Here is a 55162-nt window from a genome sequence, read left to right as displayed (position 1 = left end):
ACTCCCACCACAACTCCAACTCCGACTCCAACTCCAACTCCCACCACAACTCCAACTCCCACCACAACTCCAACTCCCACCACAACTCCAACTCCGACTCCAACTCCGACAACAACTCCAACTCCGACAACAACGCCAACTCCGACAACAACTCCAACTCCGACAACAACTCCAGGTACTCCCGCTGTCATTATCATTCAACCACTTGGCAGTACCGACGTACTCGAAAGCTTGGGCAACGATATATACAAAGTGCGACTAAATACTCAGCCAACTGCTAATGTCACCGTTGCTATTACTCCTGGAACCCAAGTTACTGTCAGCCAACCTGCCCTTACTTTTACTCCCGCCAATTGGAATGTCGCCCAAACGTTAACGGTGACTGCGGTTGACGATGCGGCTGTTGAGGGCGATCGTGTCAGCCCAATTAGCCACGCCACTACCAGCAATGACACATTGTATAATAATCTCGTCGCTCCTGTGACAGTCAATATCAGCGATAACGATAACTTAGGCGATGTCAAAACCCTGTCCCAAAAGTCAGTAATCGGTTTGACAGACAAGGACGATCGCGTCACAGGATCGGCATTGAATGACATTATCCACGCACGCCCCGGCAATGACTATCTTCATGGCAAGGCAGGCGATGACTTGCTTTACGGACAAAAAGGCGATGACGGCATCAGCGGCGGTGATGGCAATGACATTATTTTTGGCGGCCAAGGGATTGATTTTATTCAGGGTGACGGTAGCCTTGACTTGATTTCTGGAGGAAAGGAAAACGATCGCATTTACAGCGGCGATGGCGACGATATAGTGTTTGGCGACGGGGGCAATGACTACTTATTTGGAGAAATTGGTGCCGACACTCTCACAGGCGGATTGGGTTTTGATGTGTTTGCGATCGCGATCGATACTGGTGGAACAGACGCTTCCGCTGCCGATGTGATTACTGATTTTACCCTCAATCAAGACAAAATTGATTTAATTAGCCCCCTGGCTTTTAACCAGTTAAATATTTTTCAAGGAACCGGCGCTTTTATTAGCGATACGATAATTCAGTATCAGGTAACAGGAGAGTATTTAGCTATATTGAAAGGAGTGACTGCCAGCAGTATAGTTCAGGCAGTAACTTTTTAGACTTCGTATGTTGTTGCGCTTTAGCGCTAAAGCGCAACAACATACCTACCCCATTTCGATCGCCTAGTTTGTAGGGTGTCTCAGCAGTCGATCGCACTTTTGCTTTGATTGTCAAATCAATAGCAATCCTCCCATCATTTGTGAATTTCTTACGGACTCCCCGCGAGTTCGGGTGGGGTAAAAAATTTACGACTCCTGCAAGGATCGCTATAGCAACCGCTTAATTTAAATTGTGTAGCCTGTCTTTGATTTTTTTGCGAGTCCCCAATGCAGACTGACAGCGTTCCCAATAAATTTTAGCAACGCGATCGCCCTGATTCTGACGCCAACACTCTGAAAACAGCCACGCGGCTTCAGCCACATTCCCTTCTGAGTAAATCGCCCTAGCTTCTGCAAACAATTTCAGCGTAGCTAACTTGCCCTCTTTCATTGCTAGCGGGTCAGCATCAAACACCTCATAAACCGTTACTGCTTCGGATTTTCCCTTGACTTTTACCGTGTCGAGAGTGCGGATTGCGTACTGGGATGGATTTTTTAGGCGCGAGTAAGTTGGCTGGGTAATTAATAGAGAAACCCCATAATTTTTCGTCAAACTTTCCACGCGAGAAGCTAAATTCACCGCATCGCTGATGACAGTCCCGTCCATGCGATTTGGTCCTCCCACCGTTCCCAGCATCAAAGAACCCGTATTAATGCCAATTCCAATCTGAATCGGCGCACAGCCAGATTTAGCGCAGTATTCATTGTATTCAGCGAGACTGTGCAGCATAGCAATTCCCGCTTTCACCGCATGATCCGCCTCACCGCTAAACAGCGCCATAATCGCATCGCCAATATATTTGTCGATAAACCCCTTATTTTCATTAATGACGGGTTCCATGCGAGAAAGATAAGAATTGATAAATTTGAAATTATCCTCCGGCGTCATAGTTTCCGAAAGTGTGGTAAAATTGCGAATGTCGGAAAACAGCACCGACATTTCTAACTGCACTTGGTCGCCCAATTCCACATCAATGATGCTTGATTTATCTAAAAACTGGAGGAATTGATGGGGGATGAAGCGCTCGTAAGCTTTGTTTAGTTGAGCCAGCCTGCTTTCATTTTCGCGTACTTCTGTATAAAGCTTAGAATTTTGAATCGAGATAGCCGCTTGTCCCGATAAAACTTTTAATATTTCCACTCTTTCTGGGGTAAAAGCTCCCGCTGTCAAATTATTTTCTAGGTAAACAATACTAATGATTTGAGATTGATTAATCAGCGGCACACATAAAATTGATTTGGGCTGATGCTTTCGGATGTGGCGGTCGTTGGTAAATTGTCCCGATCGCGCAGCATCATCCAATACCACGCTTTCTTGAGTGCGGCTCACATAATTGACAATTGCAGTAGAAAGTTCTTGACAGGTTTCAACGGGGATGGACTGCAACACGGTGACGAGTTCGTCATCGATTGTCCCTTCAGCTTCAATGAACAGTTGTCCCTGGCTTAACAAAATCAGATAACCCTTTTGCGCCCCTGCATTTTCCATCAAAATTTTCATCAAGCTAGACAGTAGCTTATCTAGCATAATTTCTCCAGAAATCGCCTGAGAAGCCTTCATGACTGCGGCGATATCTAGGTGATTCCCCGAACCGGTTGTTGTCATTGCTACGGTAGTTTGAGTGTTGTTCCTTCCCGGTTGAGTTACCGCGAATAAGTGGGGATATCGCGTTTCTAAATCCGTTATCTTAGCAGTGGCTCCCCATTCAACATAACAATAATACGCCTCAAATATGTAGGCTTGAGCAACTTTTGTTTTGCCCCATTCCCCGTAGAATTTGGCTGCTAGTTCGTTGGCCAGGGCTTCGTCATTAACATATTTGTTTTCTTTGGCTCCTTCAATTGCGCGATCGTACATTTCAATCGCCTCGGCTTTATTGCCCAATACCCGTTGCCGTTCTGCTTCCACTAAATACCATTTATGCAGATAATTCATCGGAGCATTTTGCGCCCACTGTTGCAGCGTGCTTTGATGGGTTTCCACTAAGGCAATAATTTCAGTTTGCTCAATTGCTGGCTGTGCGGGAAAAAGTGCCAGGTGCGTCAGGGCGGCATAAAAATGAAAAATTGGAACAAAAGTCGATCCAGATACTCCCATCAAATACTGTTTGACTTGGGTAATGTGGTCTAGTGCAGCCGTATAATTTCCATAGCAGTAAGCAAGCAGCAGTTTGAAGATGCAGGCACAAGCGATCGCCGTGAATTCATTATCCTCATAGTGCTTGGGAATCATCACCGTTTCATCGTAGGCAGAGCCTATTAACAAATCCGGCCGAATACGGGTTTCCCTCAAGTTTTGCACCGTCTGCTGAATCATATCCAAATAAACCCGAGCAGAAGATTGTTTTAACTGCGCCATGACAGCCCTGTAACCTGCTATTTCTGGTTCCCAAGTGTCTAGTTCTACCCCAGCGAATAAATAAGTATAAAAACAAATATATATGTTGTAGCCAGCGTCTACAAAGTCGCCTGTTTCCATGCCCAACCTATAGCCCTCTTTCAGCGTCGGTATCGTTGCCAAAAGAGCTTCTTGGCGATGCTGAATCCAGCCACCAAACAAAAGCAGAATTATAGACTTGAATTCGGGTACATTGAACCGATCGAGCAAGTTCAGTGCCAGTCGCCCAAAGCAATAACCGGTTTCCACCTCTTGTAAAAAGGCACAGAACACCATCCCGTGCATCGCATACCCCACCGTCGATGCGGGCGCATTCCCAAAGGAGAGCGATAAACTCACCATCGTGGAGCTCAGCAGGGGCAGCAAACCGGGCATTCCTTGGAAAACGGGTGGAAACAACATACCAGACAGTTGCATAGCTGCCTGAGTCTGTGGATTTGTCATCACAGGTAGGTCAACCAATTCCTCAATCTTTCTGCCGCCGAGGGTGCCCGCAAGGGCTTGTAGCGCTGTGCCAATCTTGGCTTCATCGGGTTCGGCAGGGAGTTCAATCCCCAATTGTAAGAGTGCCTCTCTTGCTACTGCGATCGTTTCTAACACCTTGCTCTGGGCTGTCTGAGCGGCAATTTTAATTTCGTAAATTTTAACTCGATCTAAAATTGTTTGGGCTTCTTGCAAAACCAGTGCTGCCATGTGTTCCATACCATCAAAGTCACCATTCAAATAGGCAATTTCAGCAGCCGCAACATAGAGATTTAGTGCCAATTCATATTGAGTTTGCCAGCATTGAGGTGTCAGTAGCTCAATTCCCGCTTGTAGATAGATATTTGCCGCAGCGTAGGCGGTAGAACTTCTGGCTTTATGTCCCGCTTCTAAGTTAAGTTGGGCTAAGGCTGAGCGTTCACTTAATTGATCGATTAACTCAATTCCTTTATTTAAATGCCCCACAATATCAAAGAGTTTTTCTTCTGTTTCAATGTCAGAAGAATTTTGTAGCAGTAACTGTCCGATTTTGAGATGAGTAGCTTGTTTTTGGTCGTCGGGAATCAATGAATAAGCCGCTTGCTGGACGCGATCGTGCAGGAACTTATAAGTTGGATTAGGAACAGACTGGTTCGGGGAGATATCATCGGCTTGAATGAAGTTATAGCCTTCTGAAATCAGTAAAATGAGTCCTTCTTGCAAGGCTTTCCACAGCGCTGATTCCGTTGGTTCTGGTAGTTCTTCGTTGACTATTGCCAATGTCTCTAAATCAAACTGCGCCCCAATGCACGCGGCAAGTTTGAGAACATCCTGAGTTTCGGCAGGCAACTTCTGCAATTGCGCCGCCATAAACTCCACCACATCCGAGGCATCGGCAAATGTAACTCGATCGATATCGCACTGCCAATGCCGTACATCCCAGTCAAAGATAATTTGATCGTCTTCATACAACGACTTGAGGAATTGAGTCGAGAAAAAGGGATTTCCTTGGGTTTTTTGATAAACCAATTCTGTTAAGGGCCCAGCCAAGGATAAATTACAAATCAGCGTATCTGCTACCAACTGATTCAGATCTGCTAAACTCAACGGTTGCAGCGTAATAGTGTTCACCACTGCGCCAGACTTCACAATCTCATCCACCGTCAACATAAACGGATGAACAGGGGAGACTTCATTATCCCGATAAGCACCCAATACTAAAAGATGCCCCGTATCCTCCATCAACAGTTGTAGCAATTTCAAAGATGCCGAATCCGCCCACTGCAAATCATCCAAAAATATTACTAAGGGATGTTCGGCAGTAGTAAATACTTGCACAAACTTTTGCATCAGCAGATTGAAGCGATTTTGCGCTCCGCTCCCCGACAGTTCTAGCGCAGGACTTTGAGCGCCAATGATGCGTTCTAACTCAGGTATCACCTCAATTAGCACTTGCCCGCTATCGCCTACTGCTGCGAGAATCAGGGTTTTCCATATGTGTAACTGAGCGTCACTTTCTGATAATAATTCCCCCATTAATTCCCGAAATGCTTGCACAAATGCACTGAAGGGAATATTGCGTTGAAATTGGTCGTATTTGCCTTTAATAAAATAGCCGCGCTGTCGGGCGATCGGCTTATGCACTTCGTTCACTACTGCGGTTTTACCAATCCCTGAAAAGCCAGCTACTAGCATCATTTCGGTACTAGCATTACGGACTCTTTCAAACGCAGCTAATAGATTAAAAACTTCAGTTTCCCTGCCGTAGAGTTTTTCGGGAATCAGGAAACGATCCGTAATATCCCGCGTTCCCAATGCAAACTGATCGATATTACCAGTTGCTTGTAATTGAACGAGACAAGTGTCTAAATCATGCTTCAATCCCAATGCAGTTTGATAGCGGTTTTCTGCATTTTTTTCCATCATTTTACTGACAATTTGGGAGAGAATTCGGGGAATTTCTGGCTCGATTTGGTGCGGGGGTAATGGCTGTCTGGCAATGTGGCAGTGAACCAACTCTAAAGGATCTTCTGTTTCAAAAGGCAGCTTTCCTGTCAGCAATTCATAGAAGGTGATGCCGAGCGAGTAAAAGTCAGTGCGGTAATCGAGAGCGCGGTTCATCCTACCAGTTTGTTCCGGCGATATGTAAGCGAGAGTTCCTTCTAAAATGTTGGGGTTTTTCAGGCTCGGCGTTTCTCGCGTTAGCTGAGTAGAAATGCCAAAGTCGATAATTTTTATCTGCTCCGTCGCTGGATTGAATACTATATTAGAAGGGTTAATATCCTTGTGGATAATATTGGCGCTGTGAATTTGCCCTAAAGTTTCAGTGGTGGCAATAGCCAGCAGGAGAAACTCATTGAGGCTAAACTTTCGCTGCTGCATCCATATTTTCAACGATTCCCCGCCAAAGTCCTCCACAAACATCACGAGGCTGTTTTGGTATTTTTGCAAGTCATAGACTTGCACGACTCCCGCCTCTTTCAGCTCTCGGGTGATACGGTATTCGGTGCGGTAGCGTAGCAATTCTTGAGGCGTGGGGTAGCTTTCTTTGAGCAGTTTGAGGATGAGCGGTTGGTGATCCGCTTCCCGAAGGGCCCGGTAAACCAGAGAGTTGGCACTTTCGTAAAGCAGCTTCTGGACGGCAATACCTGGAATGGAGAGCATATTTATTTTTCTGGTAATAATTAACCTGCAGTCAAAACACACCCGGTTAGTTGCGTCGAGAATATCGCTTTAGAAAGGAACAAATTATGTTTGTATAACACACTCTTAGTTTTTCGGCAGCGAAGTGGCTTTCAGGTGGTCTGGCAGACTCAGGGTAAGGAGTTATAATGCCTACTTATCTAAGCCTTGTTAATTCTCAATTCCATAAATTGTCCCCCTTGCGGTTTTTCAAACATCGTTAAAAATGGCCACACCCACAGCGGTAAGCAAAACTTTAAGTTTATAGATGGTCACAGGCAGTTTGTTCAAAACCCCAGATATCAAACGATTTCAGAAGAAACCACAGAATTGATTGATCGGCTTTTACTAGAAAAAATATCTTGAACCCGGATTGTCAGAGTCACGGGGGTGTCGCCCCGCTGGGTGCAATACTATAGTAATCAAAAATTGGTATCATATCATGTCCGGTCGATAAACCATGATAAGATCCAGAGGATTACCCCTGTAAGATTCTGATGCCCAAACGAATTACGATCGCACCTCTTATGGCTGTCGTTTTGACCCTGTTTGGGATGGCCGCCTGTTCCACGACAACTTCGGCTCCCGATACTTCGACTCAAGCTAGTAAGCCGGAGAGCCAAGATTTGAATCCAAAGAATGCTGATGCTTACTACAAGCGGGGTTTTGCCTACTATCAGCAGGGGGAAACAACGAAGGCTATTAATGATTATTCTAAGGCGATCGAGCTGAATCCCAACCATGCTGACGCTTACTACAATCGCGGGTGGTTATACTCTATCCTGGGAGAAGAGACGAAGGTGATCGCTGATTATTCTAAGGCGATCGAGTTGAATCCAAAGAATGCTGATGCCTACTCCGGTCGGGGTCATGCCAAGTTTACCCTAGGGAAAAAAGCAGAGGCGATCGCGGATTATACTAAGGCGCTCGACCTTAATCCCAACCAAGCTGATGTCTACTTCTATCGGGGTATAGCCAAGGATAACCTAGGGAAAAAAGCAGAGGCGATCGCAGATTTTAATAAGGCGATCGACATTTTGCCCAAATATACTCCTGTTTACGTTCGTCGGGGTAATGTCAAGTCTGCTCTAGGGAAAAAAGCAGAGGCGATCTCCGATTATACTAAGGCGATAGACATTAGTGCCACATATGCTGATGCCTACTACAGTCGGGGTAATGCCAAGTATGACATGGGGAAAAAAGAACACGCGATCGCCGATTATACTAAGGTGATAGACCTTGAACCCGATTATGTTGAGGCCTACAAAAAGCGGGGCTTAGCCAAGTCTGCCCAAGGGAAAAAAGCAGAGGCGATCTCCGATTATCAAAAAGCCGCTTACTTCTACAATAAACAAACAAACCGAGCCACTTATTACTGTAATAAACAAATAGACAAAGCCGCTAACTGCAATGAACAAACAAGAAGCAGAAGTGATTACCAAGATGCTCTTAACCAAATAAAAAAGTTATCGGCACAGTAGCGATAACCTGAAATAGGACTTACACTCATCAATCCGGTTTCTCTAAATAATCCTGGGTTTGGTAGCGAAAAATTAACCAAGAAACCGGGTTTCTGGCCTGGCCGTAGCGATACATAAAGAAACCCTGTTTCTCAGAAAATATTAGAATTTAGTAGAGAAAAACCTAGGAAGAAATGGACTGTCAAAAAATCATCAGCCGTGGCAGAATCTTGTTGAATCAGGCGGTAAACTTGATCGCACGGCTCTTTAGCGTCGTTTGGGGGGCAATCAGGTGGGAAACAGTCGGGTCACTGCATTTGATAAGCTCTTAGATGATTTTGATCTACTTCCTACTTCCCCTTACCCTTCCCCACTACAAACTCCCGCAGCCGCAGTAAACTAGCCGTTTGCCCCAAATTCAGCGGCAGCAGCGACACTCCCTCCAACCGAGACTGCACCCAACCTTCGCCCCAATACCACTCATGAAATCCGTCAATTCCCTGACTCAATAACAGCCGGAGACAATTGTGCTCAGCAATATCAACGTGATGCTGAACTGCCACGGGGCCCAACCAACTCGTAAAGGTCAAACCTTGAGAAAATTCTTCCGGCAAACCGCTAGACAACTGCTGCGGCCACAACCACTGCTGCAATTGACTCGGACGCAACAAGCTGTCTCTAATCGCTGTTTCGGAAGCTTCAAGCTCAATCCGCAGGTTGCTTTGTTGAAAGTTACCGAGCATAAGAATTTTAGATATAAGTGCAAGTAACTTTAATGTAACTTATTGGACTGCTTCCAACCTGTTGCGGGCGGGCAAGATGCCCACCCCACAAGCAGAAAATTCATTCTTCGCTTCACAGACCGTCGGGCCTGTTCATGTCCGGGCGGGCTCTGAGACCCAACCCCTATTCCCCACAAACAGAAAATTCACTGTTTGTGGGGAATAGGGGTTGGGCCTGTTCTTGACAATAGTCCAAAATGTTCGATCGCACACCAGCGCACACCAGCGCACATCCGCGTCCATCCGCGTTCATCTGCGGTTAAAAATTTAAGATCTTTGATCGAAACGATCGCCCCAGACCCAATTTTCGTATCGAACTGTTAAGGTCTGTTTCATTTCATTGAAATCTCTCCCCCATACCCCCACCGCATCCAAACTCCGTGATACCATCACACCTGAGTAATGCCTATAGTAAAAAACTGGAGAGAAAAGCTTTGACACTAAGGGTTGCAGTAGTAGGTTCAGGCCCTGCGGGTTCTTCCGCCGCCGAAACACTGGTAAAAGCAGGCATCGAAACATACCTATTCGAGCGTAAATTAGACAATGCCAAACCCTGTGGCGGGGCAATTCCCCTGTGCATGGTCAGCGAATTTGACTTGCCGCAAAGCATCATAGACCGCCAAGTCAGAAAAATGAAAATGATCTCCCCCTCGAATGTCGAGGTGGACATCAATATTGAAAACGCCCACGAATACATCGGTATGTGTCGCCGCGAAGTGCTCGATGGCTTCATGCGCGATCGCGCCGCTTCCTTGGGTGCAAAATTGATTAACGGCACCGTTCACAAATTAGAAATTCCCGGCAACAATACAGACCCCTACACTCTCCACTATGCCGACCACTCCGACGGCAGCGCAATGGGAATTCAGAAAACTCTGAAGGTGGATTTGGTAATCGGGGCTGACGGCGCTAACTCCCGCGTAGCAAAGGCGATCGACGCTGGCGATTACAATTATGCGATCGCCTTCCAAGAACGCATCCGCCTGCCGGAAGATAAAATGGCTTACTACCACGACTTAGCCGAAATGTACGTCGGCGATGACGTATCTACCGACTTCTACGCTTGGGTGTTCCCCAAATACGACCACGTAGCCGTCGGCACCGGCACGATGAAAGTCAATCAAGCCAGTATCAAAAAGCTGCAAGCAGGCATCCGCGCCCGCGCTGCCAAAAAATTGATGGGCGGTGAGATTATTAAAGTGGAAGCTCACCCGATCCCGGAACATCCGCGTCCCCGCCGGGTTGTCGGCCGAGTTGCTCTCGTAGGCGACGCTGCAGGTTACGTTACCAAGTCTTCCGGCGAAGGTATCTATTTTGCCGCCAAGTCTGGGCGGATGTGCGCCGAAACTATTGTGGAGATATCCAATAAAGGCGCGCGCATTCCGACTGAAGAGGAAATTAAGATTTACCTGAAGCGGTGGGATAAAGCCTACGGCATTACTTACAAAGTGCTTGACATTTTGCAGCGCGTGTTCTACCGTTCCGATGCGACTCGCGAAGCTTTTGTGGAAATGTGTGCCGATCGCGACGTGCAGAAGCTCACATTCGATAGCTATTTGTATAAAACCGTGGTACCGGCCAATCCCTTCATTCAGATGAAGATTACCGCCAAAACCATTGGTAGCTTGTTGCGCGGCAATGCTTTAGCGCCTTAATTCCAGGCGGTTAAGCGCACTTTGTATAAAAAAAGCGGGCAGTCACAAAACTGCTCGCTTTTTTTTAGATCTTACATAACGAATCGCGAAGGCGCTAAGGGCGCCAAGGAAGAGGAAGAAGATGAATTGTTAGTTCAAGTTCAATTGCACTAAGGTATCCGGTGCGAGGAAGTGGGAAATGTGATAAGCTCGCTCTTCTGTTTTTAGCAGGATTTTTTCGTAGAGGTAGCGCGTAGCTCGATCGCCCAAACTTTCTGCTTGTCCTGCTTGACGCCGCAGCAAACCTATAATAGCTTGCTCCGCAGTCAAATCATGTTCCAGCATTTGGCGGCAAGAATACACGCCGTCTGGTTCCGGCTCGAAACAGCACAGTTCGGCTAACTTGCTAAAACCCGCTGCCGGTATGCCGCCCAATCCGTTCAACCGTTCGCCCAACTCGTGGACGCTATCTTGAGCTTCTCCGTAGCTTTCTTGAAAGAATTGGTGCAAGGAGTAAAATTCTGCCCCTTCCACCACAAAATGATGTTTTTGATATTGCAGGTATAAAGCCTGAAAACTCGCCAGCAGCGCGTTCATCCCTTCACAAACCGGTGCTGTGACTGAATGTTCCAACAAAATTGGGTTTTCAGCTATGTGGCCAAACGGTCTCAATGCACTCTGAGTCTCAGCCATGTGTGTTCTCCTCTCAATAGGCAGTTTTGTTGCCAATAGAGTCAGTGTAGCACTGTAAATTTACCAGTCAAGCAGGGTCTGCCTCGATAGTGGAAGATATTGTAGAGTAGGAAATTTTTTTTCTAAACCTATTGAGAATAATTAGCAGTTGAGTTATGCTTTAAAAAGATCCTCGTTCTGAACGCTTCCTGAAAGTGGGGCGAACCTTCAGAAGGCAGAAAGCAGAAGGCAGAAGGCAGAATTTTTCAGGAAGGGCTTTTGACCATCCTTGACTTTCTTCTGAAATCTGGCTTTGAACTTCTGCCCGCTACCAGTCAGGGTAAAAATTAATGCAAATTATTACTGTTGTCAAAAAATGAATCCAGCAGATCCAGAATTAGAAGTTTGTGACATTGTGCAAGTTAGTTGGCTAGATAGGTGGCAAGTTTACAAACGCTTGCAAGAACTAGAAATTCCCTGCTGGTGTGCGGTTGACCAACCTTTGCGGGCAAAAGTCAACACTGTCAAACAAGCTGCTCAGTTAACGAGCGTGTTAAGGCAAGTCAGTGCCCCTCGGGGCGAACTGGTGCAGTGGCTGGAGTGCTGCTGGCAAATAAGCTAAAGGTAGAAAGAAGTTCGGCAACGAACAGTGTACAACATGGAACGGATGTAACCGATTTAAAGGAGTCATAACAATGTATAAATCTGGCAAGCAAGTTTCCGAATTCAGTTTAGAGGGAGAAATCCTCGGCCTGATTGTTGAAGATGGTTGCAAACTTAAATATTTGCGAATTAGCAGCGATCGGGGAGTAGAATATCTTGTTAAACTTTGCAAGGAATTGCGGTCATTTCTGTTACCTGTTTTGACGCCCGGGTTGAAAGTTCAAGTTGTAGGCGAGAAAGAACTCAATTTGAAAAACGGTAAAATAAAACTTAAAGCTCGCAGCCTCAAGCTGGCTCAGAGCAACGACGATCGCTCCCCAGAACTGCTCGACTCCACCAATGGGTCTGTTGCGGTATTGACATCCGACGATCGCGCGATCGCCAAAAGCGAATTCACCTCTGGCGCAGCAGCTCAAACTGTAAAAGCTCCGGCAAAAACCCAAACCAAAATATTAGTATGTCAAAAATCAGACTGCCAGAAGCGGGGCGCTGGAGGAGTCTGTAAAGCTTTAGAAAATGCTTTAAATTCGCGCGGTTTAGAAGACCAAGTGACTGTTCAGGGAACCGGATGTCTCAAACAGTGCAAAGCGGGCCCAAATATAGTTGTGATGCCGGACAAAACTCGCTACAGCCGCATTGCACCGGCAGAGGTTCCAGCAATCATTGACAAACATTTTGCAGTTGTTAAAGCTTAGGCGATCGCACGGATGCCGAAACAGTAATTTATACTATGTGAGACTAAAAAATTAAAGAATTGGGAATAACTGATTCTGTATGGGTTTCGATCGCCCCCCCACAGTTGCATCATTTTTTGAAACTGCTACTAGACATGGGGAAAAATCATTTTGATAGGACTCGCGGCGAAAAAGTCACATCCCCAGGGCGGTGGTGGGCGAATCTTACGCCTTAATTTTAGTTCCGGTTGTATAGCGCAACCGCCAAAACGGTTAGGACGTTCTTAACTGCTCAAACCCTTGATTTTATTGCTTCTTCCTTCTCCCTTCTTCTGACTTCCATCGGACTTGTCCATTCCCATATAGTTCGATCGCGCCACTCGATTCAGAGGCTATAGTCCCAAAAAACAGGAAAAATGACAAAAACTATCACTTAGGGGCTTCCTTCTGGAGAAAGTATAAGGATAGACTGTATCTGAGACCCTGTGACTATTGGGATAAAAAGCCATGTCAGAAGCTGATCTTCGAGCCAATCAGCACCAACCGCACCCTGCTGTTCCATCCGATACCGAACCATTGCAGTCAAATTTTGCTGCTGCTGGGGGTTTTGAGCCGATCGCCCCCCATGCGACAGACACTCCCGCAAGAGTTCCCCAACAGCCAGAAGAAGACTGGCAAACAGTAGATTTTCCCAACGCGATCAGCGTAGATGCAATTCCCACAAAACCTGAAACAAAAAATTCGCAATCTCAGACACAGCCGACCGAGGCGGGCTCGCCCCCGATTTCAGATCATCTAAAAAATCTGCTTAGCAATGCGGAAGAGGCTAAGGGCAAAGGATCGACCCCAGTTACCCTAATGCAAGCGCTGCACGAATGCAACCGCGACCTTTTGCAGCGCCTCGCCCAGCTAGAAACAGCTCTCGAAGAGTCCCAAAACACCTTGCAGAACCGCGAAAGTTTGCTAGAACAGCGGACAGCAGAACTCGAAAATACTCAAGAACAATTGACGCGGCTGTTTGGCAAAGTGGAAATTTCCCATCAAACCCTCCAAGGTCAAGAAATTTTAGTTGAGAGTTTAAGAAGTCATTTGGCAACCAGCCAAGCCAGGCTAGCGGCTGTTGAGCGAGAATGTGCGTCTACTGTGCAGCGCTACAACGAACAGTTACACCAGCTAGTAACCACAGAAAATCTTTGCAGGGAACTTCGATCGCGCTTGCACCGCCAGCAGCGCCACACCCTGCAATTCAAAGCTGCCTTGGAAAGAAGTCTGGAGATGCCGCAAAAGTCACCGATTATCTACCCGCCTGACAATGCAGAGGATACCGCCAGCGCGCAATTAGAATCTTTGCTCGCCGCGGTTAAAAGCTCTCAGGTTCCGCTGCCGCCAGCTTTGAACGCTTCCCCTGTCCAACCTTGGTCGGAACCAGCAGAGCATCCAGAGGCAGTGGCTGCTGCCGATGCGATCGACCCTGAATCCCCAGCCAATCTGGAACTCAACAAATTAGCCCAAGTATCGGTCATTCAATTGCAGGAGAGCGAAACCTACCAGCCTCAGGAGCAGGCAACTGACTCTGCCGAAGCGGTTGCGGAACCTGAAGTGCCGGTGGCTGAGTCTGAACCCGAAACTGCTGCTGTCAAATTAGGCAGCCCAGAATTGGCACCGGTTGTTCAAATTGTGAATTCAGTTGAAACCTTTGGCATTCAAGAAGTGCGATCGAGTGCGGCCAAACCTACAGCAGTCGCACAACCCGACTGGCTGACATTGATTGCCAGTCCGCTGCGGCCTTCTAAAAAACGTCGATCGCTAGCTGAAATTGAATTGCCGAGTTTTCGATAGCGCACTGAAGTTGCTAGTTTTGAGTCAAAACTCAAAACTCAAAACTCTTTTCTCCCCTTTCCCATGCCGTAGGTGAGAGCATAGCTGCTAGTCAACAGCCACAGCCAAACAGCAGGATACCGGGGCTCCAACCAAGGTTGTACCCTGCGCGCGAAGCTGGGAAGCCATCCGAACAGCCAACTGGCCAAAGCCAGAAGAGTAAAATTCAAGTAACTTCCCAGCCAGCGCCAAATATCCCCCAAACTGACAAAATCTAAAATCCACAGCAGGAGAGAAGGATTTTTTCCGGCTGCTTCGATCGCCAATCGGTTGAAAGTTAGCCAGTCGGTTTTGTCTTTGATAAAAGTTTCGGCTACAGCGAGTTTTTGCCCTGCCAAAATACCAAAAAAGGTATTGAGAATTGAATTAATTCTTTGGGGTGGCAAACTACGACCCGTGGGAACCATCATGCCTTTAGAAAACAGCCAAGTTACTGAAACATTGCTCTGGTAGGCGCGAATAGGGTTTAAGTGATTTGCAGTCAACAAATTGTGCTTTAATGCTGTATCCAAAAGGTCTGTTAAGCGGAAAAGATTGCGGACGAGGGAGCCGAAGCCGGTGAAAACGAGAGGAGATTGCAGGGATGCTGCATCGCCGATCGAGATTAGGCGATCGATCGCCACGGCTCGATCGCTGCTGTTGGTGCTAAAATGCCCGGGAATATAACCAAAAGTCGGCTTTTTCCACACCAATTTATCGACATCGCAGCGGCGGTATTCCGGTAAAATTGCGAAAAAATCCTCGTACATTTCCAGCAAAGAACCGGGATTCTCGGGATTTACGTGATGGTAGTGAAATAGATAAACTGTAAGTTCTCCGCCAGCGCCGGGAAATAACTCCCAAATGAGCTGGCGGCCGCGGGAAATGTCGCCGTGAGTGTAGAGCACATCCCCATACTCAGAATCCCAAACCCCAGGCTCAAATCCTCCGTCTATGACTGCTCCCACAGTCGGACAAACGCTCTCAAAAGCCCGCCCTCCGTTCAATTGCCAAGCGATGGGAGAAGCCGAACCCATTGCATCCACCAGCAGCCGTCCTAATGCTGTGCGATCGGCTTTGGTGGGCAAGTGGCGGCCCTGAAATACTACTTTTTCCGCTTCAACATCAGCTCTAATAAAATCCGTTTCATCCCATATTTCTCCGCCAGCTTCTGTTAGCTTAACTCCCGCTAAATAGAGAAGTTTTTCGCCGTCCAAAGCTACATTTAGCACCTTCGGCGTGTGCAGAACAGGTGATCGAGCAACGGGTGGATTGTTAGCATCAAAAAACTTGTTGTAGCCATCTTTATATTCTCGGGCAATCAACGTTTCGATTTCCGCAGCAGTAAATAAACCCAAATCAATTAAGCTTTGAATTTCGTCCCGCGAAATATTCCACTCGCGATTCATCCGCCCGAAAGGCATTCGCTCAACTAGCAGCACTCGGTAGCCCAATCTCGCCATGACTGCGGCGTGAATCACTCCCAATGCCCCGCCAATATAAATTAAGTCGTAAAAAGTATCGCCAGAATCGGACACCGAAATTTGGCCTTCTTCCTTCTTCCCTCTTCCTTCTTCCTTCTTCCCTCTTCCTTCTTCCTTCAAAAACACTACTTGTTTTGGCGTTTGAGGATTGCGAGTGCCTTCGCGCCAACGCTGCTCCCACCAGTAGACGCGCTTGAGGTCGTATTCGCCTTCAGGCATTTTTTGGAAGTATTTGACTGTCAGGGGGTAATAGGGGGCAAGAGCGTCAAAAATTGACTGTTTGGAGAGGTCGATGACAGGGGGTTCTGGGTAGCGCTCGGGAAACTTGTTTCTCACAGCAAGATTCAGAGCTTGCAGGAACTTTCTTTCTCCAACGGGCGCGTCTTCTAGACGAAAGACTTTTAAATAAGTTGTGCGCTGTACTGACCAGACAAAGAGGGAAAGTTCTGTCGATCGGGAATTGCCGTTTTGTGAATTGGTGTTACCGAAGGCGGGTTTTGGATTGGCATTTTGAGTTCCAGACAACACAACCTCGGCTGCTGTTGCGGTTGACAGCAGCCGAAAACCGTCAGGAGTAATAATTTTTTCTCCGATTCCGGGATCGAATTCGTGCTGCAACCAAGTGCAGACCGCTGCTGTATCCGGTGTCGGGACTTCTAGATAAAGAATTTCTAGCATGATTAGGGTCTCAATTCTGAATAAATTAATAAAGATGAGGGAGTTGACAAGGGAGCAAAGTAAGTTATACTCCCGAATACTTATTTAGTTTTAAATAAGTTTACAGTGTTCTCAGATTTTTAGCTGATTCGCCGGAAGCCCCACAGCGGCTGAACATCTACTCCCTTCGGTATGCAATCCTATGAATTATCCCATTCCTACGAATCCTCAAGAAATGATTGCTTTGCGACAGCAGCCGCTGAATGAAGAATTGGTGGCGTCGGCGATCGCGGGTGTGATTCAAATAGCTCGATCGCGATCTCAGTCTTTGGATGAGTTGAAGGCTGAGGTACTCGCCGACGACAATCTGCTCGATTTTGCTCAGAGGCTATGGCTGAGCGACATTGTGGCTCAAGCTTGGGACAATTTGCCCTAAATTGTCCACATCCAAAGCACCCTAATAATATTTTTTGAAGCTGCCAGGAACCAAACCCGCCAGCCAATACATTGACAATTAAATTATTCAGAACCCAACGCTACCAGGATTTACCAAATTTTAGAATAGCTTTTTTTCGAGGTGGCAACTAATTCGATCGCAGGCGAGAAAGAAAGCTCAAAATTATGCTGAAATCATTTTTTGCTACGCAAAAAAGTAAAGCTGCGATCGCGATGATTTTGTCAGCGGCTTTTTGGGGGCTGGGTTCTGTTCTGAGTAAAGGAATTTTAGAATATATTCCTCCTCTAAAATTGGTAGAAGTGCAATTGACGGCTAGCGTTACGCTTTTGTGGATCGTTACCCTCAGTCACCCTGGCAGCAAACGCGAATTACTGCCCGAATTATTTGACCGCCGACAGGCTTGGAAACTGCTATTTCTGGGATTGCCAGGATTGTTGGAACCCGGTTTCGGATATATTTTTTGTATGCTGGGACTGGCAAGGACGAGTGCCAGCAATGCAACTTTGATTGGTGCGATAGAACCTGCAATTGTTATTTCTATTGCTTGGATATTTCTGGGAGAATCGGTGGGATTTTCTTTGTTATGGCTTTCTAGTCTTAACATTATTGGTGCGATCTTGACAGTCGGATTTGACAGCAATTTAAATGCGAGTTCTCTAATAGGAGATTTGCTCGTAGTGGCGGGTACTGTTTGTGCTGCTGTATATGCGGTGCTGTCGCGTAGGGGTGTACAGGAACTTTCGGCACTGCCTTTAACTGCGATTCAGCAGAGTTTTGGTTTGATGTTGGTGCTTGTGATTTGCTGGTTGGCATCAGGGGAAAGTACAGTGTTTTATTTTGCTCGAAGTCAGGCAATTTTGGGTTTGGCGATCGCCTCTGGAATTCTCCAGTACGCCGTGCCTTATTGGCTTTACCTTGTCGGGCTGAAAACTATTTCGGCAAGTATTGCTGCACAATTTTTAACGCTGATTCCGGTGTTTGGGACTGTCGGTGCTTATGTGTTTTTGGGCGAAAGGTTGACTTTGATGCAGGGTTTTGGCATGGCTTTGACTTTGACAGCAGTTTTTTTAATTGCTAGGTTGCGAAAAGATGAATAAGAACTGACATCAGAAGATCGTACAACTTGGCGACTAACGCAACTCTACTTCTCGCTTGGCTTCTGCCAAAACTCGATCGCCCCGCATCAACCGGTATTCGGCCCGCCAAACTCCGGGAGTCAGAGGAGAATTTGTACTGTTTCTTTTGCCGACATAGCCCAACCAAGTACGGCTGGGGGCTTTAATTTCATTGGTTTGATCGGCGATGGTTGTGCCGTTGGGTGCCAATAATTTGTATTGTTCCCGATCGCCCTTGAGCACTCCGTAACTTTGCACCCAAAACAACAAAGCTGGACTGTTTGCAGGGAGTTTAGTCTCTGAAAATTGTCCTTCCCAGACAGCGTTGATATCGGGTGGCTTATTGGCAAAACCGGCCCGAATTAAACCTGTGGAAATATAGTCTAGAGGCTTGTCCCAGATTGGATTGCGGGCGATGTTGCAGCCTACCTTCGCGTCGGGGCCGACAAACGGATCTACGGGTTTGCCTTGATAGCGAAAAGTTACGTGTACGTGGGGGAAAGATGCCATTCCAGAGTTTCCCACCATGCCCAAAACAGTGCCTTTTTGTACCTGCGTACCGGGTTTGACGGCAACGCTGCCTTTGCGGAGGTGGCAGTATTGGGCTTCCCAGCCTGCGCCGTGGTCGATTACCATGCCGTTGCCGCATTCTGTGCCTGCGATGTTGGCTTTGTCTGTATCGTTCTGTAAACGCCGATCGACCACACCATCTCGCGATCGCAAAACTTTGCCTGCTGCGGAGGCAATAACAGGCACTCCTTTTGCCATTGCTTTGGCGTCGGGAATCGCAAAGTCTGTACCGTCGTGCCCGTCGTAGGTTTGACGCCCGCAGCCAAAATCGACGGCAGTGGGGCCGGGTTCTCGATCGAAATACAGCAATACAAAACAGTCTTTGCCTAGGGTACAGCCGATCGGCTGACCGAATTGCGGGTTGTTCGGCTTTTGGGCGACTGCGGAAGAGACGAGACGCTGGGCGATCGTGTGGGCTTCGGCGATCGGGGCATTAACTCCGGTTGTGTTCGCACAGCTAGACAGACTTGTCAACCCCACGGTCAACAAAATTGCAGAAAGGTATTTTTTTGATAGTATAGTCATTCGCCCGTTGGATGTAAAAGCTGAGGTGGGTAGTGAAAAATCAATTAATGATTCAGAATATAGGGGATTAAGAATCTAGACGATCGGTAAGGCTTTTTCGTTTCCTATATTTGTTGTATTATTTTGAGTTAGAAATTTAAAATTTTTAATTAATTCAAGAATGCGCTCTAAAATTCGATCGCTCATTTCGATAATTCGGCTGGCCGGGCTTGCTGTTGCTGCTTTGGCTATGTGGGGATTTGCCACCATTGCCGAAGAGGTGTTGGAAAAAGAAAGTTACGCTTTCGATACCTCTATTTTACTAGCTCTGAGGAAATTGCACACTCCGCTGCGCGATCAAATAATGCTGGGCTTTACCTTTTTGGGCGAGCCGAACTTGCTGCTAGTGATTTGTCTGATGTTGGGTATTGTTTTGGTAGCGCGCAATCACCGATCGGAAGCTACAACTATTGCGTTCGCGGGTGCGGGGGCGATCGGTTTAAATTTACTGTTAAAAAAACTTTTTGCCCGCGCTCGACCTCAACTTTGGGAGCGCGTTGTTGATGTTAAATTTTACAGTTTCCCTAGCGGGCACGCGATGATTTCAATGGTTATTTACGGTTTGCTAGGATATTTTTTGGGTTCCCGCTTTCCCAAGCAGCGCTGGTCGATTTACAGCTTGACCGTCGTATTAATTGCTGCTATTGGTTTGAGCCGGCTTTACCTAGGAGTTCACTGGCCTACCGATGTTATTGCTGGTTATACGGCTGGTTTGGTGTGGCTGATTACCTGTATTATCACTTTGGAAATATGGAAGGAATTGCGTTCTTTGACTACGGCTTCTAAAGAGGAGTTTTTGTCACCTGAAAATTCTCAAGAATAATTTTTAAATTTCTACTCAAGACTGACTGTGAGTTTTTGGGTAAAACACATGGCAATTCCTTTTTCGTAGTAAGCAGCCTCGTTAATGAAAATGGGATAAACGGTTGATTTACCTTCATACAAGACCGACTCACCATCCAAGGTCAAAAACATCGGATCGCCGGGATTTAGGGCTTGATAATCTCTGGATTGCAGATGAGGATGAATCATTGCCTGAATTTCTCTGTTCTCGTTTCTGGGATAGTCGATCGCCCCAACGGTGTGATAAATAGTCAGGGGATTATTGGCAGCAGGCATTGTGCCTTGATTGTAGGCTTCTACGCAGTCTAAGATCGTGCTAACAACTTGCTCAGTTTGCTGAAATAAACACGCATCTAATACCCCTTGCGGGACTGCACCAACCTCCAGCGTACCGCCTAATTCCGAAAGCGATCGCAGCAAAGGACTACCATGATTCTTGGTTGTAGAAGCGAGTACCTTGAGGTGGGGATACACTGAGGTTAAATAAGCTGCTAGTTGCAGATTAAATGGATGATGGCTGGCGAGAATAAATGTTAGCCCCATGTTGGACGTGGTGCTGTGCAAATCGATAATTAAGTTGGGCAGATGAGTGTTTTTTGAGCTAAAAATGCCGTAGATTTCTTTCGCCCGCTGCGCTTCATAGCTGGAGAGATGGGGATTTTCTAAATCTTCCTGTCGAAAACAGCGGTTGAGGTCGATATCGACGTAACGTGTCACGATTTCGCAAGCTTTGGGGTTGGCTAGCAGAGTCATAGTTTCAAAAGTCGATCGCCCAATTAACTCTGGCGCGCGATCGAATTTCTTCACGAGGTAAATTCCTGTGAGTTCGTTTCCGTGGGTTCCTCCCACTATGGCAACACGTTTAATTTGGTTCATAAACAAATAACTTCCTATCCCAAGCGTAGCACCCTTTGTCATCTGTTGGTAAAAAACATGAGATTGAGGTTTATTATGTGTTTATATTGAGATTAGCTAAAGTTTAAGGAAGTAAGTATCAGACGCAGCCGTCATAAACCCTATTTTTCTGTGTATTTCTAGCCACTAAGCCACAAACTAATTACGAGCGCCACCGCCAAGAAATCGCTCGCATTATAGTTTATCATCAAACCGATGATTGAAAGGGTGAGACACACCAAAAGACAAAAGATACTTGATTTTTACTAATTAATTAAGTTGTCGTATTCTGCATGAGTACCAATCCAGAACCAGAGAATTCCTTGCTTGACTTCTGTACCCAAAGCTCGATGACTTTGCCCAGCTCGAACTGACCAGTATTTGCCAACTTTTTTGAAGTGTAAAGATGGGTGGTTGGGATCGACTTTGAGGAGTTCGTAAGCGCGATCGGCAGTGGATTGCACATTTTCTGGCAGTGCAGCGTAGCAACTCCAAAAGCGGCGGGTTGTATAGTGCATTAGATTGCCCGATATTGCCCTGCTTCAAAATCAGCTAGTGCTTCTTGTGCCAGAGTGTCTAGTTTACCGCCAATGATGTCTTGTTCGAGCTGTTCGCTCCAGCGTTGATAGTCTAAATCTAGCAGCCATTGCACCAGTTTTTGATAGTCACTGGCTGGCAGTTTTAGGATGGCGGCTTCGATTTGCTCAATAGTGGACATAAAATCTGTATGTTTGGGTTGCTTATTTATTATAGCTTTCTAGCTTTCCCCACCAACCACAAAATCCTGTCGCAATAAAATTAAGACTACCGAGAGATAAAGAATATGACGCGAGAGGAGTTGTTGCAGTTAATCGACAAAGCTGCGGATGAGGGCCAGACAGAATTGGATTTGGCAGAGTTCGAGGAATTGCCGCCGGAGATTGGCAAGTGCGCTCTGCTTGAGAGGTTGGTGTTGGGGAATTTTGCTATGATAGTTTGAGCGATCGCACTATTATATATTCTGTAAATTACCAGCTATGAACATTCAGTTGGTTGACTCCTTAATTCAAGTCATTGAGTCGCTGACACCTGAAGAGAATTTGCTATTCCAAGAAAAACTCTCAGCTAGGGCGATTCAGAGTACGCCTGGAGTCTGTGGCGGAAATGCCCGAATTCGCAACACCCGCATTCCTGTTTGGACACTGGTTTCGCTTCACCAACAGGGGGCCCATGAGGCTGAGTTACTTCGGAATTATCCAGGTTTGTCGGATCGCGATTTAGAGAATGCTTGGCGTTATTACGATCGCCACCGGGAAGAAATCGATCGCATTATTGTTTCTCATCAAACCGATGATTGAAAGGGTGAGGCTGTATTAAGAGTGAAAATTTCCCGATCGCAATGGTCGAGCATTTGCGTAGCCTTGACTGTGATGTTTTAACTTCCTATGATGCTGGTCAAGCCAATCAAGGGATTCCTGATGACGAAGTTCTCCGATTTGCTACTGAACAAAATCGGGCGGTAATTAGCTTCAATCGCGATGATTTTGTGGCGCTACACCGTGGTGAACATCATGCAGGAATTATTGTGTGTAAAGACGATCGAGATTACTTAGGACAAGTTACTATTCTTCATGCCTATGTTCAGGATGTTGATTGGCTGTTCGATCGCCTGATTCGCATCAAAAAGCAGAATCAGCTTGGGTTGAGTCATCCGGTTTTTGTGGTTCAAGAGTACGGGCGATAATTCCCCCCCACCAAGCGAAAAATCCTGCCACAATAAAATGAATCCTACCGAGAGACAAAGGGCATGACGCGAGAGGAAGCAGTGCGGCGAATTGACCAAGCAGCCGAGGAAAAATTGACCCAACTGGATTTGTCGGGGCTCGACTTGGAGGAATTGCCGCCGGAGATTGGCAAGTGCACGCAGCTTGAGATGCTGGTGTTGGGGGAGGCAAATCAATGGAGCGGTGTTGATGGTAAATGGACTCCGCAGCCAATTACGAATCAATTAAGCGCACTGCCGGAGGAAGTGCGATCGCTGGGAAATTTGCGATCAATTGACCTCAGTGGCAATCCATTCGGAACGATACCAGAATTGCTGCTGGAAATGAAGCAATTAAAGAGTTTAAATTTAACCAGTATTGGTTTAACAGAACTTCCAGAGGCGATCGGCCAACTGTCCAATCTGACACAGCTTAACCTCAGTCACAATCCGATCGCCCAAATTCCAGAAGCGATCGCCCAACTGTCGAATCTGACAGAGCTTGTCCTCTGGGATAATCAGATAACTCAAATCCCAGATGCGTTAGCAAAGCTTTGTGAAGCACTCGCCCAACAGTCCAATCTGACACAGCTTGACCTCAGTCGCAATCAGATTACCCAAATCCCAGAGGCGATTAGCCAATTGTCGAATCTGAGAGATCTTGACCTCGGTTGGAATCAGATTACCCAAATCCCAGAGGCGATTAGCCAATTGTCGAATCTGACAAGGCTTTCCCTCAGTCACAATCCAATCGCCCAAATCCCAGAAGCGATCGGGCAACTGTCTCTTCTGACACAGCTTTACCTCAGTGACAATCAGATTACCCAAATCCCAGAAGCGCTCGGGCAACTGTCTCTTCTGACACAGCTTGACCTTAGTTGGAATCAGATTACCTCCATCCCAGATGCGATCGGCCAACTGTCTCTTCTGAGCGGGCTTGACCTCAGTAGAAATCAGATTACCTCCATACCAGAAGCGATCGGGCAACTGTCTCTTCTGACACAGCTTTCCCTCAGTTGGAATCAGATTACCCAAATCCCAGAGGATCTCGGCCAACTGTTAAATTTGACATGGCTTCAGCTCGATAAAAATCAGATTACCCAAATCCCAGAAGCGATCGCCCAACTGTTTAATTTGACAGTGCTTGTCCTCAATAAAAATCAGATTACCCAAATCCCAGAAGCGATCGCCCAACTGTTTAATCTGAAACTGCTTGTCCTCAGTAACAATCAAATTACCCAAATCCCAAAGGATCTCGGGCAACTGTCGAATCTGACACGGCTTTCCCTCAGTAGCAATCAGATTACCTCCATCCCAGAAAATCTCGGGCAACTGTCGAATCTGACAGGGCTTGACCTCAGTGACAATCAGATTACCTCCATCCCAGAGGATCTCGGGCAACTGTCGAATCTGAGACAGCTTGACCTCAGAAACAATCAGATTGAAAAGATTCCGGAATGCTGGGAAACACTGCCAAAACTTGAAAAACTCGACCTCCGCAGCAATCCCCTGCCCATTTCTCCAGAAGTTCTGGGGCCTGCCAACCTGAGAGAAGAACCCGGTACTCCCGCCGCCATCTTCAACTACCTCCGCCAACTCCGCAGCGGCGAAGTTCTCCCCCTCAACGAAGCCAAAGTCCTCCTCGTCGGGCAAGGCAGCGTCGGCAAAACCTCCCTGATCAACTGCCTCACAGACAAAAAATACAACCCCAACGAGCCCCAAACCGACGGACTCAACATCACAGACTGGAAAATTACAATCAACACCAAACAAGTCAAACTCAACGTCTGGGACTTCGGCGGACAAGAAATCTACCACGCCACCCACCAATTTTTCCTTACCAAACGCAGCCTCTACCTGCTGGTGTGCAACTGTCGCACCAGCGAAGACGAAAACCGCCTCGAATACTGGCTGAAACTGATCGAAAGCTTCGGCGACGCCTCCCCCGTCATCCTCGTCGGCAACAAGTGCGACGAACAACCCCTGGATCTCAACCGCAAAGCCTTGCGCGACAAATATCCCAACATCAAAGCGATTATCGAAACCTCTTGCCAAAGCGGAACCGGAATCGACGAACTCCGCAGCGCCATCCACACCGAAATCTCCGAACTCAAAGAAGTCTACGATCTTTTGCCGCTAAGCTGGTTCCAAGTCAAGCAGCGCCTGGAAAACCTGGACCAAGACATCATCAGCATCAGCGAATACGCCACCATCTGCGCCAAAGAAAACATCTGGGAAGAAACCGACCAAACCCAACTGATCGGACTGCTGCACAACCTGGGCATTGTCCTCAACTTCCGCGAACACCCGATCCTGCAAAACACCAACATCCTCAATCCCCACTGGGTGACTGAAGGCATCTATGCCCTCCTCAGCGACGACGCACTCAAAGTCAAAACCAAAGGCATTCTCACCTACGCCGACCTCAGCCGCATCCTCGACTCAAATAAATATCCCAGCCGCCGCTACCACTGCCTCACCGAGTTGATGGGCGAATTTGAACTCTGCTTCCCCGTCAGCCATTGTCCCGCGCCGACTTTCCTCATCCCCGGCATCTTGCCCAAAGAACAACCGGAAAACACCGAACTCCAAGGCGAAACCCTGGAATTTCAATATCACTACCGCATCCTCCCCGACAGCATCCTCTCGCGCTTCATCGTCCTCACCCACGAGAAAATCCACAACTGCACCCACTGGCGGACGGGGGTTATGCTGGAGTACAGGGAAGGCGCTGAGGTGTACAACATCGCCCGGATTAAATCTGACCCGGAAGATAAGAAAATCTTTATTGCCGTTAGCGGGCGGGAATCGACGCGGCGTTCTTTCCTCAGCATGATTCGCGATACGTTTACCAAAATCCACAATTCTTTTGCCAATCTAGAAATCAGTCAATGGGTGCCGGTTCCCGATCGTCCCGATGCCGATCCGCTGGATTATGATGAATTGCTAGGGCTGGAGGAGATGGGCCAGACTGAGGTTGCGATCGGCAAACTTAAAACGCGTCGGAATTTGCGGCTGTTGCTGGATGGGTATGAGCCGATCGAACTTCGGCGCAGAAAGCAAATGGGCGATCGAGATTTAGACTATACAGAAGACGGTTATCCTGGAATTAACATTCACGTTCATCAAAACAATCTAGATCGCAGTTCTAAAACAACTCATCAAAACGGGCGCGGCGATAACTTTGGGGGCGATCGAATTCAAGGCGACAAGATAATGGGCAATTCCAATGAAACTCCCCAACGCTGAAGCTGCGTTTATTGATATTCACAAACTTCGGGACTATAGCTTGAACGTCCAGCACGATCGGGGAAAACACAAAGCTCGGTTATTTCTTGCTATCCTAGGGTTAAGTGCTGAAGATGCCGAAGAACTGGAATTTATCCTGTTAGAAGCGATTCAAATATATGATGCCATCTCCTCCAGCCAAGATGAATACGGTCAACGCTATCTGGTCGATTTCCCCCTAACCCGCAATGGAAACACCGCAACAATTCGCAGCACTTGGATTGTCCGTTCTACAGAAACGTTCCCCCGACTCACTAGCTGTTACATTCGGAGGTAAATTATGGTAAAGGCGATCGTCAAGTTACAATTACTCGATGTTGTTGCCATCAAAGAAGATTTACCCGATGCTAATTTACTCGCAGGTCAAGTGGGTACGATCGTCGAGGTTTTAGCTCCAGAAGTTTACGAAGTCGAATTCAGCGACGACGATGGGCAAACTTATGCGATGTTGTCACTACACAGCAGTCAACTGTTACAACTAAAATATAAGTCTACAGCAGAAAATACCCCCATGTCTAATACTATTCATCAATACGGTCAAGGCGATAATGTTGGCGGTGATAAAGTTGGAGGTGATAAAGTTGGAGGCGATAAAGTTGATAATTCGCAAGCCAACAACCTAGAAAACGCTAAGGTTTCCGGTGTTATCGGCCGCGACAACGCCCAAGTTAGTAATAGCCAATTTAACCAAAACAATAACGCCAATACGGCAGAAATCCTGAAACTGATTTCTTCGATGCGTGAAACCGCCGAGCAGTTTCCCGAAGACATCCGCGAGGGGATAATTATTGATCTTGAAGATGTCGAAGCGGAAATTAAGAAACCGGAAAGCCAATGGAATAAAACTAAATTAAATAAAAGGTTAACAGCTATTGTAGCGGCGGTAACTGCGATCGCAATTCCGATCGCAGGCATGACTGATTTTGCTGATAAGGCGATCGATGTCAGCAACAAACTGGGTATCGAACTCAAGTTACCGTCAGGACGCTAAATCATTTAAAATTAAGGTGACTGGGGCTATATTCGCCCCAATAGCCCCAAAAACCTCGGTGTTGCCATGCGAAAGATTGTACTATACATTGCATCTAGTCTGGACGGTTATATCGCGCGATCGAACGGCGATATTGACTGGCTGTTTACAGACCAAAATTACGGTTATACTAAATTCTTAGATAGCATCGATACGGTTCTCATGGGTCGGAAAACTTACGAACAAGTTCTAACTTTTGGCGAGTATCCGTACAAGGAAAAAAAGAGTTATGTTTTTACGAAAAATCTAGATTTACAAGCAACTTCTGATGTCGAAGTGGTAAAAAAATTAGAGAGTTTTGTCAATGATTTGCGCTTGCTTGAGGGCAAGAATATTTGGTTGGTGGGAGGTTCTCTGCTGATTCGCGATTTCCTCAATCAAAACTTTGTCAACGAAGTAATTCTCTCGGTGCACCCGATTATTTTAGGCGAGGGAATTCCTTTATTTACTAATCCCATAAATACTAAAGCTTTGCAGTTAACTGGATGTCAGACATACAGTTCTGGTATGGTTCAGCTATCTTACGATGTCGCCACTTGAGGGCGATCGCGGCAGCTTGCGCGCTTTGGCTGCTATAAGATAGATATAGAAGCTGTATGAGGGAGAAATGGCTGCTAGAGATTTATTTCACGATGCTGTAAAAAAAGCGCTTCAGAAGGAGGAGTGGGAAATCACCGCAGATCCGCTGATCGTCAAAATTCAGGGTGTTAAGTTTGAGATTGATTTAGCCGCAGAGAAGATTTTGGCGGCGGAAAAATTAGGGCAAAAAATTGCTGTTGAAATTAAAAGCTTTCTCAACAACTCTGCAATTACTGACTTTCATCTCGCCTTGGGTCAATTTTTGAATTATCGGCTTGCCTTACAAATCAAAGAACCGGACAGAACACTGTATCTAGCAGTACCCTTTGATACTTTTGACTCGTTTTTTCAAGAGCCATTTATACAAGAAGCGGTCAATGTGTATCAACTTAAACTCGTCGTTTACGATCCGCAAAAGGAGGTAATTGTGGAATGGAAAGAGTAGAGCATTACCGCCAGTGTATCCGCAAATTGCTAACTCAACAAGCAACGAGAGAAAAGCCTAATCCAGACGTTGAATGCCAGCTTGTTTTTGATGGGGAACATGACCACTATCAGTTACTAGATGTTGGCTGGGAGGGACTAAAGCGGATATACAACTGTTTCATTCATTTGGATATCAAGGATAGCAAAATTTGGATTCAGCGCAATATGACAGAAGTGGATATTGCACGGGAATTTGTGGAGATGGGAGTGTCTGAGGATGATATTGTGTTGGGGTTGCATCCACCTTACAAGCGTCCGCATACTGGGTTCGGAGTAGCGTAAAGGAAAAGGCGATCGCAGATGATGAAATGTGTTTGCTACTTTTTGTTATTAATATTTTTTTTCTGGGTCGCGCTTCCTGCTGAGGCCTCTGTATGCCGCAATTATCAAGGAAGCGAGATTTGCATTGTCGATATCAAACGCAGTGCAAAAAATTATTGGGAATACAGGGTAATTCTGAGTGTTGACGGAGTGAAACAGCCTCTAGAAGTCTACAATTGCCGCGATCGCACTACAGTTAAGAAAAATGGAACTGTTTTGGCGTTTGGACAAAACAACCCTGGTGAAATCGTCTGCCGTTTTTTTAATCAGAAATAAGTAAATGAAGTTATTGTAAGGTGCGCTTCGGGCTGAATGTTGCAACCACAAACTCAAGAATTTTTCCCGAAGCGCAGCCTACGGCTAGAATTTGCCGTCTACTGCGGACACGCAGCGTTCGCAAATTAGCGGATGTTCGATCGACTCTCCGACGTGAGTAGAGTAGTTCCAGCAACGATCGCACTTTTCCCCGTCTGCTTTCACTACACCAATCGCCAACTCTGGAGACTGATAACTGTACGGCAATTCTTGCAGAATTGCATTCGATTCTACCAGTTCCACTTCCGAAGTAATGAACAAATACCGCAGTTCGTCTACACCCTTGCCGGTCATTGTAGAATGCTGGGTTACAGCTATTTCAGCAGGAATTTCTGGTTTGGGCTCGATCGCAACTAATTCTGCTGTCGGGATTTCAGGTGTTTCTACAAACACTTTTTCGGCTGGGGCTGTTTGTGCGATCGCCTGTGTTTCTACAAGCACAAGCGCTGTATCCAATGCCGGTGCGAGTACCATTGCCTTTGTTTCTGCAAGTACAAGCGCTGTTGTCCGCCCTACCACATCTGCTGTCAGCGAATCAATTTGTTCGGCAATTTCTTGACGGTTGGCGGCAAACAACAAGTGACGGAAAGCAAACCAGATTGTAAATAAGATGCCGATGATTTCCAATAGGCTTCCCAATACCGGAATCTGATTCATCGTATCCAAAATCGCCAGCGTTACTCTGCCAGTTATCAACACAGAGGCTAACAGCCCAAGTGTTACCAAAACTTTTTGGTATTCTGTAAAAAAGTTGCCCGCGTATTCTGGCAGATCCGCCACAAACTGGACGCTTCGATCTAAGATTTGCTGCCAATCTAAAGCCGACGGTTCAGGGGCAGAATACTGTACGATCGCAGAAGATCGATCGCTCTTTTCTGCGATCGTTTCCGCCTCAACATAAACTGTGTTTTCTGTCAAGACTTTAGCAACTTTTGCCGCTTGTTCTTCCTGTTTATCTTGTGCTGCTTTTGCTTTCTCCTCTGCGGCTAACTCGATGACTGAATTTTGCGATCGCACATAATTCACCAATTCTTCGCTGCTGGGATTCAAAGCTTGCAATTGCTGCCTTTTCTCAACATCGGGAACGTACACCAAAACCTTAGCTTCCAAAGAAGAACCGATCGCCTTTTCAATCCGGGCTTTTTCCAAAACCTTGTTAACTTCGCCGCGCACTTGTCGCAAATACTGCCAGCGAGTAGCCAATTCTGGATTGTGCCATTTTGCATCAATTTGCACCCAGCCGGCTTCAAATACTGACTTGTAAGGAGTCGGATAGGGAAGGTACTGCCAAATATCCTCAGCCATGTGACACAAAACAGGTGCGATCGCCCTTGCTAAATTCTCCACAGCAATTGCAATCACCGTCTGACAACTGCGACGGCGAAGGGTATCTGTCGCGCTGATGTAAAGCCTGTCTTTGGCAATATCCAAGTAAAAATTCGACAAATCCACCGTGCAGAAATTCTGCACTGTTTGGAAAAATCGGGAAAATTGGAAGCTTTCAAAAGCATCTTGGACTTCCGCAAATACTTCGCCCATTCTGTGCAGCATATAGCGGTCGAGTTCCGGCAATTCTTCGTAAGCAACGGCATCTTTGGCCGGATCGAAGTCGTGCAAATTGCCCAGCAAAAACTTAGCTGTATTGCGTATTTTGCGGTAAACATCCGACTGCTGTTTGAGAATGTTTTTGCCCAAAGGCACATCTGCCGAGTAGTCTACCGAAGACACCCACAACCGCAAAACATCGGCTCCATATTCCTTAATTACGACTGCCGGATCGACGACATTTCCTTCAGATTTGCTCATCTTGCGGCCTTTTTCATCCAGCACAAAACCGTGAGTCAAAACGGTTTTGTAAGGAGCAACGCCGTTAGTTGCTACACTGGTCAGCAAGCTGGATTGAAACCAGCCGCGGTGTTGGTCTGAACCTTCCAAATACATATCGGCTGGATATTTCAATTCCGATCGACCTTTGGCAACTGCGGCCCAAGAAGAACCGGAGTCAAACCACACATCCATCGTGTCGGTTCCCTTGCGGTAAGTGCGGCCGTTATTGCGGTAAGATTCCGGCAGCAATTCATCGATCGACAATTCCCACCAAGCATCGGAACCTTTCTCTGCAAAGATGGCTTGCACGTGGGCGATCGTTTCTTCATTTAACAGCGGTTCGTTGGTTTCTTCGTCGTAGAATACGGGAATGGGAACGCCCCAAGTCCGCTGGCGAGAAATACACCAATCCGATCGATCGCTTACCATTGCCGTGATTCTATTTTCCCCTTGGGCGGGAATCCAATTCACACCGGCGATCGCTTTTAAGGCTTCATCTCGGAACCCTTCAACGGAGGCAAACCACTGTTCCGTCGCCCGAAAAATAGTCGGCTTTTTCGTGCGCCAATCGTAAGGATAAGAGTGAGCGTAACTTTCCTCTTTAATCAAACAATTTGCTTCGGCAAGGGCATCAATGACTGCGGCATTGCCGTTTCCGAGGACATTTAAACCTGCGAACTGTCCGGCTTCTGCGGTGAAATTTCCGTTCTCGTCTACGGGTGTTAAAACTGGCAAACCGCAGCGTTTTCCGACGATAAAGTCTTCTTGTCCGTGGCCCGGTGCAGTGTGCACCAATCCCGTCCCGGAATCAGCGGTAATGTAGTCGCCGCCGGCAACGATCGGACTTTCGCGATCGAACAGCGGGTGTTTGTAGCTGCAACCTTCTAATTCTTTGCCTTTGAAGGTGGCGAGTATTTTTAATTGAGTGTTAAAAGTTGCCGACAGCCGATCGACCGCATCGACAGCTACTAACATAAATTGTTGTGCGATGTGGGAATTTGCCGGCGGTTCCACCACCGCATAAGTTAGTTCGGGATTGACTGCGATCGCCAAGTTGGCCGGAATTGTCCAGGGGGTAGTCGTCCAAATCGCCGCCCAGAGGCTCGGCATATAGCGCTTGAGCTTCTGTTGCAAAGATTTTGACAATTTTTTCACGTGGAAGCCGACGTAGATGCTGCGCGACGTGTGGCCTTCGGGATATTCGAGTTCGGCTTCGGCGAGGGCTGTTTTCGAGCTCGGACTCCAGTGAACGGGTTTGAAGCCGCGGTAGATGTAGCCTTTGAGCACCATTTGACCGAAAACGCCGATTTGGGCGGCTTCGTATTCGGGTTTCAGAGTTAAATACGGGTGTTTCCAGTCGCCCCAGACGCCGTAGCGCTGGAAGGATTCGCGCTGCTGTTCCATTGTTTGCTGCGCGAAGGCGGAGGCTTTTCGGCGGAGTTCGATCGGGGTAAGATTTAGCCGCTCCTCCGATTTCATGTTCTGCAATACTTTAAGTTCGATCGGCAATCCGTGACAATCCCAACCGGGCACGTAGCGGACTTTTTTGCCGCGCAGCATTTGGTAGCGGTTGATAAAGTCTTTGAGGATTTTGTTGAGGGCGTGGCCGATGTGGAGTTGTCCGTTGGCGTAGGGGGGCCCGTCGTGCAGGATGAACAAGTCGCCTGGGTTATTTTCCGAGAGGCGATCGTAGATTTCTCGATCAGTCCAAAATTGTTGCAATTCTGGTTCGCGCTTGGTGGCGTTGGCGCGCATATCAAACTTGGTTTTGGGCAGGTTTACCGTGTCTTTGTAAGATTTAGCTTCCATTTTTGACAAACTTTTTATGTAGTTAGTTGTTAGTAGTTCGCGGTTATTTGAGAGATGATATCAAGTCCGGTTAAATAATCATAATTAAGTTTGTAGTGAGGAACGCAAGTCCTCTCTCGTCCTTGAAGAGCTGACAGCCAGATATTCTATTATAAGCGATCGACCGCACATTAGATCGAAGCAAATCCGTAGGGTGAGCTCTCTTCTCCCTCCTCCGCGCCCTCTGCGCCCTCTGCGGTTAAATCATTCATAAATCGAGGTGGCGCTACTGAGTCAGCCAACTGAACATTTCACCGACGGTGAGATTGAAGGATTCGGCAAAGGTTGGAACGGGGATGCGATCGCCCGGTTCTTCAAAAACTGCTATGGTGCGATCGCGGTCTAACTCGTTTGACGGCGAGTCCGACAGGGATTGAAATCCCTGTCTCATAGCGCAAGTCCTCTGCAAGAGGACTGAGGAGGTTGATTACCGTGCAATGCGAAACTCAACATCTAGTTAAATTGAGACTTGCAGTCGGTTAAAACCGACTTTTGCTATGAGACAGGGAATTCATTCCCTGTCGGACTGTCGGACTAGGGCAAATGAAAAGCCCTCAGAGAAATAGTCCCAACCCGCGGCTAACGGCATTTCCCATGCGATCGCACAATGACGCGGCCGGCACTCCCTGTCCTTGCTGTTCCCATTTTTCCACGAGTTGGCGGCCCAGGGGCGTGAGGCGAAAACTGTCGGTAATCCCTTGTCCGTCTACTTCCCGCCGCAACACGCCGACTTGAATCAGCCACAGCAGGGAGTTTTCGGCTACGAGTTCGGATACGGGCGATCGGGTGTAGCCGCTTTCGACACCGGAATTTGAGGCGATCGCACTTAGGAAAACACTGTTATCGCGGATGGTCTGGAAGAAGTGTAATTGAAAAGGGGAACAGCGGACGGCGCGATCGGCTCTTTTGACAGTGCGACTGGGATAACTAATAGATTTAAACGCTTCGGATGGGATAAAAGTCATTGCGAGAACTTTTGACTAGGTACTATATTTTTAATTGTTACAGATTTAGAGTCTAAGTCGAGTTTTGAAACATCTACCCAAATATGACAGCGGGTCAAAAGATCCGAAACTTAGGTAAGATTAATACTCAGGTGGCAAGTGCCGATCGCCTATTTTTACAAATACTCCAAACGACCGTTGATTTCTTCAGCATTTAGTACCTCCCAAATTAATACTAATCCTTGCAAAATTTCCCCAATCGATTTACTGGTTTGCGGACAGTAAACAATACCCGCGTGAGACAAACCTGCCTGATGCAGTCTTAAAAAATCCGTATCTTGGGTAAAAATCACTCGCTCTTGAGACAGGGAAAATGCTAATTGTTGTTCGTCGGATTGCCCGATCATTCCTTGTTCTGGAGTTGTGGTGACATCAATTCCCCGTCTTCGCAATCCATTTCCTATGGCAAGAGTTATATTTTCGTCAAGATGAAATTTTATCTTAGCCATGCTGACGATTTTTTAATTTTTGTTGCAATAGCGATGGGGTTTGAGCTTTCAATTGGCTGGCAAATTCTGCATCTGCTTCAATTGCAGAGCGAATTTCATCTCGACGATCGTGATAATAGGCTAAAGCTGCATAGATGTCAGATAAAGTAATACTGGGATAGTGATACAGAATTTCGTCTGGTGACATTCCCATTTGTTCGTGCCAAACAACTATATCCTGAACTCGGATGCGATGTCCGGCGATACGAGGTTTTCCCCCACAGATTCCTGGAGTGATTTCGATATGTTCTTTAATGACGGCGATCGACATGGTAGGGAATTAATATAGGATGTCTCTTCTATTTTAGGACAGGTTAGACGAGTTTGGCTGTAAAAGCCATTTTAGGCGATCGTTTTTCTGAGTTGCCAAGACGACTACTCCCAATGTTGCAACAGCCAACCAAGGAGCATATTAATGCGGACTTAACTAATCATCTCCTCAATTTCGGGATCTGTAAACCCAAATTGCCTGAAACTCCGCAACACATAAGCCGGTGACATTTCCCCAGCACCCATATCAATTGGAACAATCCTTTTTCTGCCTTCAATTTCACGCATATACAAACAATGATCTCCTTTACCCTCTCGGTAAAACTGACATCAGTTTTCTTCTAAAATCTTAATTAATGCTTTAGGTTTTCAAGATGGAATGTTTTTAGGCATAAACTTTCCTTAATTCATAACTGTCTGAGGCTTCTGCATCTTCTAAAATCAGAAACTCGTGTAATTTATTAATAGAAAGAGGGCTGAGATAAACATCAGACTCTGCTTCATATACTTCGGAAAATGACTCAATGGCTTGTTTGAGTTTGTCAATAGATTGTTCTGGAGTATTGCCTTGTCCAACTAATCCATTTTCCAAACACAGAGAAACCCAATAATCAGCACTTTTTCTGACAATCACAGTGTAGAAATCAATCATATTTTATTGAGAACTTAGTTTTAATTGAGTCATGAAATTTTGAAAACACACTAATAATTTAACACACAGTCGCCGATATGAGAATTACCTCCGCAGAAACACCTGGGTCCCAGAAAGGTATAGAATACTTAGGATGCAGCAATCAATTTACCCAATATGACAGAAGACAAAACATTGACAACCGCTAGCGGAATTCCGGTTGCAGATAACCAGAATTCCTTGACAGCAGGTGAACGCGGGCCTATCCTCATGCAGGATTTTCACCTGATGGAAAAACTGGCTCACTTCAACCGGGAACGCATTCCTGAGCGCGTTGTCCATGCAAAAGGAGCCGCTGCATTTGGCACGTTTACCGTCACCCATGACATTACTCGCTATACCAAAGCTCAGCTATTCTCAGAAGTTGGCAAAGAAACTCAGGTTCTCCTGCGCTTCTCTACCGTAGGCGGCGAACAAGGTTCAGCGGATGCCGAACGCGACCCCAGAGGTTTTTCGATGAAGTTCTATACCGAAGAAGGCAACTGGGATTTAGTAGGCAATAACACCCCTGTTTTCTTCATCCGCGATCCGCTCAAATTCCCTGATTTGATCCACACGCAAAAGCGCCATCCCCAAACGCATCTCAAAGATCCTGACGCGAAGTGGGATTTCTGGTCGCTGAGTCCAGAAGCTTTGCATCAGGTGACAATTCTGTTTTCCGATCGCGGTACGCCGAAAAACCACCGCCACATGGACGGTTTTGGCAGCCATACCTTCAGCCTAATCAACGATCGAGGAGAACGGGTTTGGTGCAAATTCCACTTCAAAACCATGCAAGGTATTGAAAATTTCACCGCCGAAGAAGCGACGCAGATCAAAGGCGAAGACCCCGATCATGCGACTCGCGACTTGTTTGAGGCGATCGACCAAGGTAATTATCCCAAGTGGCGGTTTTGCATTCAAGTAATGACCGAGGCCCAGGCTGCAGAGTATCGCGAAAGCCCCTTTGACTTGACAAAAGTGTGGAAGCACTCAGAGTTTCCGTTAATTGACGTGGGAATTCTTGAACTCAATCGCAATCCACAAAACTTTTTTGCGGAGGTAGAACAGGCGGCATTTTCTCCTTCTAATGTCGTTCCAGGTATTAGCTTCTCTCCAGACAAAGTGCTGCAATCTCGCATCATGTCTTATGCAGATGCTCAACGCTACCGTCTCGGTGCAAACTATCAGCAATTGCCCGTCAATCAACCAAAGTGTCCCGTGATGCACTATCAACGGGATGGCGCAATGGCACCGGGTAACAACGGTGGTAGCGGGCCCAACTACGAACCCAACAGCCACGAGGACGCGCCGAAGCAAAACTCGGTCTATGCTGACCCAGCTTGGGACTTAGGAAATGTCAAAGTAGATCGCTACGATCACCGTAAGGGCAATGACGATTACACCCAAGCAGGAGACCTCTATCGCTTGATGAAACCCGACGCACAGCAGCGGCTTATCGCTAACATTGTGGAAAGTTTGAGTGCAGCTAAACCGGAGATTCAGATGCGCCAACTGTGCCATTTCTTCCGCGCCGATCCGAATTACGGCCGCCAAGTCGCAGAAGGTTTAGGAATTGCGATCGATCCGTCGATGATGGCCGCTGCTGGTCAACCGGTTGGTGTGTAGAACCCGCGAACATTCAATTAGACATCTGCTTTTTAGCAGATGTCTATTCTCACATCTTGCACTATTCTCCTTGAACAGGCAAGATGCCTGTTCAACAAGAAAATCAACTCTTTGTGGAACAGGCATCTTGCCTGTTCCACAAAGGATTATTGACAAAGGTGCAAGATCTCAGTATTGAAACTATGCGTGTAACAGGCACTCTTAGCCCGCATCTTAGGTGCAAGTTAAATGCAGTAAAGCTTAACGTCACGGAGTTGGGGGCGATCGCGATTTTTAACAAAGGCCTCTTGCAAAGCGACAGAACCAACTAAAATAAGTTGAGGAACTGCAAGAAAAACCAAACAAGGGAAACAAAACTATGACTTTACCAGTTGGGTGCGCTGCCCCTCAGTTTACCGCCAAAGACACTAACGGCAACACAGTCTCCCTGTCCCAATTCGCCGGTAAAACCGTAATCTTGTATTTCTACCCGAAAGATGACACCCCAGGCTGCACCAGACAAGCCCAAAGCTTCAAAGCAGCCCATGAAGAATACAAGGGCAAAGATATAGTAGTTCTCGGTGTCAGCCGAGACAACGAGGAATCGCACCAAAAGTTCACAGAGAAATACGGTTTGCCTTTCCAGCTATTAGCAGATGTTGATGGCACGATTACCAAAGCTTACGATGTCGAGAAAGGCGATTATGCCAAGCGCGTTACTTTCGTCATCGACGGTACCGGCAAAATCATTCAAGTTTATGAGGGCGAAACCATGAAAGTTGACACTCACGCTCAAGATATTCTTGTCACCATAGTTTAGTCGAAGTTTAGGCGATCGCACTAACCTTCCTGGATGCACCAAACGGCTAAAAACCCGGTTTCTTACTAGATGCCTCGTTCCTATAGGCAATATTCTCCTAGGAACCGGGTTTTTTTCCTAAGTCCTGACCGAAAGCATCCAGGATACAAGCCCCCGCATTCATCCGTGGGGTCAATTCTAAAATCTAAAATCTAAAATCTAAAATCTAAAATCTAAAATCTAAAATCGATTGACTCAGCAAGTGAGGGGTCAAGGGTACAGGGGGAAGCAAACTACTCGAACTAAATTCCTTCCCTCAAAACTTGCACCACAAATCCGCTCAACCAGCAATATATTCGGTTAATGTGCTTAGTCTGCGTCTAAAGTTAGATGTGTGGCGCAACTCGCCCCAATAATTAAAAACTTATGCTGGAAAAGGCATTAACCGCCCGTAGGCTGAATCTAGGGGCGATTTTGTCCTGGTTCGGGTCATTGTGTTTGATAAAATCAGAAGTTATCCTTGCTTTAGCTGAATAACTAAGTAGGTAGAGGGATATATAATGACAACCAACAACATTATTTTGAGTTACTTAGGCCCGCGAGAAATTGAGGCAAATCGATCTGCTGTCTTAGTTGGCAGTTTTGACAAAAATCTAGTGGCAGCGATTTCAGCAGCAGAAGGCTCAAATGCGCTGAATGTGGGGATAAATCTCTCTAGAGGCATTTGGAACATCAGTTTAGAAAAAGGATTCGATAGCGCAGGAACTCGCACACTGCAGGTGAGGGCAACTGATAAGACAGGCAAAGTTATCGGCCAACAAACAATTAACATCAAAGTTAATCCTGCTTCTCAGTCACCCGCTCAATTCTTCACGTTAATTACTCTCAGAGATACCGTATTCAAAGCCGGGACACTGCCCGCGAGCAATCTCAACCCGCAGCAAAAAGCGGACATACCAGCCGGGAAAATTTATCAAATTAGCGACTACGAGTTAGAAGACGGACACCTGAACATTCAACTAAATAATGCAATTTCTCCGGTGGGAAAGTCCGGCTTTTTATACGAAAAACACGTACTCATCACCAAAGGCGCAAAAATTCTCATATTCGATCGCGCCGAGTTGCCAGTCCCGCCGCCTGGAATGCAGTTACTGTGGGTTATCAAAAAGACATGGTTAAAGTTAACCCCCGCAGATTCTGCAACTTTAGGAGCAACTCAGAAATTACAATTTAACGCGGGAGAAACTTTCAATCTTCTTGGCTACGCTTGCGTGGAAAACCATTTTCGAGTCGCTTTTGCTCGGGCAGTTCCTAACTTAGGAACTTCGGGATTTGTGTACTGGCAGCACGTCCAAATTTTGCGAGACGGGAGGGGAATTGAGTATGATAGAAATGCAGTTACCATGACTGTTATCAAAACTACTGCGATCAAAAAGCAGCCTGTAAATGCCGCTAACCTGCCACCCCAAGAAAAATTTACTTTGCCGGCGGGAATGATTTACGGAATTGCCGGATTCTCGATCGAACAAAGCCACATTAAAGTCTCGCTGACCGAGAATTTGCCGCAATTTGGCAATACGGGTTTCATTTATCCCGATTTTGTGCAATTCAGCCGCGGTGGCAAATCTTTCAATCCCGCTGTGAATTTAAGTTATCAAGGGCCGTCAGAAGTTTTGGTAAATCAGCCGATCGTCCTTCGGGGTACTTTTGACCGGCAACAAGCAGCAAAAATTGAGGTGATAGCTGAGGATACATTGCCCCTAAGCGTCACGCTAAACCAACAGGCCAGCACTTGGCAAGTTAATTTGTCTAAAGGATTTAGCGTAGCTGGAGCTCGGTGGCTCAGGTTGCGGGCAACTGACAGCAAAGGCAACGTTACTGGCAGCCAAATAATTTACATTACCGTAAGTTCCGATCCGCTGACTGTCGGACAAGGTTTGACCTTAAAGATAGTTTCTGACACTTTGTTTAAAGTAGCTCCGTTTGATTCTTCCCGGCTCAACAATCAGCAAAAAGTTTTTGTCAAAGCAGGCCAGACTTTGGCAGTTAGCAAGTACGGATTTATTGACGGGCATCTCAAGGTGGTTGTGGATTCAGCAATTTCGCCGATCGGCACTTTTGGCTATTTTTACGAACCCGACGTTCAGCTTGCCAAAGGCTCTCAAATCCTAAGATTTGACCTGGCAGACGTACCGAATAGCAACGTCAGCGCTCAACTGTTGGTAACTCAAACAACTCAGATTAAAGGTCAACCAGAAGATTCATCTAAACTGCCTGCAAATCAAGTTGCTCAAATAACTTTAGGCAGCACCTATGCCATCACTGGTTATGCCTGCATTTTGGGGCATTTCCGAGTAACTCTCGCCGAACCTATTCCCGGTTTCGGCAATATCGGATTTATTTATTGGCAGGACGTTAAAATTAAAAAAGACGGCAAAGAAGTTCCCTTTGACCCCGGTGCTTTGACGATGACAATCCTGCAAGCAACTGTCTTTAAAAAACGGCCGGTAGATGCTGCTAGCCTGAGCAGTACCGAGAAAACTACGCTGCCTTTAGGTCGAGTTTACGGCGTGAACAGCTACGGTGCGGAAGGATCTCACCTGAAAGTTTCCCTGACTGAAGAACTGCCTAATTTGGGCAATACAGGTTATGTTTTTCCTAGTTTTGTTCAGTTCAAGCGGGGAGATAAAATTTTCGATCCGGTTCCGAACAATGTGGAATTGAACGTGCCGTATTTTTCGCAGCGGGACAATCCGCGTTTTGATTGGTCTACTTGCAACGTAACTGCGATCGCGATGGTATTTTATTACTACGGCGTTCGTTCTGAGTGGGGCGGACAGTTGGAGGATGAGTTGTTGCAGTGGTGTTTCGACTATGCCGGTCAGGGTTCTCAAACCGATCACAACGTACTTTCGGCACTGATTCAAGCTTACGAGTTTAAGACAAGTTTTAGTACGACTCGCACGTGGGCCGATGTGCGATCGGAATTGCTGAATCGGCGACCGGTAGTTTTAGCGGGAGATTTTACTGCGGCCGGTCACATTATCACTTTAATTGGCTACAATTCTCAGGGTTATATCGTGCAAGATCCTTGGGGAGATGCACTCACCGGTTACAGCGATACTGAGGGGAGAAAGTTGATGTATCCCTACAGCTACGTCAATCAAGTTGCTGGGCCAGATGGGAATGTTTGGGCGCATTTTATCTCTCGATAATCTACTCTACGGTTTGCAAGTAGTTTGAAGCACTACGACTATTCGTAAGGTGCGCATTACAGCTATTCGTAAGGTACTCCGTGCGCACCCTACATAACTCAGGCAATCTTGCGCTTAATTTTGCGTTTCGCTGCACCAATGCCTAGAATCCCAAATCCGGCTAAAGTACCGAAGATAGTAGCAGGTTCTGGTACTGGTTCAGCAGAGCCTTTTTCAAAAGAGCCTTTAATGGCGATCGCATCGTTAGCGCACTCGGCAAAAAAGTTAGCAATATAGTTCCCCGAAGGCATTGAGGATTTATTGAAACTGAATCCGATTGTTTGAGAACCTACGGCATTAAACTGACCGAAATTAAGACCGAGGGCGCTCAAAGTTGCTGGCGTTAAAACATTGATTTCTCCTACTTTTGTACCTGTAGCAATTGAGTTGAGAACCGTCCAGTTACCTGTTTGTTGAAAATAGGGGTCTGTGGCAGCTAAATCGCCCATTGATGGGGTTCCGCCTTGAGATGAAGCTACCGTATTGAATTGATTTAAATTAGTAAAGCCAGAGTTAGTTTGGGTGACGTTTTTAGCAGTAACGTTACTGTAAATGCCTGTTGTGGCTACGCTTGAGTCATTTCCTCCGGCAAAGCGGATACCAAACAAGCTGCCGTTTGCGTTAGCTGTATTGAAATTTTGACCGGAAAAATTGAAGAATAAATCGCCGTAGTTGATGTTGCCTCTTTGAGCTAATGGGTCGGCGTATCCTGCTAAACTCAGATTGGAGTTAATCGCGATGAAAGCTGTATCTGAGGTTTCTTTGATGGCGATGCCGTAAAATTCAAATGCGCCACCGCCGATTTGATCCCCTGTCACGCCATCGCTGAAGGAATCGATCGCATAATTCCAGCCGTTAGATAGCGTTGCTGCTGTAGCTTTTTGTTGCTGTAGTACGATAATTGCACATAAAACACCCACTGAGTAAGTCAAGTGGATGCTGTTTTTAGCAATGGATTTCATAAAATGCTCCCTGGGAATGAGTGTTAAAGCATCCTGTCTGTTCTATCGACTGTTTTTAACTTTCAGCAAATCATACATTCCGACCGAATTTATTAAAGTTTCGGTAAAGATTTTGTCCGGCGATCGCATTATATCAATTATATCGGTTAAAAAAACGAACCCATGCCAGCACTCATACATGATGTATAGGACACCGCGAGTGCCTAAGTCTCTACCCGCATTAATTTTAAGGACACGGCACTGTCGTGTCGAAAGCTGTGGGTAATATTAATTCCGATGTTACCGGATTTGATATAAGTCCTGTATCGGTGCAAATAAACCGACTACCGGGTTTAGGCTGTTGAGTGCAGCAATAAACTGCCTGCTATTCAAGATCCAGGCTTTACGAGCCCCTACAAGATATTATTGTTTTTTCCTGCCGATCTATTTAATTAATTTTTGATAAATTACCAATAAAATTTGAAGGGTGTGTGATGTAGTTTCCAGTTGCACCGGAATTATATAGAGGATACGGCAGTGCCGTGTCCCTACAATTAATGGCGGTAGGGACACGGCACTGCCCTGTCGAAAGCTGTGGGTAATATTAATTCCGATGCTATCGGGTTTGATATGATGTTGTAGATGCCGATGCCTGATTCTGTTAATATTTCGATTGTTTGATTAATAATTTTCATAACTTGTCTGCCATCTCCAACCCTGTTAAATAATTATAATTACGTTTGTTGTGATGACTTCAGTCCTCAAACTCCTAAAAGGCCGATCGCCCACAATTTTACTAATTTTACTATCAGCGATCGACCGAAAAGGGTCTCAATCGTTTAACAAAACTGTGAATCAGCAATTTTTCTGCAAGTGCCGCACAAAGCGAGAATTGGAGAATCAAAAAAATTCAGACGGCGAGGAGCGATCGCACGTTTTTAGAACACTCAAGAAACTTTCTGCCATACATCCGGTGCAGGAATCGCGGGTTCCTTCTAACTCAGGCGGTGTTTTCAACACTTGAAGGGCTGCATAAATCAATCAAATTTCACAAATAGTTGCTCGCAACTATTGGGCATTGCCATTTTTTAAATGTTGTTAACATATCGCCGAGAGTTCGTTGACTATCTTCACTCTTCCCCTGAGAACAGAACGCAGCAGGCGGTTGATCGAAAGTCTGCATTCATCGTCGAGAGAGTCGTCTAAAACAGCGGCCATCAAACCGTAGCGATCGGCCAAAGTCAAACAACCTGTATCGCTAACAGAGGCAAGCATTTCGGAAATAGCGCCGGGGATAAGTTGAACTAAAAACATAAGACGTTCCCTGAATTCGATACTTGTATCATCTCTCCTTCTCTAAAAATAAAGAGTGACGCTGGCATAGCAGAGAACGTGATGTTTTGAGGCAAACTGTGTGACAGCGACCGCTCTAATTGTGTGACGAACTGCGTTTTAAGTCTGCGATCTTAGTCACAAGATGATTTTATATATTCCAATTTCCCCCTCTGCCCTCCCAAATCTAAAGATTTAAAGAGATTTTTCCGCTGCGTGGGTGTCTTTACCCATTAACCATGTATAAAACGCATCAGATGTATGCGAAAAATTCATAAAACTCAATATTTTGTAAAAATAGCTACGAATGTTTACAGTGGTGCGCTTTACATTAGCTCATAACTAAGGTGCATGGAAACGCAGCGATCGACCGAACCATCGGTAGCAACTATAACCATAAATAGTTTTGCGACGTTCGAGCCAGCGCCCAGTCAAGCTCAAATGTACAGAAGACCAACCATGCTTAAAAGAAATTAGATCTAGTAACTAAATATACAGTTTTAAATCAATACACTCACTAAGGTTAGCAGGAAACACACACTTTATGCTCCAAGTCAATACTTCTCCCCAACAAGCCAGCAGCGAGGGTAAACCGATGACCCAAACAGTAGAACCCAAAGCCCAAGCCAGCCTGAACAAGTTTGAAAAACTCAAAGCCGAAAAAGATGGCTTAGCATTAACAGCCGAACTCGACCACTTCGCCGAGATCGGCTGGGAAGCAATGGACGAAATCGATCGCGAGCACCGCCTCAAATGGCTCGGCATCTTCTTTCGGCCAGTAACTCCGGGCAAATTCATGATGCGGCTGCGCTTGCCCAACGGCATCATTACTAGCAATCAAACCAGAACGCTAGCAGAAATCGTCCAACGCTACGGCGACGACGGCAGCGCCGACATCACCACCAGACAAAACCTGCAATTGCGCGGAATTCGCATCGAAGACGTGCCAGACATCTTCCGCCGCCTCAAAGAAGCGGGCATGACCAGCATTCAGTCTGGCATGGACAACGTGCGCAACATCACGGGTTCCCCAGTCGCGGGCCTGGACGCGGACGAACTGATAGATACGCGGGAACTGGCGAACCAAGTCCAAGACATGATTACGAACAGCGGCGAAGGCAACCCCGCGTTTTCAAATTTGCCGAGAAAGTTTAATATTGCGATCGCAGGCTGCCGCGACAACTCAGTCCACGCCGAAATCAACGACATCGCCTTCGTACCCGCTTACCAAGACGCCAACATCGGCTTTAACGTTTTAGTCGGCGGTTTCTTCTCCGCCAAACGCTGCGAAGCTGCAATTCCTCTCAACGTCTGGGCAAGTCCCAGCGACGTTGTAGATTTGTGCAAAGCCATATTAACTGTGTTTCGCGATCGAGGCCCGAGAGCAAACCGCCAAAAATCGCGGCTGATGTGGCTGATTGACGAACTCGGAATCGAACAATTCCGAGCAGCAGTCGAACAAGAATTTGGTCGCACTTTGCCTGCCGCCGCCCTCAAAGATGAAATCACCTGGGACAAACGCGACCACATCGGCATCTACCCTCAAAAACAATCAGGGCTCAACTATGTAGGGCTGCACGTTCCCGTCGGACGGCTGCAGGCATCGGATTTGTTCGATTTGGCCAGAATCGCCGAGGTTTACGGCAGCGGCGAGCTCAGGCTCACTGTCGAAGAAAACGTCATTATTCCCAACGTTCCCGACTCGCGGATTGAATCGCTGGTAAAAGAACCGCTGTTGCAGCGTTTTTCGATCGACCCCGCACCGCTGACGCGAGCCTTGGTTTCCTGCACCGGCTCGAAGTTTTGCAACTTCGCCCTCATCGAAACCAAAAGCCGCGCCGTGGCAATGATTGAAGAACTCGAAGCCGAACTGTCAGTTCCCAAACCTGTCAGAATTCACTGGACGGGTTGCCCCAATTCCTGCGGTCAACCCCAAGTAGCAGACATCGGTTTGATGGGCACAAAAGTTCGCAAGAACGGCAAAACCCTCGAAGGTGTAGACATTTACATGGGAGGCACAGTGGGCAAAGACGCTCATTTGGGTACTTGCGTCCAAAAAGGCATCCCTTGCGAAGACCTCAAACCGGTGCTGCACCAACTTTTAGTCGATAACTTCGGGGCCGTTCCCAATCTATCTCAAGAAGATGAGGTAGCTTCCCTCAACCGGCAACTGCAACTGACGGTTGAGAGGGACGAAACGGCAGTCCCGGCAGCCAAACCTCAGACATCTACTGTCATTTTCGCTCGATCGGGCAAAGAAGTTCCTTGCAGCGAAGATGAGTTCATTCTCGATGTTGCCGAACGGGCCGGAGTCGAACTTGACAGCAATTGCCGGTCGGGAAGCTGCGGCACTTGCAAGCAGCAACTCCTAGAAGGACAAACAGTCTACGACAGCCAACCCGACGCGGCCCGAGACTTAGAACCAGGGTTCATTTTAGCTTGCAGCGCGCGGGCGATCGGCAAAGTGTCGATCGACGCCTAATCTCACAATGTGAGGTGCGATGCCAAGGTCGCGAATCAATCCCATATCTCACATTTCCACCATCTCAAAGTACAACCACAATTCAAGACAAATGAGCAACCTTTCCAGAAGAAAATTCATCATCACCGCCGGAGCAACAGCAGCCGGCACCCTCCTAGCCCACGGTTGCAGTTCCAGTTCCCCCACATCTAGCGCAACTCCCAGCGGCGCATCACCCAGCGCCGCGCCAGCAGTCAACATCAACCCTGCCGACGCCCCAGAAGTTACCGCAGCCAAACTCGGATTCATCGCCCTCACCGACTCAGCACCCTTAATCATCGCCCAAGAAAAAGGGCTATTTGCCAAATACGGCATGAAAGACGTAGAAGTTACCAAACAAGCATCTTGGCCAGTTACTCGCGACAACTTAGAACTCGGTTCCGACAAAGGTGGCATTGACGGCGCCCACATCTTATCCCCAATGCCTTACCAATTGACATTAGGCACAATTACCAAAGGCAACCAGCCTGTGCCGATGAACATTGTTGCCCGGTTAAATACTAACGGCCAGGCAATTTCCCTCAGCAAAAAATACCTAGATTTAAAAGTAGGTACTGACAGTAAACCTCTCAAAGCAGCCCTCGCAAATCAAAAAATTGCTATAACTTTTCCCGGCGGCACCCACGACTTGTGGATGCGCTACTGGCTAGCAGCCGGCGGTATTAATCCAGATACAGATGTTTCCGTGATTCCCATACCGCCGCCCCAAATGGTAGCGAACATGAAATCTGGCAGCATGGAAGCCTTTTGCGTAGGCGAACCTTGGAATGCTCAGCTAGTTACTCAAAAGGTAGGATACACCGCCTTAGTAACCGGAGAACTTTGGAAAGACCACCCAGAAAAAGCTTTCGCTTTAAGAGGAGATTGGGTTGAGAAAAACCCCAAAGCTGCTAAAGCAATAACAATGGCCGTACTGGAAGCCCAGCAGTGGTGCGACAAGGCAGAAAATCACGATGAGATGTGCCAAATCATCTCTCAAGATAAGTGGTTAAAAGTTCCAGTAGCAGATATTATCAGTCGCTCTAAAGGTCAAATTGACTACGGTACCGGCCGCATTGAAGCTGCCAGCCCAGTAGCTATGAAATTCTGGGCTGATAATGCTTCCTATCCCTACAAGAGTCACGATGCTTGGTTCCTCACTGAAAATATTCGCTGGGGTTATATGCCGGCAACTACAGATATCAAAGCCACGGTTGATAAAGTTAACCGCGAAGATATTTGGAAAGCAGCAGCGACAGCACTTGGCGTTCCCGCCGCCCAAATTCCTGCTACCACTTCTCGCGGTGTTGAAACCTTCTTTGACGGCGTGAAGTTTGACCCAGAAAAACCACAAGAATATCTGAATGGTCTGGCAATCAAGAAAGCATAATTAGTTAACAGTCAACTGTTAACTGTTGAGAATTGACCAATTTTTAAATTGAGTTGAGTTGGGTTTCCTAACTCAACCCACCCCAGACACGGCGATCGCTTCAAAGTATCTACAAATAATCGATTATTCACAATACTGCACAAACAAAAATGGCAACAAACCTCGCTGTTACTAAAAGCAAAAATCCAGTAAATTTCGTTCTGGATCGGGTTCAAAAAAACCGCCGAAAAATCATTCGCCCGCTGGTAGCAATTACAGTTCTGCTCATAATCTGGCAGATCCTCTGCCACAGTCCAGAGTCCACCTTGCCGGGCCCAATCAAAGCTGTCCAAGAAAGCTGGAATCTGATTATCAATCCTTTCTTCGACAACGGCGGTACAGACAAAGGCTTGTTCTGGCAAATTTTGGCTAGCTTGCAGCGGGTGGCGATCGGCTTTACTTTAGCAGCAGTTCTCGGCATCAGTTTAGGAATCCTGATCGGCACAAACTCCCTAATGTTCGATGCTTTAGACCCGCTGTTTCAAGTATTCAGAACTATCCCGCCTCTGGCTTGGCTGCCGATCGCCCTGGCTGTATTTCAACAGTTCAATCCCTTTGAAGGCATGGGGGTAAAAGCTAACGAAGTGTCAGCATTATTCGTAATCTTAATTACAGCAATTTGGCCGATTTTAATTAACACGACAGTAGGCGTTCAACAAATACCCCAAGACTACCGAAACGTCGCCCGCGTCTTGCGTCTTCCCAACCAAAAATACTTCTGGAAAATCCTGCTTCCCTCTTCTGTTCCTTACATCTTCACAGGCTTAAGAATTGGCATCGGTTTGTCTTGGCTGGCGATCGTAGCTGCGGAAATGTTAGTCGGCGGCGTCGGCATCGGCTTTTTCATCTGGGACGCTTACAACAGTTCTCGACTCAGCGCCGTGATTCTAGCAGTGCTTTATGTAGGAATTGTCGGTTTGATTTTAGACAGAATTGTTGGTTTCATCGCTTCCAAAGTTGTTCCAGAAGAACAGAAATAGGAATGGGGAATGGGGAATGGGGAATGGGTGATTAGTGGTTGGTGATTGGTGATTAGTTATTAGGAAGCGGGAATAATTATATATGCCCAATGCCCCATGCCCAATGCCCAATGCCCCATGCCCAAATTCCAATTAATAACTAGCATCTACAAATTACAAACTAACCTAAAATAGCCATGTCAGTATTTGTTGAAGTAGACCACGTTGACCGTGTATTTAACTTGCCCAATGGAGAGCAATACATCGCTCTTAAAAATATCGAACTTAAAATAAAAAAGGGAGAATTCATCACCTTAATCGGACACTCGGGCTGCGGCAAATCTACGCTGCTAAATATCATCGCCGGCCTCGACAAAGCAAGTCAGGGCGGGATTATCTTAGAAGGACGCGAAGTCCGCGATCCAGGCCCGGACAGAATGGTGGTGTTTCAAAATTACTCGCTGCTACCTTGGCTGACGGTGCGCGAAAATATCGCCCTAGCAGTAAATGAAATTTACAGCGGTAACTCTCAAGAAGATCGCGAGTTGGTGATCGAACACCACATTAAATTGGTCGGACTCGGACACGCCGCCGACAAACGCCCGGGCGAAATTTCTGGGGGGATGAAACAAAGAGTTGCGATCGCCCGCGCCCTGGCGATTCGCCCGAAACTGCTGCTGCTAGACGAACCCTTCGGCGCCCTCGATGCTTTAACTCGCGGCGGTTTGCAAGAACAGTTGATGAAAATTTGCGAAGAAAGCAAAGTCACCAGCGTGATGGTAACTCACGACGTGGACGAGGCTTTATTATTGAGCGATCGCATTGTCATGCTCACCAACGGGCCGGAAGCGCAAATCGGGCAAATCCTCGAAGTGAACATTCCCCGCCCCCGCAAGCGCATGGAAGTTGTCAACCATCCGAGTTACTACGCGCTGCGCAACGAAATGGTTTACTTCCTCAACCAGCAAAAGCGGGTCAAACAGCGCCGGGCCCAACAACAACCGCCTGTCATCGCCCGCAACGGCCTGGAAAAAATCAACCTCGACATCGGCTTTATTCCCCTCACCGACTGCGCCCCCTTAGTAGTAGCCAAAGAAAAAGGATTCTTCCAAGCCCACGGCTTGGAAGAAGTTACTCTCAGCCGCGAACCTAGCTGGAAAACGATCGCCCAAGGAGTCGCCGAAGGACGGCTGGACGCGGCGCAAATGGTCGCAGGAATGCCGATCGCCATGCTGTTGGGCCTGGACGGTGAAGCCCCTGTGCCCGTCTGCAGCGCCCTCACCCTGTCTCGCAACGGCAATTCGATTGTTTTCAGCAAACACCTTTACAAACAAGGCATTCGGACGTTAGAGGATTTCAAAGCTGCGATCGCCAAGACTCCAGATAAAGTTCACACCTTGGGCATGGTACACTCGGCCTCCATGCACAACCTGCTGTTCCGCTACTGGCTGGCCGCCGGCGGCATCGACCCCGACCTCGACGTGGGCTTGACCGTCATTCCGCCTCCGCAGATGGTATCGAATTTAAAAGCAGGCAACATTGACGGCTACTGCTCGGGCGACCCCTGGAACTCCCACGCAGTCAACAGCGGTACAGGTTTTGTCATGGCGCGTTCCCTCGATATTCTGCCCGGACACATCGAAAAAGTTCTCGGTGTTACCGAAGATTGGGCTCAGAAATATCCTCAAACCCACCTCGCCCTAGTCAAAGCGCTTTTGGAAGCCTGCGACTACTGCGACGACCGCCGCAACCGCGAAGAAGTCCTTGAATTGATTAGCCAAGGACAATACATCGGCGCCGATCCAAAAGACATCCGTCCGGGGTTCATCGACCCGTACAACTCCGGTACGGAGGCAGAACCTGAAATGCTCTACAACTTCAACCAGTTCTACGTTGACAAAACCAATTGTCCAGACCGCCTAGAAATGGTGTGGGTGATGGCGCAGATGGCTCGCTGGGGACTGATTCCGTTCCCGAAAAACTGGGTGGAAGTGGTCGATCGAGTTTTGCGGCCCGATGTTTTCGGTCAAGCCGTGCGCGAATTGGGTTTGCCGGATATTTCCAGAGATCGCCGGACGATCGAGCTATTTGACGGCACTGTGTTTAATCTAGACGACCCGATCGACTATCTCCACAATGTCAAAATCAAGCGCGGCGTCCGCATTGAAGAAATCTTAATTGAACAAATAGGCAGTCAGTGTTCCATCAAACTGCCAGCATAACCAGCAAATAGGAACAGGGAATGAGGAGCAAGAAATCAGGAAACAAGACTCCACATTTCCCGCTTCCTAACTCCCTAATTTCAAATTCTCAATCCAAAGTTGTCATGTCTAATTCCTCAACCCAAAATCCCAATACTGAAAATATGCAAACTCTCAAAAACCCCCAAACAACCAAAATTCAAACGGAGAAGCCAGACTTTCTTACGATTAAAGATGTATCGAAAGTCTACGAAACTCCTAAAGGCCCTTACGTCGTTCTCGACGGTGTAAACCTGACTATTAATGAAGGCGAATTTATTTGTTTGATCGGTCACTCTGGCTGCGGCAAATCAACTTTGCTGAATATGATTGCGGGATTCAACGGGCCGACAAACGGAGAAGTGGCCCTGCAAGGTTCGCAGATTACTGAACCAGGCCCCGATCGCATGGTGGTGTTTCAAAACTACTCGCTTTTGCCGTGGCTGACTGCTACAGAAAACATTCACCTCGGCGTTGAAAATGTTTACCCGGAAAAGTCCGCAGACGAACACAATACGATCGTCAAGGAACACTTGGAATTAGTGGGGCTGACGGAAGCTTGTAACAAAAGACCGGGCCAATTGTCCGGGGGGATGAAACAGCGGGTGGCGATCGCCCGAGCTCTGGCAACTCAACCCAAACTCTTGATTTTAGACGAACCTTTCGGGGCTCTAGACCCAATTACGCGGGAAGAGTTGCAGGAAGAATTGCTGAAAATTTGGCGGCAGCACAAAATTACCGTCATTATGATTACTCACGATATTGATGAAGCTTTGTTTTTGGCCGATCGCATCGTGATGATGACCAACGGGCCTGCTGCTTCCATCGGCGAAGATATGCACATTCCGTTCAGCCGTCCCCGCAACCGGGCGCGGATTATGGAAGACCCGAAATACTACGAACTTCGCAACTTTGCTTTGGAGTTCCTGTTTTCTCGCTACGCGCACCACGAAGAGGATGAAGCAACGGACTCGGATACAGAAGCCGTCGCGCTACCGATGCCATTACCTGCTAGCAAAAAGCCTGCGTTTGCGGAGACTGCTAACAAGCCGATCGCACCTGCACCTTTTGTGTCTCACGCTGCTGCCGAACCCCCAGAAGTTTCGCCGATCAAACGCGGCATCCTAGCAGCCTCGTGGTTCGTAGCAATGGTTACTTTAGCAGCCGTCAATATGTCTGGTGTTTCCAACCAGCTAAAGCAAGCGAAACTAGCAGAAACTGCACCTCCGGCGGCGACTGCGGCGGCGGTTGTGAGTTCTCCCCCCAGCCCGCAAATCGCAGCAAGTTCGATCGCACCAACTGCTAGCCCTGCACCCATCGCTGCTGCTGCCAGTCCTGCACCCATCGCTGCTGCCGCCGCGACGGCTGCCTCGCCCAATGCAGCAACCAGTGCCACATCAGAGATTTCTGACCAAGCCGAACTCGATGCGATCGGACAGCAGTTGTATGCACAAATCGACCAAAATTGGAGAACTACTCCGACATTTACCGAAAGTTTGACTTATCGGGTCAAAGTAAAACAAAACGGCGATATCCTACAGTTCGATCCCACAAATAAAGCAGCTAAAGATTTCGTCAAAGAAACTCCTCTGCCGGTTTTGCAAACTCCTACAGGTGCCACAACAGGCGCTGAAAAAACTGCTGAATTCCAAGTAACTTTTAGCCCCACAAACGGTGGCGTATTTGAAGTTAAATCAGGGAAGTAGGGGATATAATACTCCCGCACTAAATCTCTAATTGCTATCAACAACTAGGTCAAAAGTAGTATCAGCGTGCTGTTCGATTCCTGCAAAAAATCCTCCTAGCCCCCCATCCTTGGGGTGACAAGATTTAGGTCAGGAGTCCCTCTATTTGAGAGGAATTTAGGCGCAGCGAGAAGCTGGCTACAACCCAGATCGATCGCGAGTTTTAGTAAGAGATCGGTTAATTTTAAATCAGGGTATTGTCCGTTGTTGTAAAGCATTTTTGCGGTAATTTAGTAACTATTGATACATTATTTGCAGGAGCTCTCAGTTCCGACTATAATGACGAATTACCAATTACCCATTAGCTTTCAAAAATTAGCATCTAAAATCACCAGATGGAAACTATAAAAACTCTTTGCCCTTACTGCGGTGTAGGTTGCGGTCTAGAAGTTGTTGCCGACAAAAAACAAAGTTGGAAAGTGCGGGGCGATCGCAATCACCCATCAAGTCAGGGCATGGTTTGTATTAAGGGAGCAACCGTAGCAGAGTCGATTCGGAGCGATCGGCTACTTTATCCGATGATGCGAGATACTCTCGACCAACCCTTCCGCCGCGCTAGCTGGGACGAAGCTCTCGATGCAATTGTTAACCGAATCCAAACAGTTCGCAGCACCAGCGGCCCCGATGCTTTGTGCGTTTACGGTTCGGGTCAATTCGCTACAGAAGATTATTATATTGCCCAGAAACTCATGAAAGGTTGTCTGGGTACTAATAATTTTGATGCTAATTCTCGCTTGTGTATGTCTTCAGCAGTTTCGGGATACGTTCAAAGTTTTGGTTCGGACGGGCCGCCTTGCTGTTACGACGATTTAGAATTAACAGATTGCGCTTTTATTATCGGCAGCAATACAGCGGAATGCCATCCGATTGTATTCAATCGATTAGCAAAATACCACAAAAAAAATCCAAATGTTAAGATGATTGTGGTAGATCCGAGGCGGACTCCGACTGCTGAAGCGGCGGATTTGCACTTAGCAATTAAACCGGGTACGGATATAGATTTGCTTAACGGAATTGCATATTTGCTGTTGCGCAGGCAAGCAATAGATCCTGAGTTTATTCAAGAATGCACGGCGAATTTTTCAGCTTTTGCTGAGGTTATTAGCAGCTACACGCCGGAGTTTGTAGCCTCGCGCTGCGGCATTACTGTCAGCGAGTTAGAAACGGCGGCCAACTACTGGGAACAGTCGCAGCGGGTTTTGTCGCTGTGGTCGATGGGAATCAACCAGTCGTCGGAAGGCACGGCAAAGGTGCGATCGCTGATTAATTTGCACTTGATGACCGGTCAAATCGGCAAACCGGGATGCGGCCCGTTTTCCCTCACCGGCCAGCCAAACGCGATGGGAGGGCGGGAAGCCGGAGGACTGTCTCACTTATTGCCGGGATATCGGTTTGTGAAAAATGACGAACACAGAACCCAAGTCGAGGAGTTTTGGGGAATCGCACCGGGAAGCATTTCCCCGAATCCGGGCCGCACAGCTTGGGACATGATTGTGGGCTTGGAAACTGGGGATGTCGAGTTGCTGTGGATTGCAGCTACTAATCCGGTGGTGAGTATGCCGGATTTGGAACGCACTAAAGCCGCTTTGCTGCGATCGCCCTTTACTATTTATCAAGAAGCTTACTATCCCACTGAAACCTCCGCCTACGCTCACATCCTGCTGCCGGCAACGCAGTGGAGCGAAAAAACCGGAGTAATGACGAATTCCGAACGCCGCGTTACGTTTTGTCCCGGTTTCGACACTCCCTCCGGGGAAGCCCGCGACGACTGGAGCATTTTCGCTGAGGTGGGACGGCGGTTGGGTTTTGCCGAACACTTTGCTTTCGAGAACAGTGGGGAGGTTTTTAAAGAGTACGCGCAGTTGACGCGGGGTCAGCCTTGCGACATGACCGGACTCAGCCACGAATACATCCGCCAAGAAGGGCCGCAGCAGTGGCCTTGCCGGGAAAACGAGCCTGTGCATCCAGCGAACGAAGCGAAACGGCTGTATACTGACAGGCGTTTTCACACTCCTGACGCGCGGGCGAGATTTTCGGCCTATCACTCCCGGGGACTGGCAGAACCTCCCGATCCGAATTATCCGTTTGTGTTGACGACAGGGAGACTTTACGGACACTGGCACACGATGACGCGGACGGGTAGAACAGAAAAAATTAATCAATTGCACCCCGATCCGTTTTTGGAAATTCACCCGCGCGATGCTGCTAAATTGCAGATTAAGGAGGGGGATTTGCTGGAAGTTCGATCGCGCCGCGGCAAGGCGCAGTTTCCAGCAAAAGTCACAAAGGCGATCGCCCCGGGTACGCTATTTGTACCGATGCACTGGGGTTCTCTGTGGGCCGAAGGTGCTGAAGCTAATGCCATGACTCATTCTGCAAGCTGTCCAGATTCCAAACAGCCCGAGTTAAAAGCTTGTGCGGTGCAGTTGGTGTTGGTTGGCGCAGAAGTTGCAGCAGAAGTTGCAGCAGAAGTTGCAGCAGAAGTTGCAGCAGAAGTTGGGGAATTTAATTGGGCAAAATCCACCCTCGCCGTCACTTCTTGAGCTGCGCTCCTACTATGGGATGTTACAACTCACCGAATAACGAGGGGGAAGCCCCTGGCGATCGGGGGATGAACGCAGTTGACCTTCGGCGCTGAGTCGAACGATTTGAGATTTACTCCACAGATAAATCTGGGAGCTTGAACAAGAATCTAAAATTACGATCTCTAGACGACTCCTTTCGTTCGCAAGTATCCGTTTTTAGGGTAACAACCTCTCTCGATCGAACAATTTTGATCCCGGACGCACCCTACACATAAATCTCAAATCCTCAATCCCAAATCTAAAACCTACAATCGTTATGCCATTACCCAGCCTACAAGCTGCGTTTCCCCGGCAGAGCCCGGGAACAAGGAAAATTAAATTTATTTATTCTAAATTTTTCCTTCTTGATGGGGGGTTTTTCCTTCGGGAGAATGTCTTATGGCGAATGCCTTCTGCTTTCTTTTTAATTAATCGAGTCAGACAATTGCAGTTTGCACCTATAGGTGCTATGATGTTTTTACAAGGCTTTATTTTCGGCAGTACAGTTCGTTCTATCGGCGTTCCTCCGGATTTAAATCTCTACACCCTCTGATTCTGGAGAATGTTCAATGTCAATCTATGTCGGCAATTTATCCTACGAAGTAACGCAGGAGCACCTCAGCCAAACTTTTGGAGAGTACGGAACAGTAAAGCGCATTCAATTGCCTGCTGACCGCGAAACAGGCCGGATGCGTGGCTTCGCTTTCGTAGAAATGTCTACTGAAGCCGAAGAAACCGCAGCCATTGAGGCTCTTGACGGTGCTGAGTGGATGGGTCGCGACCTCAAGGTCAATAAGGCAAAACCCCGCGAAGAACGTGGTTCTTCTAACAGCGGTAACTGGGGCAACAACGATCGCGGTGGCAATTCTCGTCGCTA

At 47.2% G+C, this 55162-nt stretch carries 51 protein-coding genes and 1 pseudogene (1 of these 52 running past the window's edge); 34 read left to right on the top strand and 18 right to left on the bottom strand.

The window, feature by feature from the left end; genetic code table 11:
- The coding region (locus tag QUA54_RS10280) for a calcium-binding protein (RefSeq protein WP_445301545.1) at window positions 1–1140 on the top strand (1140 nt) is incomplete at its 5' end.
- 220 nt (window positions 1141–1360) lie between these two features.
- Here QUA54_RS10280 and QUA54_RS10275 read toward each other — a convergent pair.
- Entirely contained in the window at window positions 1361–6703 is a 5343-nt protein-coding gene (locus QUA54_RS10275; protein WP_333414484.1) for an AAA family ATPase, read from the bottom strand.
- Between the two features lie 186 nt (window positions 6704–6889).
- On the opposite strand from QUA54_RS10275, the gene QUA54_RS34445 reads away from it, so the two are divergent.
- Together QUA54_RS34445 and QUA54_RS10270 are read left to right on the top strand one after the other, a co-directional pair.
- A complete protein-coding gene (locus QUA54_RS34445; protein ID WP_445301544.1) occupies window positions 6890–7087 on the top strand; it encodes an IS1/IS1595 family N-terminal zinc-binding domain-containing protein in 198 nt (65 codons plus the stop codon).
- Between the two features lie 131 nt (window positions 7088–7218).
- The gene (locus tag QUA54_RS10270; protein WP_333414483.1) at window positions 7219–8202 is read left to right on the top strand and encodes a tetratricopeptide repeat protein; all 984 of its coding nucleotides are present in this window, start codon (window positions 7219–7221) and stop codon (window positions 8200–8202) included.
- A gap of 329 nt (window positions 8203–8531) precedes the next feature.
- Here QUA54_RS10270 and QUA54_RS10265 read toward each other — a convergent pair whose 3' ends face one another.
- Window positions 8532–8924: a hypothetical protein gene (locus QUA54_RS10265; RefSeq protein ID WP_333414481.1), complete on the bottom strand. Its 393-nt coding sequence runs from the start codon at window positions 8922–8924 to the stop codon at window positions 8532–8534.
- Window positions 8925–9397: 473 nt separating this feature from the next.
- Here QUA54_RS10265 and chlP point away from each other — a divergent pair, with 473 nt between their 5' ends.
- Entirely contained in the window at window positions 9398–10618 is a 1221-nt protein-coding gene (gene chlP, locus QUA54_RS10260; RefSeq protein WP_172186475.1) for a geranylgeranyl reductase, read from the top strand.
- A 129-nt stretch (window positions 10619–10747) separates the two neighbouring features.
- Here the strand turns inward: chlP and QUA54_RS10255 are convergent, their stop codons facing one another.
- Window positions 10748–11290: a Dps family protein gene (locus QUA54_RS10255; RefSeq protein WP_172186476.1), complete on the bottom strand. Its 543-nt coding sequence runs from the start codon at window positions 11288–11290 to the stop codon at window positions 10748–10750.
- 355 nt (window positions 11291–11645) lie between these two features.
- On the opposite strand from QUA54_RS10255, the gene QUA54_RS10250 reads away from it, so the two are divergent.
- The 3 genes from QUA54_RS10250 to QUA54_RS10240 all read left to right on the top strand — a co-directional run bounded on the left by QUA54_RS10250 (window position 11646) and on the right by QUA54_RS10240 (window position 14445).
- Window positions 11646–11891 carry an Asr1405/Asl0597 family protein gene (locus QUA54_RS10250; RefSeq protein ID WP_172186477.1) on the top strand — a complete coding sequence of 82 codons (246 nt, stop codon included), beginning with the start codon at window positions 11646–11648 and terminating at the stop codon, window positions 11889–11891.
- A 73-nt stretch (window positions 11892–11964) separates the two neighbouring features.
- Window positions 11965–12627 (top strand): (2Fe-2S) ferredoxin domain-containing protein, encoded by a 663-nt coding sequence (locus QUA54_RS10245; protein ID WP_333414480.1) that lies wholly within the window; start codon window positions 11965–11967, stop codon window positions 12625–12627.
- A gap of 486 nt (window positions 12628–13113) precedes the next feature.
- Window positions 13114–14445 carry a hypothetical protein gene (locus QUA54_RS10240; protein WP_333414478.1) on the top strand — a complete coding sequence of 444 codons (1332 nt, stop codon included), beginning with the start codon at window positions 13114–13116 and terminating at the stop codon, window positions 14443–14445.
- Window positions 14446–14483: 38 nt separating this feature from the next.
- Here the strand turns inward: QUA54_RS10240 and QUA54_RS10235 are convergent, their stop codons facing one another.
- Complete coding sequence (locus QUA54_RS10235) at window positions 14484–16625, bottom strand: flavin-dependent dehydrogenase (protein ID WP_333414477.1); 2142 nt, start codon at window positions 16623–16625, stop codon at window positions 14484–14486.
- A gap of 181 nt (window positions 16626–16806) precedes the next feature.
- Between QUA54_RS10235 and QUA54_RS10230 the strand changes: the two genes are divergently transcribed.
- Window positions 16807–17040 carry a hypothetical protein gene (locus QUA54_RS10230; RefSeq protein WP_333192700.1) on the top strand — a complete coding sequence of 78 codons (234 nt, stop codon included), beginning with the start codon at window positions 16807–16809 and terminating at the stop codon, window positions 17038–17040.
- A gap of 185 nt (window positions 17041–17225) precedes the next feature.
- Window positions 17226–18158: a DMT family transporter gene (locus QUA54_RS10225; RefSeq protein WP_333414474.1), complete on the top strand. Its 933-nt coding sequence runs from the start codon at window positions 17226–17228 to the stop codon at window positions 18156–18158.
- A 33-nt stretch (window positions 18159–18191) separates the two neighbouring features.
- Here the strand turns inward: QUA54_RS10225 and QUA54_RS10220 are convergent, their stop codons facing one another.
- A complete protein-coding gene (locus QUA54_RS10220; protein WP_333414473.1) occupies window positions 18192–19271 on the bottom strand; it encodes a M23 family metallopeptidase in 1080 nt (359 codons plus the stop codon).
- 160 nt (window positions 19272–19431) lie between these two features.
- Here QUA54_RS10220 and QUA54_RS10215 point away from each other — a divergent pair, with 160 nt between their 5' ends.
- On the top strand, window positions 19432–20133 hold the full coding sequence (locus QUA54_RS10215; protein ID WP_333414472.1) for a phosphatase PAP2 family protein: 702 nt from the start codon (window positions 19432–19434) through the stop codon (window positions 20131–20133).
- 11 nt (window positions 20134–20144) lie between these two features.
- On the opposite strand, the gene QUA54_RS10210 is transcribed toward QUA54_RS10215, so the two are convergent.
- The 3 genes from QUA54_RS10210 to QUA54_RS10200 form a co-directional block, all read right to left on the bottom strand.
- The gene (locus QUA54_RS10210; RefSeq protein WP_333414470.1) at window positions 20145–21029 is read right to left on the bottom strand and encodes an aspartoacylase; all 885 of its coding nucleotides are present in this window, start codon (window positions 21027–21029) and stop codon (window positions 20145–20147) included.
- 284 nt (window positions 21030–21313) lie between these two features.
- Complete coding sequence (locus tag QUA54_RS10205) at window positions 21314–21565, bottom strand: ParE family toxin-like protein (RefSeq protein WP_333192689.1); 252 nt, start codon at window positions 21563–21565, stop codon at window positions 21314–21316.
- Window positions 21565–21765, bottom strand: a complete 201-nt coding sequence (locus tag QUA54_RS10200; RefSeq protein ID WP_333192687.1) for a hypothetical protein — start codon at window positions 21763–21765, stop codon at window positions 21565–21567. Before QUA54_RS10200 ends, QUA54_RS10205 begins: the two co-directional genes overlap by 1 nt.
- Window positions 21766–21870: 105 nt before the next feature.
- Between QUA54_RS10200 and QUA54_RS10195 the strand changes: the two genes are divergently transcribed.
- The 10 genes from QUA54_RS10195 to QUA54_RS10150 all read left to right on the top strand — a co-directional run bounded on the left by QUA54_RS10195 (window position 21871) and on the right by QUA54_RS10150 (window position 28768).
- Window positions 21871–22026 (top strand): hypothetical protein, encoded by a 156-nt coding sequence (locus tag QUA54_RS10195; protein WP_333414469.1) that lies wholly within the window; start codon window positions 21871–21873, stop codon window positions 22024–22026.
- 37 nt (window positions 22027–22063) lie between these two features.
- Complete coding sequence (locus tag QUA54_RS10190) at window positions 22064–22384, top strand: DUF433 domain-containing protein (RefSeq protein WP_333414467.1); 321 nt, start codon at window positions 22064–22066, stop codon at window positions 22382–22384.
- A 14-nt stretch (window positions 22385–22398) separates the two neighbouring features.
- Complete coding sequence (locus tag QUA54_RS10185; protein WP_333414503.1) at window positions 22399–22770, top strand: DUF5615 family PIN-like protein; 372 nt, start codon at window positions 22399–22401, stop codon at window positions 22768–22770.
- 63 nt (window positions 22771–22833) lie between these two features.
- Window positions 22834–26037 carry a leucine-rich repeat domain-containing protein gene (locus QUA54_RS10180; RefSeq protein ID WP_333414466.1) on the top strand — a complete coding sequence of 1068 codons (3204 nt, stop codon included), beginning with the start codon at window positions 22834–22836 and terminating at the stop codon, window positions 26035–26037.
- On the top strand, window positions 26018–26353 hold the full coding sequence (locus QUA54_RS10175; RefSeq protein ID WP_333414465.1) for a DUF6883 domain-containing protein: 336 nt from the start codon (window positions 26018–26020) through the stop codon (window positions 26351–26353). The genes QUA54_RS10180 and QUA54_RS10175 overlap by 20 nt, the downstream gene beginning before the upstream one ends.
- 3 nt (window positions 26354–26356) lie before the next feature.
- Window positions 26357–27067: a DUF4926 domain-containing protein gene (locus QUA54_RS10170; protein WP_333414464.1), complete on the top strand. Its 711-nt coding sequence runs from the start codon at window positions 26357–26359 to the stop codon at window positions 27065–27067.
- 66 nt (window positions 27068–27133) lie between these two features.
- Entirely contained in the window at window positions 27134–27646 is a 513-nt protein-coding gene (locus QUA54_RS10165) for a dihydrofolate reductase family protein (RefSeq protein WP_333414461.1), read from the top strand.
- Between the two features lie 67 nt (window positions 27647–27713).
- Window positions 27714–28130, top strand: coding sequence for a XisH family protein (locus tag QUA54_RS10160; RefSeq protein WP_333201260.1), 417 nt, complete (start codon window positions 27714–27716; stop codon window positions 28128–28130).
- A complete protein-coding gene (locus QUA54_RS10155; RefSeq protein ID WP_333414459.1) occupies window positions 28118–28453 on the top strand; it encodes a XisI protein in 336 nt (111 codons plus the stop codon). Before QUA54_RS10160 ends, QUA54_RS10155 begins: the two co-directional genes overlap by 13 nt.
- 18 nt (window positions 28454–28471) lie before the next feature.
- Entirely contained in the window at window positions 28472–28768 is a 297-nt protein-coding gene (locus tag QUA54_RS10150; protein ID WP_333414457.1) for a hypothetical protein, read from the top strand.
- 84 nt (window positions 28769–28852) lie between these two features.
- Here the strand turns inward: QUA54_RS10150 and ileS are convergent, their stop codons facing one another.
- From ileS to QUA54_RS10115, 7 genes are all read right to left on the bottom strand, one after another.
- Complete coding sequence (ileS, locus tag QUA54_RS10145; RefSeq protein WP_333414455.1) at window positions 28853–32443, bottom strand: isoleucine--tRNA ligase; 3591 nt, start codon at window positions 32441–32443, stop codon at window positions 28853–28855.
- Between the two features lie 265 nt (window positions 32444–32708).
- Window positions 32709–32873, bottom strand: coding sequence for a hypothetical protein (locus QUA54_RS10140; RefSeq protein ID WP_333103534.1), 165 nt, complete (start codon window positions 32871–32873; stop codon window positions 32709–32711).
- Between the two features lie 163 nt (window positions 32874–33036).
- Window positions 33037–33447: an Npun_F0494 family protein gene (locus QUA54_RS10135; protein WP_333414453.1), complete on the bottom strand. Its 411-nt coding sequence runs from the start codon at window positions 33445–33447 to the stop codon at window positions 33037–33039.
- 155 nt (window positions 33448–33602) lie between these two features.
- Window positions 33603–33935, bottom strand: coding sequence for a DUF5615 family PIN-like protein (locus tag QUA54_RS10130; protein WP_333414451.1), 333 nt, complete (start codon window positions 33933–33935; stop codon window positions 33603–33605).
- A complete protein-coding gene (locus tag QUA54_RS10125; RefSeq protein WP_242723461.1) occupies window positions 33928–34245 on the bottom strand; it encodes a DUF433 domain-containing protein in 318 nt (105 codons plus the stop codon). Before QUA54_RS10125 ends, QUA54_RS10130 begins: the two co-directional genes overlap by 8 nt.
- Before the next feature lie 152 nt (window positions 34246–34397).
- Window positions 34398–34532, bottom strand: a complete 135-nt coding sequence (locus QUA54_RS10120) for a hypothetical protein (RefSeq protein ID WP_333414449.1) — start codon at window positions 34530–34532, stop codon at window positions 34398–34400.
- Between the two features lie 97 nt (window positions 34533–34629).
- Complete coding sequence (locus QUA54_RS10115) at window positions 34630–34896, bottom strand: hypothetical protein (protein WP_333414447.1); 267 nt, start codon at window positions 34894–34896, stop codon at window positions 34630–34632.
- A gap of 156 nt (window positions 34897–35052) precedes the next feature.
- Here QUA54_RS10115 and QUA54_RS10110 point away from each other — a divergent pair, with 156 nt between their 5' ends.
- The 4 genes from QUA54_RS10110 (at window position 35053) to QUA54_RS10095 (ending at window position 40536) form a co-directional block, all read left to right on the top strand.
- Window positions 35053–36543, top strand: a complete 1491-nt coding sequence (locus tag QUA54_RS10110) for a catalase (protein WP_333414445.1) — start codon at window positions 35053–35055, stop codon at window positions 36541–36543.
- 83 nt (window positions 36544–36626) lie between these two features.
- On the top strand, window positions 36627–36854 hold the full coding sequence (locus QUA54_RS10105; protein ID WP_333414443.1) for a hypothetical protein: 228 nt from the start codon (window positions 36627–36629) through the stop codon (window positions 36852–36854).
- A gap of 47 nt (window positions 36855–36901) precedes the next feature.
- Complete coding sequence (locus tag QUA54_RS10100; protein ID WP_172192900.1) at window positions 36902–37342, top strand: peroxiredoxin; 441 nt, start codon at window positions 36902–36904, stop codon at window positions 37340–37342.
- A 539-nt stretch (window positions 37343–37881) separates the two neighbouring features.
- Window positions 37882–40536 (top strand): C39 family peptidase, encoded by a 2655-nt coding sequence (locus QUA54_RS10095; protein WP_333414442.1) that lies wholly within the window; start codon window positions 37882–37884, stop codon window positions 40534–40536.
- Between the two features lie 98 nt (window positions 40537–40634).
- On the opposite strand, the gene QUA54_RS10090 is transcribed toward QUA54_RS10095, so the two are convergent.
- Entirely contained in the window at window positions 40635–41537 is a 903-nt protein-coding gene (locus QUA54_RS10090; RefSeq protein ID WP_333414441.1) for a PEP-CTERM sorting domain-containing protein, read from the bottom strand.
- 533 nt (window positions 41538–42070) lie between these two features.
- Window positions 42071–42211 (bottom strand): hypothetical protein, encoded by a 141-nt coding sequence (locus QUA54_RS10085; RefSeq protein ID WP_333414440.1) that lies wholly within the window; start codon window positions 42209–42211, stop codon window positions 42071–42073.
- Between the two features lie 50 nt (window positions 42212–42261).
- Here QUA54_RS10085 and QUA54_RS10080 point away from each other — a divergent pair, with 50 nt between their 5' ends.
- On the top strand, window positions 42262–42540 hold the full coding sequence (locus QUA54_RS10080) for a hypothetical protein (protein ID WP_333414438.1): 279 nt from the start codon (window positions 42262–42264) through the stop codon (window positions 42538–42540).
- A gap of 74 nt (window positions 42541–42614) precedes the next feature.
- Here QUA54_RS10080 and QUA54_RS10075 read toward each other — a convergent pair whose 3' ends face one another.
- Window positions 42615–42830: a hypothetical protein gene (locus tag QUA54_RS10075; RefSeq protein WP_172190671.1), complete on the bottom strand. Its 216-nt coding sequence runs from the start codon at window positions 42828–42830 to the stop codon at window positions 42615–42617.
- 613 nt (window positions 42831–43443) lie between these two features.
- On the opposite strand from QUA54_RS10075, the pseudogene QUA54_RS10070 reads away from it, so the two are divergent.
- The 9 genes and pseudogenes from QUA54_RS10070 to QUA54_RS10030 form a co-directional block, all read left to right on the top strand.
- Window positions 43444–44979 (top strand): annotated as a pseudogene (locus tag QUA54_RS10070) (ferredoxin--nitrite reductase); the annotation flags it as partial.
- Between the two features lie 39 nt (window positions 44980–45018).
- Entirely contained in the window at window positions 45019–45330 is a 312-nt protein-coding gene (locus QUA54_RS10065) for a 2Fe-2S iron-sulfur cluster binding domain-containing protein (RefSeq protein ID WP_333414501.1), read from the top strand.
- A gap of 91 nt (window positions 45331–45421) precedes the next feature.
- A complete protein-coding gene (locus QUA54_RS10060) occupies window positions 45422–46738 on the top strand; it encodes a CmpA/NrtA family ABC transporter substrate-binding protein (RefSeq protein ID WP_333414437.1) in 1317 nt (438 codons plus the stop codon).
- A 149-nt stretch (window positions 46739–46887) separates the two neighbouring features.
- Window positions 46888–47757, top strand: coding sequence for a nitrate ABC transporter permease (gene ntrB / locus QUA54_RS10055; RefSeq protein ID WP_333414435.1), 870 nt, complete (start codon window positions 46888–46890; stop codon window positions 47755–47757).
- Window positions 47758–47933: 176 nt separating this feature from the next.
- A complete protein-coding gene (locus QUA54_RS10050) occupies window positions 47934–49958 on the top strand; it encodes a nitrate ABC transporter ATP-binding protein (RefSeq protein ID WP_333414433.1) in 2025 nt (674 codons plus the stop codon).
- Between the two features lie 104 nt (window positions 49959–50062).
- Window positions 50063–51682 (top strand): nitrate ABC transporter ATP-binding protein, encoded by a 1620-nt coding sequence (locus QUA54_RS10045; RefSeq protein WP_333414432.1) that lies wholly within the window; start codon window positions 50063–50065, stop codon window positions 51680–51682.
- A 374-nt stretch (window positions 51683–52056) separates the two neighbouring features.
- A complete protein-coding gene (locus QUA54_RS10040; RefSeq protein ID WP_333414430.1) occupies window positions 52057–54264 on the top strand; it encodes a nitrate reductase in 2208 nt (735 codons plus the stop codon).
- Window positions 54265–54562: 298 nt separating this feature from the next.
- Window positions 54563–54838: a hypothetical protein gene (locus tag QUA54_RS10035; RefSeq protein ID WP_333197094.1), complete on the top strand. Its 276-nt coding sequence runs from the start codon at window positions 54563–54565 to the stop codon at window positions 54836–54838.
- Window positions 54839–54854: 16 nt separating this feature from the next.
- Window positions 54855–55162: the 5' portion of an RNA recognition motif domain-containing protein gene (locus tag QUA54_RS10030; RefSeq protein WP_172190665.1), read on the top strand. 4 nt of this gene lie beyond the right edge of the window; the window shows 308 of its 312 coding nt (coding positions 1–308); its start codon is at window positions 54855–54857; its stop codon lies beyond the right edge, outside the window.

The sequence above is a fragment of the Microcoleus sp. MOSTC5 genome (assembly GCF_036701825.1).
In the GTDB taxonomy this organism is placed as follows: domain Bacteria; phylum Cyanobacteriota; class Cyanobacteriia; order Cyanobacteriales; family Microcoleaceae; genus Microcoleus; species Microcoleus asticus.
The sequence above is the reverse complement of the archived record's forward strand: the minus strand, read 5'-3'. Positions and strand labels throughout refer to the sequence as shown.

Coding starts and splice junctions, on each gene's coding strand:
- QUA54_RS10275 (WP_333414484.1), bottom strand. CDS start 6,703: ATGCTCTCCATTCCAGGTATTGCCGTCCAGAAGCTGCTTTACGAAAGT.
- QUA54_RS10270 (WP_333414483.1), top strand. CDS start 7,219: ATGCCCAAACGAATTACGATCGCACCTCTTATGGCTGTCGTTTTGACC.
- QUA54_RS10265 (WP_333414481.1), bottom strand. CDS start 8,924: ATGCTCGGTAACTTTCAACAAAGCAACCTGCGGATTGAGCTTGAAGCT.
- QUA54_RS10255 (WP_172186476.1), bottom strand. CDS start 11,290: ATGGCTGAGACTCAGAGTGCATTGAGACCGTTTGGCCACATAGCTGAA.
- QUA54_RS10250 (WP_172186477.1), top strand. CDS start 11,646: ATGAATCCAGCAGATCCAGAATTAGAAGTTTGTGACATTGTGCAAGTT.
- QUA54_RS10245 (WP_333414480.1), top strand. CDS start 11,965: ATGTATAAATCTGGCAAGCAAGTTTCCGAATTCAGTTTAGAGGGAGAA.
- QUA54_RS10240 (WP_333414478.1), top strand. CDS start 13,114: ATGTCAGAAGCTGATCTTCGAGCCAATCAGCACCAACCGCACCCTGCT.
- QUA54_RS10235 (WP_333414477.1), bottom strand. CDS start 16,625: ATGCTAGAAATTCTTTATCTAGAAGTCCCGACACCGGATACAGCAGCG.
- QUA54_RS10230 (WP_333192700.1), top strand. CDS start 16,807: ATGAATTATCCCATTCCTACGAATCCTCAAGAAATGATTGCTTTGCGA.
- QUA54_RS10225 (WP_333414474.1), top strand. CDS start 17,226: ATGCTGAAATCATTTTTTGCTACGCAAAAAAGTAAAGCTGCGATCGCG.
- QUA54_RS10220 (WP_333414473.1), bottom strand. CDS start 19,271: ATGACTATACTATCAAAAAAATACCTTTCTGCAATTTTGTTGACCGTG.
- QUA54_RS10215 (WP_333414472.1), top strand. CDS start 19,432: ATGCGCTCTAAAATTCGATCGCTCATTTCGATAATTCGGCTGGCCGGG.
- QUA54_RS10210 (WP_333414470.1), bottom strand. CDS start 21,029: ATGAACCAAATTAAACGTGTTGCCATAGTGGGAGGAACCCACGGAAAC.
- QUA54_RS10205 (WP_333192689.1), bottom strand. CDS start 21,565: ATGCACTATACAACCCGCCGCTTTTGGAGTTGCTACGCTGCACTGCCA.
- QUA54_RS10200 (WP_333192687.1), bottom strand. CDS start 21,765: ATGTCCACTATTGAGCAAATCGAAGCCGCCATCCTAAAACTGCCAGCC.
- QUA54_RS10195 (WP_333414469.1), top strand. CDS start 21,871: ATGACGCGAGAGGAGTTGTTGCAGTTAATCGACAAAGCTGCGGATGAG.
- QUA54_RS10190 (WP_333414467.1), top strand. CDS start 22,064: ATGAACATTCAGTTGGTTGACTCCTTAATTCAAGTCATTGAGTCGCTG.
- QUA54_RS10180 (WP_333414466.1), top strand. CDS start 22,834: ATGACGCGAGAGGAAGCAGTGCGGCGAATTGACCAAGCAGCCGAGGAA.
- QUA54_RS10175 (WP_333414465.1), top strand. CDS start 26,018: ATGAAACTCCCCAACGCTGAAGCTGCGTTTATTGATATTCACAAACTT.
- QUA54_RS10170 (WP_333414464.1), top strand. CDS start 26,357: ATGGTAAAGGCGATCGTCAAGTTACAATTACTCGATGTTGTTGCCATC.
- QUA54_RS10165 (WP_333414461.1), top strand. CDS start 27,134: ATGCGAAAGATTGTACTATACATTGCATCTAGTCTGGACGGTTATATC.
- QUA54_RS10160 (WP_333201260.1), top strand. CDS start 27,714: ATGGCTGCTAGAGATTTATTTCACGATGCTGTAAAAAAAGCGCTTCAG.
- QUA54_RS10155 (WP_333414459.1), top strand. CDS start 28,118: ATGGAAAGAGTAGAGCATTACCGCCAGTGTATCCGCAAATTGCTAACT.
- QUA54_RS10150 (WP_333414457.1), top strand. CDS start 28,472: ATGATGAAATGTGTTTGCTACTTTTTGTTATTAATATTTTTTTTCTGG.
- ileS (WP_333414455.1), bottom strand. CDS start 32,443: ATGGAAGCTAAATCTTACAAAGACACGGTAAACCTGCCCAAAACCAAG.
- QUA54_RS10140 (WP_333103534.1), bottom strand. CDS start 32,873: ATGAGACAGGGATTTCAATCCCTGTCGGACTCGCCGTCAAACGAGTTA.
- QUA54_RS10135 (WP_333414453.1), bottom strand. CDS start 33,447: ATGACTTTTATCCCATCCGAAGCGTTTAAATCTATTAGTTATCCCAGT.
- QUA54_RS10130 (WP_333414451.1), bottom strand. CDS start 33,935: ATGGCTAAGATAAAATTTCATCTTGACGAAAATATAACTCTTGCCATA.
- QUA54_RS10125 (WP_242723461.1), bottom strand. CDS start 34,245: ATGTCGATCGCCGTCATTAAAGAACATATCGAAATCACTCCAGGAATC.
- QUA54_RS10120 (WP_333414449.1), bottom strand. CDS start 34,532: ATGCGTGAAATTGAAGGCAGAAAAAGGATTGTTCCAATTGATATGGGT.
- QUA54_RS10115 (WP_333414447.1), bottom strand. CDS start 34,896: ATGATTGATTTCTACACTGTGATTGTCAGAAAAAGTGCTGATTATTGG.
- QUA54_RS10110 (WP_333414445.1), top strand. CDS start 35,053: ATGACAGAAGACAAAACATTGACAACCGCTAGCGGAATTCCGGTTGCA.
- QUA54_RS10105 (WP_333414443.1), top strand. CDS start 36,627: ATGCCTGTTCAACAAGAAAATCAACTCTTTGTGGAACAGGCATCTTGC.
- QUA54_RS10100 (WP_172192900.1), top strand. CDS start 36,902: ATGACTTTACCAGTTGGGTGCGCTGCCCCTCAGTTTACCGCCAAAGAC.
- QUA54_RS10095 (WP_333414442.1), top strand. CDS start 37,882: ATGACAACCAACAACATTATTTTGAGTTACTTAGGCCCGCGAGAAATT.
- QUA54_RS10090 (WP_333414441.1), bottom strand. CDS start 41,537: ATGAAATCCATTGCTAAAAACAGCATCCACTTGACTTACTCAGTGGGT.
- QUA54_RS10085 (WP_333414440.1), bottom strand. CDS start 42,211: ATGAAAATTATTAATCAAACAATCGAAATATTAACAGAATCAGGCATC.
- QUA54_RS10075 (WP_172190671.1), bottom strand. CDS start 42,830: ATGTTTTTAGTTCAACTTATCCCCGGCGCTATTTCCGAAATGCTTGCC.
- QUA54_RS10060 (WP_333414437.1), top strand. CDS start 45,422: ATGAGCAACCTTTCCAGAAGAAAATTCATCATCACCGCCGGAGCAACA.
- ntrB (WP_333414435.1), top strand. CDS start 46,888: ATGGCAACAAACCTCGCTGTTACTAAAAGCAAAAATCCAGTAAATTTC.
- QUA54_RS10050 (WP_333414433.1), top strand. CDS start 47,934: ATGTCAGTATTTGTTGAAGTAGACCACGTTGACCGTGTATTTAACTTG.
- QUA54_RS10045 (WP_333414432.1), top strand. CDS start 50,063: ATGTCTAATTCCTCAACCCAAAATCCCAATACTGAAAATATGCAAACT.
- QUA54_RS10040 (WP_333414430.1), top strand. CDS start 52,057: ATGGAAACTATAAAAACTCTTTGCCCTTACTGCGGTGTAGGTTGCGGT.
- QUA54_RS10035 (WP_333197094.1), top strand. CDS start 54,563: ATGCCATTACCCAGCCTACAAGCTGCGTTTCCCCGGCAGAGCCCGGGA.